General features: G+C 71.2%; 48 protein-coding genes, 7 tRNA genes and 3 pseudogenes (1 of these 58 running past the window's edge). 40 read left to right on the forward strand and 18 right to left on the reverse strand.

All coding sequences use genetic code 11. The annotated features are described in order from the left end of the window. Positions 1-21: 21 nt before the first annotated feature. Positions 22-1,413, reverse strand: coding sequence for a protein kinase (locus tag ACFZCP_RS14990; protein ID WP_391427421.1), 1,392 nt, complete (start codon positions 1,411-1,413; stop codon positions 22-24). A gap of 723 nt (positions 1,414-2,136) precedes the next feature. Between ACFZCP_RS14990 and ACFZCP_RS14995 the strand changes: the two genes are divergently transcribed. The 3 genes from ACFZCP_RS14995 to ACFZCP_RS15005 all read left to right on the forward strand — a co-directional run bounded on the left by ACFZCP_RS14995 (position 2,137) and on the right by ACFZCP_RS15005 (position 4,059). Next, the gene (locus tag ACFZCP_RS14995) at positions 2,137-2,313 is read left to right on the forward strand and encodes a hypothetical protein (RefSeq protein ID WP_362686674.1); all 177 of its coding nucleotides are present in this window, start codon (positions 2,137-2,139) and stop codon (positions 2,311-2,313) included. Positions 2,314-2,719: 406 nt separating this feature from the next. After that, positions 2,720-3,676 (forward strand): phosphotransferase, encoded by a 957-nt coding sequence (locus tag ACFZCP_RS15000; protein ID WP_391427614.1) that lies wholly within the window; start codon positions 2,720-2,722, stop codon positions 3,674-3,676. A gap of 80 nt (positions 3,677-3,756) precedes the next feature. Further along, on the forward strand, positions 3,757-4,059 hold the full coding sequence (locus ACFZCP_RS15005; RefSeq protein WP_362686680.1) for a zf-TFIIB domain-containing protein: 303 nt from the start codon (positions 3,757-3,759) through the stop codon (positions 4,057-4,059). A 52-nt stretch (positions 4,060-4,111) separates the two neighbouring features. Here the strand turns inward: ACFZCP_RS15005 and ACFZCP_RS15010 are convergent. From ACFZCP_RS15010 to ACFZCP_RS15030, 5 genes are all read right to left on the reverse strand, one after another. Next, positions 4,112-4,183, reverse strand: a tRNA-Val gene (locus ACFZCP_RS15010). Between the two features lie 29 nt (positions 4,184-4,212). After that, positions 4,213-4,284, reverse strand: a tRNA-Val gene (locus ACFZCP_RS15015). A 25-nt stretch (positions 4,285-4,309) separates the two neighbouring features. Then, positions 4,310-4,381, reverse strand: a tRNA-Val gene (locus ACFZCP_RS15020). A gap of 1 nt (position 4,382) precedes the next feature. After that, positions 4,383-4,456, reverse strand: a tRNA-Cys gene (locus ACFZCP_RS15025). A 38-nt stretch (positions 4,457-4,494) separates the two neighbouring features. Then, positions 4,495-4,567 (reverse strand) — tRNA-Gly (locus tag ACFZCP_RS15030). Positions 4,568-4,745: 178 nt separating this feature from the next. On the opposite strand from ACFZCP_RS15030, the gene ACFZCP_RS15035 reads away from it, so the two are divergent. Genes ACFZCP_RS15035 through ACFZCP_RS15045 form a run of 3 tightly spaced genes read left to right on the forward strand, consistent with a single transcriptional unit; the run spans position 4,746 to position 7,523 of the window. Further along, on the forward strand, positions 4,746-5,825 hold the full coding sequence (locus ACFZCP_RS15035) for a chorismate-binding protein (protein WP_391427424.1): 1,080 nt from the start codon (positions 4,746-4,748) through the stop codon (positions 5,823-5,825). Next, a complete protein-coding gene (locus tag ACFZCP_RS15040) occupies positions 5,822-6,643 on the forward strand; it encodes an aminotransferase class IV (protein ID WP_391427426.1) in 822 nt (273 codons plus the stop codon). Before ACFZCP_RS15035 ends, ACFZCP_RS15040 begins: the two co-directional genes overlap by 4 nt. 55 nt (positions 6,644-6,698) lie before the next feature. Beyond that, on the forward strand, positions 6,699-7,523 hold the full coding sequence (locus ACFZCP_RS15045; protein ID WP_391427428.1) for a GNAT family N-acetyltransferase: 825 nt from the start codon (positions 6,699-6,701) through the stop codon (positions 7,521-7,523). Positions 7,524-7,712: 189 nt separating this feature from the next. Here ACFZCP_RS15045 and ACFZCP_RS15050 read toward each other — a convergent pair whose 3' ends face one another. Continuing rightward, positions 7,713-8,234: a DsbA family protein gene (locus ACFZCP_RS15050; RefSeq protein ID WP_391427430.1), complete on the reverse strand. Its 522-nt coding sequence runs from the start codon at positions 8,232-8,234 to the stop codon at positions 7,713-7,715. 406 nt (positions 8,235-8,640) lie between these two features. Here ACFZCP_RS15050 and ACFZCP_RS15055 point away from each other — a divergent pair, with 406 nt between their 5' ends. Then, positions 8,641-9,084: a hypothetical protein gene (locus ACFZCP_RS15055; protein WP_391427432.1), complete on the forward strand. Its 444-nt coding sequence runs from the start codon at positions 8,641-8,643 to the stop codon at positions 9,082-9,084. 121 nt (positions 9,085-9,205) lie between these two features. After that, complete coding sequence (locus ACFZCP_RS15060; RefSeq protein WP_361130525.1) at positions 9,206-9,358, forward strand: hypothetical protein; 153 nt, start codon at positions 9,206-9,208, stop codon at positions 9,356-9,358. Positions 9,359-9,619: 261 nt separating this feature from the next. Here ACFZCP_RS15060 and ACFZCP_RS15065 read toward each other — a convergent pair whose 3' ends face one another. After that, complete coding sequence (locus ACFZCP_RS15065; protein ID WP_362686698.1) at positions 9,620-10,180, reverse strand: CGNR zinc finger domain-containing protein; 561 nt, start codon at positions 10,178-10,180, stop codon at positions 9,620-9,622. Between the two features lie 291 nt (positions 10,181-10,471). Then, positions 10,472-10,885: an SsgA family sporulation/cell division regulator gene (locus ACFZCP_RS15070; protein ID WP_004002642.1), complete on the reverse strand. Its 414-nt coding sequence runs from the start codon at positions 10,883-10,885 to the stop codon at positions 10,472-10,474. Positions 10,886-11,076: 191 nt separating this feature from the next. Here ACFZCP_RS15070 and ACFZCP_RS15075 point away from each other — a divergent pair, with 191 nt between their 5' ends. From ACFZCP_RS15075 to ACFZCP_RS15095, 5 genes are all read left to right on the forward strand, one after another. Then, positions 11,077-11,529, forward strand: a complete 453-nt coding sequence (locus tag ACFZCP_RS15075; RefSeq protein WP_391427435.1) for a TIGR02611 family protein — start codon at positions 11,077-11,079, stop codon at positions 11,527-11,529. Positions 11,530-11,613: 84 nt separating this feature from the next. Continuing rightward, positions 11,614-11,685: transfer RNA gene (locus ACFZCP_RS15080), tRNA-Val, on the forward strand. A gap of 572 nt (positions 11,686-12,257) precedes the next feature. Continuing rightward, the gene (locus tag ACFZCP_RS15085; RefSeq protein ID WP_391427438.1) at positions 12,258-12,518 is read left to right on the forward strand and encodes a hypothetical protein; all 261 of its coding nucleotides are present in this window, start codon (positions 12,258-12,260) and stop codon (positions 12,516-12,518) included. 531 nt (positions 12,519-13,049) lie between these two features. After that, on the forward strand, positions 13,050-13,496 hold the full coding sequence (locus ACFZCP_RS15090) for an SRPBCC family protein (RefSeq protein ID WP_391427440.1): 447 nt from the start codon (positions 13,050-13,052) through the stop codon (positions 13,494-13,496). 39 nt (positions 13,497-13,535) lie between these two features. Further along, a tRNA-Val gene (locus tag ACFZCP_RS15095) sits at positions 13,536-13,607 on the forward strand. 39 nt (positions 13,608-13,646) lie between these two features. Here the strand turns inward: ACFZCP_RS15095 and ACFZCP_RS15100 are convergent. Next, a complete protein-coding gene (locus tag ACFZCP_RS15100; protein WP_391427442.1) occupies positions 13,647-14,372 on the reverse strand; it encodes an exonuclease domain-containing protein in 726 nt (241 codons plus the stop codon). Between the two features lie 168 nt (positions 14,373-14,540). Between ACFZCP_RS15100 and ACFZCP_RS15105 the strand changes: the two genes are divergently transcribed. The 4 genes from ACFZCP_RS15105 (at position 14,541) to ACFZCP_RS15120 (ending at position 19,099) form a co-directional block, all read left to right on the forward strand. Further along, on the forward strand, positions 14,541-15,107 hold the full coding sequence (locus ACFZCP_RS15105) for a DUF4365 domain-containing protein (RefSeq protein WP_362686716.1): 567 nt from the start codon (positions 14,541-14,543) through the stop codon (positions 15,105-15,107). Then, on the forward strand, positions 15,104-16,339 hold the full coding sequence (locus tag ACFZCP_RS15110; RefSeq protein ID WP_391427444.1) for a hypothetical protein: 1,236 nt from the start codon (positions 15,104-15,106) through the stop codon (positions 16,337-16,339). The genes ACFZCP_RS15105 and ACFZCP_RS15110 overlap by 4 nt, the downstream gene beginning before the upstream one ends. Positions 16,340-16,438: 99 nt before the next feature. Beyond that, positions 16,439-18,415 (forward strand): threonine--tRNA ligase, encoded by a 1,977-nt coding sequence (gene thrS, locus ACFZCP_RS15115; protein ID WP_391427446.1) that lies wholly within the window; start codon positions 16,439-16,441, stop codon positions 18,413-18,415. A gap of 123 nt (positions 18,416-18,538) precedes the next feature. After that, positions 18,539-19,099 carry an HIT domain-containing protein gene (locus tag ACFZCP_RS15120; protein WP_362686725.1) on the forward strand — a complete coding sequence of 187 codons (561 nt, stop codon included), beginning with the start codon at positions 18,539-18,541 and terminating at the stop codon, positions 19,097-19,099. A gap of 293 nt (positions 19,100-19,392) precedes the next feature. Here ACFZCP_RS15120 and ACFZCP_RS15125 read toward each other — a convergent pair whose 3' ends face one another. Together ACFZCP_RS15125 and ACFZCP_RS15130 are read right to left on the reverse strand one after the other, a co-directional pair. Continuing rightward, positions 19,393-21,045: a hypothetical protein gene (locus ACFZCP_RS15125; protein ID WP_391427449.1), complete on the reverse strand. Its 1,653-nt coding sequence runs from the start codon at positions 21,043-21,045 to the stop codon at positions 19,393-19,395. 439 nt (positions 21,046-21,484) lie between these two features. Continuing rightward, complete coding sequence (locus tag ACFZCP_RS15130; RefSeq protein WP_391427451.1) at positions 21,485-23,683, reverse strand: elongation factor G-like protein EF-G2; 2,199 nt, start codon at positions 23,681-23,683, stop codon at positions 21,485-21,487. 229 nt (positions 23,684-23,912) lie between these two features. Between ACFZCP_RS15130 and pgsA the strand changes: the two genes are divergently transcribed. From pgsA to ACFZCP_RS15205, 15 genes are all read left to right on the forward strand, one after another. Then, positions 23,913-24,641, forward strand: a complete 729-nt coding sequence (pgsA, locus tag ACFZCP_RS15135; RefSeq protein ID WP_362686734.1) for a phosphatidylinositol phosphate synthase — start codon at positions 23,913-23,915, stop codon at positions 24,639-24,641. Continuing rightward, positions 24,638-25,546: a phosphatidylinositol mannoside acyltransferase gene (locus ACFZCP_RS15140; protein ID WP_362686737.1), complete on the forward strand. Its 909-nt coding sequence runs from the start codon at positions 24,638-24,640 to the stop codon at positions 25,544-25,546. The genes pgsA and ACFZCP_RS15140 overlap by 4 nt, the downstream gene beginning before the upstream one ends. Further along, positions 25,543-26,703, forward strand: a complete 1,161-nt coding sequence (locus ACFZCP_RS15145) for a glycosyltransferase (protein ID WP_391427454.1) — start codon at positions 25,543-25,545, stop codon at positions 26,701-26,703. The genes ACFZCP_RS15140 and ACFZCP_RS15145 overlap by 4 nt, the downstream gene beginning before the upstream one ends. A 61-nt stretch (positions 26,704-26,764) precedes the next feature. Next, positions 26,765-27,307 carry a hypothetical protein gene (locus ACFZCP_RS15150; RefSeq protein WP_362686743.1) on the forward strand — a complete coding sequence of 181 codons (543 nt, stop codon included), beginning with the start codon at positions 26,765-26,767 and terminating at the stop codon, positions 27,305-27,307. 136 nt (positions 27,308-27,443) lie between these two features. Next, positions 27,444-28,349 carry a pyridoxal 5'-phosphate synthase lyase subunit PdxS gene (gene pdxS / locus ACFZCP_RS15155; RefSeq protein ID WP_391427457.1) on the forward strand — a complete coding sequence of 302 codons (906 nt, stop codon included), beginning with the start codon at positions 27,444-27,446 and terminating at the stop codon, positions 28,347-28,349. A 13-nt stretch (positions 28,350-28,362) separates the two neighbouring features. Further along, positions 28,363-28,968 (forward strand): pyridoxal 5'-phosphate synthase glutaminase subunit PdxT, encoded by a 606-nt coding sequence (pdxT, locus tag ACFZCP_RS15160; RefSeq protein ID WP_391427459.1) that lies wholly within the window; start codon positions 28,363-28,365, stop codon positions 28,966-28,968. A 49-nt stretch (positions 28,969-29,017) separates the two neighbouring features. Beyond that, positions 29,018-29,770, forward strand: coding sequence for a YebC/PmpR family DNA-binding transcriptional regulator (locus ACFZCP_RS15165; protein WP_391427461.1), 753 nt, complete (start codon positions 29,018-29,020; stop codon positions 29,768-29,770). Between the two features lie 223 nt (positions 29,771-29,993). Beyond that, positions 29,994-30,533 carry a crossover junction endodeoxyribonuclease RuvC gene (gene ruvC / locus ACFZCP_RS15170; RefSeq protein ID WP_362686754.1) on the forward strand — a complete coding sequence of 180 codons (540 nt, stop codon included), beginning with the start codon at positions 29,994-29,996 and terminating at the stop codon, positions 30,531-30,533. After that, on the forward strand, positions 30,530-31,138 hold the full coding sequence (gene ruvA, locus ACFZCP_RS15175; protein WP_362686756.1) for a Holliday junction branch migration protein RuvA: 609 nt from the start codon (positions 30,530-30,532) through the stop codon (positions 31,136-31,138). Before ruvC ends, ruvA begins: the two co-directional genes overlap by 4 nt. Positions 31,139-31,167: 29 nt before the next feature. Continuing rightward, complete coding sequence (gene ruvB, locus ACFZCP_RS15180) at positions 31,168-32,262, forward strand: Holliday junction branch migration DNA helicase RuvB (RefSeq protein ID WP_391427464.1); 1,095 nt, start codon at positions 31,168-31,170, stop codon at positions 32,260-32,262. 175 nt (positions 32,263-32,437) lie between these two features. Beyond that, positions 32,438-32,941, forward strand: coding sequence for a preprotein translocase subunit YajC (gene yajC, locus ACFZCP_RS15185; protein WP_362686761.1), 504 nt, complete (start codon positions 32,438-32,440; stop codon positions 32,939-32,941). A 141-nt stretch (positions 32,942-33,082) separates the two neighbouring features. Then, positions 33,083-34,867, forward strand: a complete 1,785-nt coding sequence (gene secD, locus ACFZCP_RS15190; protein WP_391427466.1) for a protein translocase subunit SecD — start codon at positions 33,083-33,085, stop codon at positions 34,865-34,867. A 3-nt stretch (positions 34,868-34,870) separates the two neighbouring features. Continuing rightward, the gene (gene secF / locus ACFZCP_RS15195) at positions 34,871-35,977 is read left to right on the forward strand and encodes a protein translocase subunit SecF (protein WP_391427468.1); all 1,107 of its coding nucleotides are present in this window, start codon (positions 34,871-34,873) and stop codon (positions 35,975-35,977) included. Continuing rightward, positions 35,974-36,513 carry an adenine phosphoribosyltransferase gene (locus ACFZCP_RS15200; protein WP_362686768.1) on the forward strand — a complete coding sequence of 180 codons (540 nt, stop codon included), beginning with the start codon at positions 35,974-35,976 and terminating at the stop codon, positions 36,511-36,513. Before secF ends, ACFZCP_RS15200 begins: the two co-directional genes overlap by 4 nt. Before the next feature lie 387 nt (positions 36,514-36,900). Beyond that, positions 36,901-39,450, forward strand: coding sequence for a RelA/SpoT family protein (locus ACFZCP_RS15205; protein ID WP_391427471.1), 2,550 nt, complete (start codon positions 36,901-36,903; stop codon positions 39,448-39,450). A gap of 275 nt (positions 39,451-39,725) precedes the next feature. Here ACFZCP_RS15205 and ACFZCP_RS15210 read toward each other — a convergent pair whose 3' ends face one another. Continuing rightward, positions 39,726-40,955 carry a DUF349 domain-containing protein gene (locus ACFZCP_RS15210; protein ID WP_391427473.1) on the reverse strand — a complete coding sequence of 410 codons (1,230 nt, stop codon included), beginning with the start codon at positions 40,953-40,955 and terminating at the stop codon, positions 39,726-39,728. A 154-nt stretch (positions 40,956-41,109) separates the two neighbouring features. Continuing rightward, a complete protein-coding gene (locus ACFZCP_RS15215; protein WP_391427476.1) occupies positions 41,110-41,952 on the reverse strand; it encodes a peptidylprolyl isomerase in 843 nt (280 codons plus the stop codon). A 179-nt stretch (positions 41,953-42,131) separates the two neighbouring features. Here ACFZCP_RS15215 and ACFZCP_RS15220 point away from each other — a divergent pair, with 179 nt between their 5' ends. After that, complete coding sequence (locus ACFZCP_RS15220; RefSeq protein ID WP_391427478.1) at positions 42,132-42,839, forward strand: MBL fold metallo-hydrolase; 708 nt, start codon at positions 42,132-42,134, stop codon at positions 42,837-42,839. Positions 42,840-42,851: 12 nt separating this feature from the next. Then, positions 42,852-44,114, forward strand: coding sequence for a histidine--tRNA ligase (gene hisS / locus ACFZCP_RS15225; RefSeq protein ID WP_391427480.1), 1,263 nt, complete (start codon positions 42,852-42,854; stop codon positions 44,112-44,114). 205 nt (positions 44,115-44,319) lie between these two features. Here hisS and ACFZCP_RS15230 read toward each other — a convergent pair. From ACFZCP_RS15230 to ACFZCP_RS15240, 3 pseudogenes are all read right to left on the reverse strand, one after another. Beyond that, positions 44,320-45,292: pseudogene (locus ACFZCP_RS15230) on the reverse strand (LuxR C-terminal-related transcriptional regulator). Beyond that, positions 45,289-46,130, reverse strand: a pseudogene (locus ACFZCP_RS15235) (ABC transporter permease). Before ACFZCP_RS15235 ends, ACFZCP_RS15230 begins: the two co-directional pseudogenes overlap by 4 nt. Continuing rightward, a pseudogene (locus ACFZCP_RS15240) lies at positions 46,127-46,992 on the reverse strand (ABC transporter ATP-binding protein). The pseudogenes ACFZCP_RS15235 and ACFZCP_RS15240 overlap by 4 nt, the downstream one beginning before the upstream one ends. A gap of 146 nt (positions 46,993-47,138) precedes the next feature. Between ACFZCP_RS15240 and ACFZCP_RS15245 the strand changes: the two are divergent. The 3 genes from ACFZCP_RS15245 (at position 47,139) to rpsD (ending at position 50,180) form a co-directional block, all read left to right on the forward strand. Further along, a complete protein-coding gene (locus ACFZCP_RS15245) occupies positions 47,139-47,795 on the forward strand; it encodes a vitamin K epoxide reductase family protein (RefSeq protein ID WP_362686793.1) in 657 nt (218 codons plus the stop codon). A gap of 77 nt (positions 47,796-47,872) precedes the next feature. Continuing rightward, on the forward strand, positions 47,873-49,228 hold the full coding sequence (locus tag ACFZCP_RS15250; RefSeq protein WP_391427483.1) for an AAA family ATPase: 1,356 nt from the start codon (positions 47,873-47,875) through the stop codon (positions 49,226-49,228). 337 nt (positions 49,229-49,565) lie between these two features. After that, positions 49,566-50,180: a 30S ribosomal protein S4 gene (gene rpsD, locus ACFZCP_RS15255; RefSeq protein WP_108957064.1), complete on the forward strand. Its 615-nt coding sequence runs from the start codon at positions 49,566-49,568 to the stop codon at positions 50,178-50,180. 21 nt (positions 50,181-50,201) lie between these two features. On the opposite strand, the gene ACFZCP_RS15260 is transcribed toward rpsD, so the two are convergent. Then, entirely contained in the window at positions 50,202-52,394 is a 2,193-nt protein-coding gene (locus ACFZCP_RS15260; RefSeq protein ID WP_391427487.1) for an ATP-binding protein, read from the reverse strand. A 152-nt stretch (positions 52,395-52,546) separates the two neighbouring features. On the opposite strand from ACFZCP_RS15260, the gene ACFZCP_RS15265 reads away from it, so the two are divergent. The 3 genes in view from ACFZCP_RS15265 to alaS are tightly spaced (at most 16 nt apart) and all read left to right on the forward strand, a layout consistent with a single transcriptional unit that may run on beyond the window. Then, complete coding sequence (locus tag ACFZCP_RS15265) at positions 52,547-52,996, forward strand: DUF948 domain-containing protein (protein ID WP_362686803.1); 450 nt, start codon at positions 52,547-52,549, stop codon at positions 52,994-52,996. A 16-nt stretch (positions 52,997-53,012) separates the two neighbouring features. Then, positions 53,013-53,366 carry a hypothetical protein gene (locus tag ACFZCP_RS15270; RefSeq protein WP_391427490.1) on the forward strand — a complete coding sequence of 118 codons (354 nt, stop codon included), beginning with the start codon at positions 53,013-53,015 and terminating at the stop codon, positions 53,364-53,366. Next, positions 53,366-56,023 carry the 5' portion of an alanine--tRNA ligase gene (gene alaS / locus ACFZCP_RS15275; RefSeq protein ID WP_391427492.1) on the forward strand. It continues 15 nt past the right edge of the window, so the window shows 2,658 of its 2,673 coding nt (coding positions 1-2,658); it begins with the start codon at positions 53,366-53,368; its stop codon lies off the right edge, out of view. Before ACFZCP_RS15270 ends, alaS begins: the two co-directional genes overlap by 1 nt.

Raw genomic sequence — 56,023 nt, forward strand, 5'->3', positions numbered from 1 at the left:
AACCGGGCCGGACCGGACTGGTCACTTCCCGGAGCCGGACCAGCTGATGTCCGAGTCGTACCGCCCGGACATCAGCTTCCCGTCCTCCAGCGGTGTGGAGCCCGGCTGTACGTACTCCTGCCGCAGGTCCTCCCCGCCGAGCCCGCGCGCCGGTCCCTGACAGCCCTGCGCCACCGCGATACCGAGCGCGACCAGCAGGGTCACCACCACGAACACGAACAGTCGCTGACGCAGCAGCCGGGGATTGGCCGGCCGCCGCTTGGTCCTCGTGGGGTGCGGCCCCGCGCGCCCGGTCCCGCCCCGCGCGGCGGGGCGGTTCCCGCTGCCCGAGCGCGGGCCGCCGTCCCGGGGGGCCGGGGTCGGACGGGCGGGGCCCGGCCGGGAGGCGACGCCGCCGGCGCGCTGGGCGCCGACACCCCGCGCGGGAGCACCGCCCCGGGCGGGCGCGCCGCCGCGCGGCAGGGGGGTGCCGGGCGAGGTCCGTCGCTGTGTGCGCTGCTGCTCGGGGTAGGTGTCCACCAGCCGGCCGGTCGGGCGGTCCGCCTCCGCGGAGCGGGGCGCGGGCGGCCGTGCGTCGGCCAGGCCCTGTGCCTCCCGTGCGGCGATCTCCTTCAGCCGCAGTGACAGCTGGAGGGTGCTCGGCCGGTCCTCGGGGTCCTTGGCCAGACAGGCCCGTACGAGCGGTGCGAGTGCGTCCGGAACGCCCTGCAGCTGCGCCTCCTCGTGCACCACCCGGTACAGCATCACCTCGGAACTGCCGTGCCCGAAGGGCGAGTCGCCGGTCGAGGTGTAGGCCAGGGTCGCGCCGAGGGAGAAGACGTCCGTGGCGGGCGTGACGGCCGCACCGCGCACCTGCTCCGGGGCGAGGAAGCCGGGGGAGCCGACCGCCGTGCCGACGTGGGTGAGCGTGGAGGCGCCGGTCGCCCAGGCGATGCCGAAGTCGATGATCCGCGGCCCCTTCGGGGACAGCAGGATGTTGGACGGCTTCAGGTCCCGGTGGACGACTCCGGCCTCGTGCACGGCGACGAGTCCCTCGGACAGGGCCGCGCCGACCGCCGCCGTGTCGGCCGCGCTCAGCGGGCCCTCGTCGGCGACCTTGTCGTGCAGGGACGGCCCCGGAACGTACTGGGTGGCGAACCAGGGCCGCTCGGCCTCCAGGTCCGCCGCCACCAGGCGGGCCGTGCAGCCGCCCCGGATACGCCGGGCCGCCGAGACCTCACGGGCGAACCGCGACCGGAACTCCTGGTCCTCCGCCAGATCGGGCCGGATCACCTTCAGCGCGACCCGCTGCCCCTTCTTGTCGGAGCCGAGGTAGACCACGCCCATCCCGCCCGCGCCGAGCCGTCGGTGAAGCCTGAACGAGCCGACGACGCGCGGGTCCTCGCGCCTCAGGCGCATCATCGCCATGTTCATCCCCGCTGCCCGGTCCCTGTGACGTGGCACAGCTTACGTTTCCACAGCCGCCTGCGCGCAGAGGCCGCGCCCTCTCGGGCGGATGGATTGTGCGGGCCGGGCGCACGAGGTGAAACGTGGTCAGGAAGCCGGTGTCTGCGGTGCTCTCGAGGCCCGTGTGATTCCAACGTGCTTCCGTAGGACGGAGATTGACCATGAGGCAGGTGACCGGGGACGCGGACCCGGTGCCACCGGCAGGGTGCCGGGCGTGCGGGGGTGAACGACGGGCAGGAGCATCCGCCCGGTGGCCGCGGCGCGTCCCGCGCGCCCGGTCGAAGTGATCGAACTCACTAGGTGCGGCCCCCGCCCGGCACCCGGGACACGCAGCGCCTGGGCCCCGGGACACGGGGGCGCGGCCGCCAGGCCCCGTGCGCCGGGGCGATCCGGACCCGGGAGGGGCCGCGGGGATCCGGATGTGCGGGACCCGGCCGTCCGGACATGGCGGGACACAGCGGACGCCCCCCTCCGGGAAGACCCCGAGACCTGGGACCCGGTCTCCACCCAGGGGAGTACTCCGCAGGTCATGGCTCATCCTCCGGGAGGCCCGTGATTCGGTACGACGGCATGACGCCGGTCAGGCGCCGCGCGCCTAGATTTGAGGTCAAGCGGCGGGTGCAGCACTCGTCCCCCGAGGTCAGGCACTCGCCGCTGTCAACGACAACCGAATCGGTCGGGAGAGGGACCATGGCCCACACGGCACCGCGGCGCACGTCGTTCCGCACCCGCCGGACGGGCCGACGCCACCCCGTGGTGGCGACGATCATGGCCCTTCCCCTGGCGGCCCTGCTCCTTCTCGTCTTCGACGGCTGGGAGACGGTGGCCACACAGGCGTCGTCCGTGGGTGTGATGCTGGGGCGCTGAGCGGCGACCCCAGGCCCGGAAGAGCGGTCCGGGCGGGGACATCCATCCATGAAACCCCGTGGGGACGGGGGTGCGGCGGACGGCACAAATGCCGGCGCAGCTGGGGAGCTGCGCCGGCATTGCGCCGTTTCCGGGGCGCTGTCGGTGGCGGGTGCGATGCTGGCGTCGACGACCGGCTCGTACTGATCAGGGGGAATCCGGTGACAGGTGAACGCACAGGGCCCGGCTCGGCCCCGCCCGGCACCGGCTTCGAGGTCGCCCGATCCACCACCCGCCCCGGCGAGAACCGGCACTCCCGCCACGCCCGCGTCTCCGGCCCCTGCACCCTCCGCCAGTGCGCCTCCCGCCCCGCCCCCTGCCCCTCGCGCCCCTGCGCGAGCACGCCGTCGTCGCCCGGAGTGCCCGCATGAGCGAGGCCCCCGGGGTCCTCACGGCCCTCACCGCGCAGGTCGGAGCCGCCGCCCACCCCGGCACCGGCCCGGGCTCCTGCACCTGCGTCAGCACCCCCCTCGCCGACCGCTCCGACGCCACCGTCGTCCGGCACGCCGACACCGTCGCCAAGGCCCACGCCCCGGGCACCGACTCCGCCGGGCTGGCCCGCCGCCTGGCCGTCGCGGCCCGAGTCCCCGACGTCCTGCTGCCGCCGCTCACCGACGCCCCGGCCGCCCTGCACGGCCGCCTGGTGACCTTCTGGCCCTACGGCGCCCCCGTGGACCCCGACGACCGGGACGCGGCCCCCTGGGAAGCAGCCGCCACGCTTCTCGCCCTGCTGCACCGGACCGTTCCCTGCGGCCCGCTGCCCCCCATGCGCGGCCCCGCCAAGGCCGCCCATGCCCTCGCCCGGCTGCGTACGGCCCTGGACGCCACGCCCCGGCCGGCCGCACGCCCGGTCCTCCAGGCCTGGCAGGCCCTGCCCGCCTGGGCCCGCGCCGAGGCCCCGATGCCCGGCACCCCGGCCCTGTGCCACGGCGACCTGCACCTGGGCCAGCTCGTCCGCCACCCTGCACCGGACGGGCCCTGGCGTCTGATCGACGTGGACGACCTCGGTATGGGCGTCCCGGCCTGGGACCTGGCCCGCCCCGCCGCCTGGTACGCCTGCGGCCTCCTGTCGCCCGAGGAGTGGGCCCGGTTCCTGACCGCCTACCGCACGGCGGGAGGCCCTGCCGTGCCGGCCGAGGGCGATCCCTGGCCGGCCCTGGACGTCCCGGCCCGCGCGCTCACCGTGCAGACGGCGGCCCGCGCGCTCACCAAGGCGCTCGCGGAGGACGATCGCCCGCTGGACGAGGTGGAGCAGGCCCTGGTGGACACCTGCGCCCGAATGACTTCGGTCCCCCGTCAGTTGACGCGGGGATTCCCGGGTTAGGGTGCAACCGACCAGGGCCGGACGGAGTCTGTCCTGGGGAAACACGAAGCAGGACCCAACGGCGAGGAGTTGAGCCGACCATGCAGTGTCCGAAGTGCCATGCGCCGATGCACACCTACAACCGAAACGGCGTCCAGATCGAGCAGTGCAGCGGCTGTCGCGGCATCTTCCTCGACTACGGCGAGCTGGAGGCGCTGACCCAGCTGGAGGCACAGTGGAGCAAGCCCGTCCCGCCTGCCCCGCCTGTCGCTCCGCAGGCGTACCCGGCGCCGCCCGCCCCCGCCTGGGGCGCCCCGCACGGCGGTCATCACGGTGGTCACGGCCACCACGGTCACCATGGGCACCACCAGAAGAGCTGGGCCCACATGCTCTTCTCCAGCTGAGCGCACGCAGAAGCCCCCGGCCGTACGAGACGGCCGGGGGCTTTCCGGTGTGTGGACGATACTGGGATTGAACCAGTGACCTCTTCCGTGTCAGGGAAGCGCTCTCCCGCTGAGCTAATCGTCCGCGGGCTGTGACGTGAAAGTCACAGTGAGTGCGCGATACTGGGATTGAACCAGTGACCTCTTCCGTGTCAGGGAAGCGCTCTCCCGCTGAGCTAATCGCGCGGGCAAGGATCTTCATGAGATCCAGTGGACGATACTGGGATTGAACCAGTGACCTCTTCCGTGTCAGGGAAGCGCTCTCCCGCTGAGCTAATCGTCCTTGGAGGTGGAGACGGGATTTGAACCCGTGTAGACGGCTTTGCAGGCCGTTGCCTCGCCTCTCGGCCACTCCACCAGGAGTGTAGGGGATCGGGAAGACCCCTTCTTCCTTCGAGCGGACGACGAGGCTCGAACTCGCGACCTCAACCTTGGCAAGGTTGCGCTCTACCAACTGAGCTACGTCCGCCTGTCGTTTCGGTCCGCTTCCGCGTCCCGGCGACGTGTTGAACTCTAGCGGATTCCCGGGCCAGCACAAAAACGCGTTTGTGCAGCGTGCTGCGCTGCACCCGATGGACGGCATGGTCAGGGGCCCCGACGGGACATGCGCGGGTCACCTGTCGGACACCCGCCCTAGACTCGACCACGTGCTCCACCACCCGTCTCGGCTCGCTCCCCTGGCCCGGTTCGGCGACCGTCTCGCCACCGGCCTGCTCGACGTCACCAGCGATCCCGCCGCCCTGGACTCCTCCGGTTTCTGGGCCGTCTGCGCGGACTTCGAGGGCGGGCTGACCTGCGCCCGCTTCGCGGACCTGCGCAGGGAGCCGGTGCCCGCACCGGTGCCGGGGGCCTGGCGCGGCCCGGCGGTGGGGGAGTGGACGACCTCGCTGGACCGCGCCGCCTACACGGCCGCCGTGGACCGGATACGCGAGTACATCGCGGCCGGCGAGGTCTATCAGGCCAACCTCTGCCGGGTGCTGAGCGCGCCCGCCGCCCCCGAGGCCGACGTGGACGCCCTGACCGCCGTGCTGGCCCGGGGCAACCCGGCGCCGTACGCGGGCACGATCCGGCTGCCGGAACACGGCGTGGAGATCGCGAGCGCCTCGCCCGAGCTGTTCCTGCGCCGGGACGGCCGTACAGTCGAGTCGGGCCCCATCAAGGGCACCGGCCGCACCGAGGCGGATCTCCTGGAGAAGGACTACGCCGAGAACGTGATGATCGTGGATCTGGTCCGCAACGACATCGGGCGTGTCTGCGCCACCGGCAGCGTGTCCGTGCCCGACCTGTGCGCGGTCGAGAAGCACCCCGGCCTGGTCCATCTGGTGTCGACGGTCCGCGGCGAACTGCGCGACGGCGCCGGCTGGCCCGACCTGCTCGCCGCCGCCTTCCCGCCCGGCTCGGTCACCGGCGCCCCCAAGTCGAGTGCCCTCAGGATCATCGAGACCCTGGAGACCGCGCCGCGGGGTCCGTACTGCGGCGGCATCGGCTGGGTCGACGCCGACCGGGGCGCGGGTGAGCTGGCCGTGGGCATCCGCACCTTCTGGATCGACCGGGACGCCGGCGCGCTGCGCTTCGGCACCGGCGCCGGCATCACCTGGGGATCCGACCCCGAGGGGGAGTGGCGGGAGACCGAACTGAAGGCGTCCCGGCTGCTGGCTGTAGCGTCGGGTACGTACGAGGAATGCGGGGCGGGCGGGGCCGCACCCGACGAAGGGGCTCTCTCATGAAGATCTGGCTGGACGGTTCTCTGCAGGACGTCGGGTCCGCCCGCGTTTCCGTCTTCGATCACGGGCTGACCGTCGGCGACGGCATCTTCGAGACGGTGAAGGCGGCCTACGGGCAGCCCTTCGCACTCACCCGCCACCTGGACCGGCTGACCCGCTCGGCCCGGGGGCTCGGTCTGCCCGACCCCGACCACGCCGAGGTCCGCCGGGCCTGCGCGGCCGTCCTGGAGGCCAACCCGATGCCGCTGGGCAGACTGCGCATCACCTACACCGGCGGCCACGGCCCGCTCGGCTCCGACCGCGGCGAGCACGGCCCGACCCTCGTGGTCGCCCTCGGTGAGACCGCCCGCCGCCCCGACTCCACCGCGGTGATCACCGTGCCCTGGACACGCAACGAACGGGGCGCGCTCACCGGCCTGAAGACCACCTCGTACGCCGAGAACGTCGTCGCCCTCGCCCGCGCCCACCAACACGGCGCCTCCGAGGCGCTGTTCGGCAACACGGTCGGGCAGCTCTGCGAGGGCACCGGGTCGAACGTCTTCGTCGTCCTGGACGGTGAGATCCACACCCCGCCGGTCGCCTCCGGCTGCCTTCCCGGTATCACCCGCGCCCTGGCCGTCGAGTGGACCGGCGCCCAGGAGACCGACCTGCCGCTGGACGTGCTGGAGCGGGCCGAGGAGATCTTCCTCACCTCCACCCTGCGGGACGTGCAGGCCGTGCACCGGGTCGACGACCGGGAACTGCCCGGCACCCCCGGCCCGGTGACGGCGAAGGCGATGCGCGTCTTCGACGAGCGGTCCGGGCAGGACCTGGATCCCTGACATCCCCCGGAATATTCGGCTGACCCGGTGCCCCGCGGAGGGTAGAACACCGGTGATGACCACGACCCTGCGGCCGGCCGAGCCGCTTCAGCAGCATGCCGACGGCACCCGTTCCCGCCGTTACCGGGTGTGCGTGAACAGCCGCCCCGTCGGCGTGATCCACGTCGGTACCTCGGTGTCCATGGGCGACTCGGTGGCCCGCATCATCGACCTGCGCATCGAGGAACCCGACCGACGGCGTGGCCGGGCGACGGTGGCCGCGCTGGCCGCGGAGGAGGTGGCGCGCGGCTGGGGCTGCACCCGGATCGGGGCCGAGGTCCCGGCGACGGCGCACGCGGCGCTCCGGCTGGCCGGGGCCCTGGGCTACACCCTCACCAACCGGGCCATGGAAAAGTCCCTCGGCGACACCACGCCGGACCTGCCGGCGGGCAGCCGGGCACGGCCCATGACCCCGGCGGAGTTCGAGGCGCGGCAGGAGGCCGAGGCCGAGCGCTACGCCCGGACGTGGATGGAGCGGGGCCTGCCCGAGGACACGGCACGCGCCAAGGCCCGCCGGGACCACGAGAGGCTGCTGCCCGACGGGCTCGCGACCGCGGGCATGCTGCACAGCGTGCTGGAGCACGAGGGGACGCGAGTGGGCGTCCTGTGGCTGGACGTGCGGGACGGGAGGGCCTGGGTCTTCGACGTCGAGGCCGACGCCGCCCACCGCGGCAGGGGCCACGGCCGTACGCTCATGCTGCTGGCGGAGCGCCAGGCGATCGAGGCCGGCCGGCGCACCCTCGGCCTCAACGTCTTCGCGGGCAACACTCCGGCCGAGCGCCTGTACGAGTCACTCGGCTACGGCACGACGAGATGCACCTTCCTCAAGCCACTGCTCTGAGCATGGGGCGCTGCGTTGCCCGCCGTCCGGATCGGGTCCGCCGTCCGGATCGGGTCCGCCGTCCGGATCGGGTCCGCCGTCCGGACCGGGCTCAGGCCTCGGCAGGGCCCACGGCCCGGGGAGTGCCCACGGCTCGGCTGTCCCCCCGCCCGGGCCGTGGACCGGGCAGTCGGCCTGGCCGCGGACGGGTCAGGCCTGCTCGGCCAGCAGCCGGTCCGCGATCTCCTCGATGCGCTCGCGCAGGCCTTCCTGGCTCTTGCCGCCGTCGAGGCGCTCGCCGCCGATGACATAGGTCGGGGTGCCGGTCACGCCGATCGCCTTGCCCTCGGCCTGGTCCGCGTCGACGATCAGGATGTGCCGGCCGTCGATCAGTGCGGTGTCGAACTCCTCGGCGTCAAGACCGAGTTCGCGGGCGATCTCGACCAGGAAGGGTTCACCCGTGCGGTTCAGCTCCTCGACCCGCTCCAGCACCGCCTCCACGTACGGCCAGCCCTTGCCCTGCTCCAGGGCCTCCTCGGCGGCCTGGGCGGCGGCGAAGGCGTGCTTGTGCTTCTCCAGCGGGAAGTGCCGCAGCCGCACGTCCAGCCGGTTGCCGTAACGGTCGCGCAGGGCACGGACGTCGTCCAGGGCGCTGCGGCAGTCGGGGCACTGGAGTTCGCACCAGACGTCGAGGACGAGGGTTGCGGTGCGTGCGGGGGAGGAGTCGCTCATGGGCCCAGTCTTCCAGGCCGAAGACGGGCGCCCCAATCGGGACGGCACGGCTCCCGCCCTCCACGCGCCTACTGCCCTTCCCTGTCGTCCTCCCTGCCCTTCCAGTCATGCCCGCCCTTCCCCGCCCTTCTCCGTTCCGCTCGGTATGTCCCGTCCGTACGTCCCCATCTGTACGTCCTGTCTGTACGTCCCGCCTGCACGTCCCGGTACGGCTTCGCAGGCTGCGGCGCCTGACGGGGGCGGGGCCGGGACCAGCACCTCAGGAGGAGGCGACCCGGAGATCTCCCTGATGTCGGGCCGGAGCGTGGCATCGCGAGGACCGGGAGGGGCAGGATGGAAGGGACGAAGCGCACTCTGCCCGTGCGCCGCGTTCCGTTCGCCCGCCCGAGCCCGCCTGGAGGACCGGATGATTGCCGAGACCGTCTGCTCCGCCGTGTCCGCGGCGGGCCTGGGTATCGCGGTGGTCACGGCCTACCGCAAGCGTTTCCTCGCGGCCGCGCGCATCGCGGCGTACTCGCTCGTGCCGGTCGGCCTGGTGATGACAGGTGTCGTCGGCTGGCTTTCGGACACCGCGTTCAGTCCCACGGCCTGGGCGGGCTTCGGTGTGCTGGGTGCGGCCTGGCTGCTGTTCGCGAGTACGCGCGCCATCGAGCGCCGGCGCGGGGGCACCCGCGCCGACCGCAAGGCGGCACGCGGTGCCCAGGGCGGCCCGGCGGTGGCCCCGACCGCCTCGGCGCCCTCGCTCGGTGCCGGGACGACCCCTGCCGCACGACCCGCGACCGCCCCGCGTGCCGGCTCCGGCGAGGACTTCAGCGACATCGAGGCCATCCTCAAGAAGCACGGCATATGACCTGAAACCGCTCATAATCGGAAGCAAGTCGAACCGTCCGGTAGGGAAATCGGTGAAGTCCCGCACTCCGCGGGTGTGTTGATCGCCAACGAGGCATGCCCTGGGCCATCATCACCGCGAGATGCTGGACACGAGACAGAGCGAGGCCGCGCCGCAGAAGGACGAGCCGCGCGGGTGCCTCTTCGCCCTTTCCCAGCCACCGCTGATGATCTTCCTTGCGGTGATCGGGTGTCTGCTCCTCATGGCTGCGCTGCACGATCTGCTGTTGCTGTGAGCCGTACACGCCCGTCCCGGCGCCACCCGCCGGGGCCGGCGTCGCCCCCGTCGGGCACGCACCTGCCGATCCCGCTCGGGTCTGTCGGCCGGTCCTGCTCCTGGCTTGCGCCGACCGGTCCTGCTCCTGACCGCGCCGTTCGATCACGCCGGTCGGTCCCGCGTGCGGACCTACGTCCGTCGATCCCCCTTGCGCGCTTGCGTCGGCCGACCCCGTTCCGCGCTTGGGCCGGGGGATCCTGCAGGGGGCGTTGCCCGCCGGTCAGCCCGCCGCCTCCTTGCGCCGCGCCCGGTAGGCGGCCACATGCAGGCGGTTGCCGCAGGTGCGGCTGTCGCAGTAGCGGCGCGAGCGGTTGCGGGAGAGATCCACGAAGGCGTGCCGGCAGTCCGGCGCCTCGCAGCGCCGCAGCCGCTCCTGCTCCCCGGCCACCACGAAGAAGGCGAGCGCCATCCCGCAGTCGGCGGCGAGGTGGTCGGCCACCGAGGCGCCGGGCGCGAAGTAGTGCACATGCCAGTCGTAGCCGTCGTGGTCCGTGAGACGCGGGGTGGTGCCGGCCGCGGCGACCAGGTCGTTGATCATTCCTGCCGCGGTCCGGGCGTCCGGGGCCGCGAAGATGCCGGCGAAGCGGTTGCGGACCTTGCGTACGGCCGACAGATCGAACTCCGACAGCACCCCGACATCGCTCATTTTGTGGCTTCGTACGAAATCGGTGAGAGCCGCGACATCCGGCAGTCCGTCCGCCGCCGCGTTGTCCTCCGGCACGGTGTTCACCAGATCCACCACGGTGTCGAGGGCACACCGGGTGTCGTGGGTGATCAGCACGTTTCGCTCTCCCTGGCCTGGGGGTCGGGCGCGGGCGCCCGCCGATGCTGGCCGATGGTAGCGACATCCGCGCCGACCGCACCGGGTTCTCGCCCCACCGGTGCCTGCCCGTGGAACGCTTCCGTGCCCGCCAGGGTTCCCGGACCCCGCGGGCGGCGGCCGTACGCGCGCAGGCCGACGCCGCCCCGTGAGTACTCACGGTGACGGCGTCGGCCTGTGCCGTATGCGGTTGTCTTGGCCCGAGCCGTCTCCCCGAGTGGACGGCGCCGGGCGGCTTTGAGGGGCCGCGGCCTAGCTCTCCGCCAGGATGTGCGAGAGCTCCTGATCCAGATCGAAGTGCCGGTGTTCCGTGCCGGGCGGCACGGCGGCGTCGGTTCGCTTCAGGAAGGACTCCAGGGCCCGCGCCGGGGCCTCGAGCAGAGCCTCTCCCTCCGGGGAGCTGAGGGCGATGCACACGACGCCCTGGCCATGACTACGGGATGGCCAGACGCGGACGTCGCCGGTTCCGGTGGGCCGGTGAAGCCCCTCGGCGAGGAGGTCGCGGGCGAACACCCACTCGACGGTCTCCTCGGCTCCGGTGTGGAAGGTGGCGTGCACGGCGTAGGGGTCGGCCGTGTCGTACCGCAGGCCTGCGGGGACAGGCAGGGAGGACTCGCTCGACACAACGAGGCGCAGGTGCAGCTCGCAGCTGACCGTGGTGTTCATAAGCGCCAGGGCCTTTCGCTCAGTGTGCGCTCGGGGATTCGCACGTCGGCGAAATCGACATGCCACCTACGGTGCCGTTGTAAACCCCTCTGAGGGTTTTGCGTGCCTTTACGTAACTCTTCCGGCCGAGAACTTGTCCAAGATCTACGACCATTCCGGTGACCGGATTCACTCGGGTAGGGTTTGGATGTATGAATACGGGGAGTGACGATCGGGGCGAGGGCGCCGTGGCGTCGAGCGAGACGAAGGCGGGCGCGGACCGGCCCGAGCGGGGGCTCGGTTCCCGTGCGCCGGAATTCATCAGGGCCCGCCGGGCCCTGCACCTGAGCTGGCAGGTCGGCGTCTTCGTGGTCGGCCTCGCGGTCGTCGTCGCGGGCATCGTCATGCTGCCGTTGCCCGGTCCGGGCTGGGTGGTGATCTTCGCGGGCATGGCGATCTGGGCGACCGAGTTCGTCTGGGCCCAGCTCGTGCTGCGCTGGACGAAACGCAAGGTCACCGAGGCGGCACAGCGGGCTCTCGATCCGCGGGTGCGCCGCCGGAACATCACTTTGACGGTGATCGGTCTGGCGGTTGTGGGGACACTGGCCGGGATCTACCTGTGGAAGTTCGGCATCGTCATGCCCTGGAAGATCAAGGATCAGTGACGGACCCGCGGGCGGACGCCGGCCGGCGGGTCGGACCTTGGTCGGAGGCACCCCCTGACATGGGGTAATGTTCTTCCTGCGCCCGGGCGATTAGCTCAGTGGGAGAGCGCTTCGTTCACACCGAAGAGGTCACTGGTTCGAACCCAGTATCGCCCACCCGGAACGACGGTCCATCTGCGAACAGCAGGTGGGCCGTCGTCGTATGTGCAGCCGTCGTCGCAGGTGCACGTGCACCTGCACACCTGCGCGGACGTGTGAGCGGTCCGGCTCTCCGGAGCGGGCAGCCGGCATGCGCCGAGCCGCCCCGACGCTGCGAGACGCCGCCCGAACCCCGGGGCCGCTCCTCCTCCGGCATGTCCCGTTCCGGTGCCGACGGCGGGTCCCTCCGCCGCTCGCTTCCCCTCCGCTTGCTTCCCCCTCCGCCTTCCTCTCGGGCAGGGATTCCCGGAGTCCTGGCACGCCTGGCGCCACCAGCAGGCGGTGTCGGCCGTCGCCGGGTGCCAGGTGGTGGGTCGTGGGTGGCGGCCGCGGACGTCCGGGGTCACGGCAGCCCTTCGAAAGCCAACCGGATCCTGACCGACCGGCTCGCCCTTCCTGCCCGCCTGACACCCCCTCACCTGCACCGTCGCCCGGCGTGGCCCCTGAAGGCGGCCGGTGCCCCGGAGGCCGTGCGCGGGCCCGCCCCGAGGGCCGGGTGCGACGGTGAGTGCGGTTCCGGGAAGGGGGTGGTGACGATCCGTTACTCGGTAGGTGCCGAGGACCTGGCCGAGAAGGCCGACCGGACGATCGCCTTCTTCGAGAAGGCGCAGCCGCAGAACAAGGTCAAGGCCGACTTTCGGACGTATCCATCGTTCTGGGAGAAGTCCCGGACCGGGTCGACGGCGGAAATCCCGCGAACGTATTCCGGAATGTCGTCGCGTTCCTTCGGAAGTGCGGTGGGGGAGGAATTCCTCTTGACCTCAAGTCTCAGGGCCGGGCAAGGCATCTGAGTCCGGATCACTTCCGAGAAGGCATCACGGAGGCAGGCGAGGCCGACGGCGGACAGCCCGGAATTCCGGTCGCTTCCGACGTCAAGTGCTCGTCGCCGGCCCGAAGGCCGTCCGGCAGGACATGGCCGAGTCTCCCCTCTGTGCCGGTCGTGGCGTCAACGCCACCGAGGCCGAGGAGAAGGACTGCTGAGGCTCCGACGGCTGCACCGTCCGCCCTGGGAGACCGAGCCGACCGAGCCGACCGAGCCGACCGAGCCGGCGGAGCCGACCGCCCTGGTCGAGGGCGCGAGGCGAGCCGGGTGTCCGGCAGCGACGCCGCGCCGTACGGTCCCGCGGCCGTCGAGACCCCGGCCCTGCGCCGCGGCAGGAAACCCGGCCGGGAAGCGAGACCGGGAAACGAGACCGGGAAACGAGAGGCGAGCGCCGTCGCACGGGCGGCGGCGCTCACCACCAGAGTGTGGTCCGCGTCACGAGGAGAGGACATGAGTACGCGTACTCAGATCGGCGCCTCCACCAGGGCAGACTCTGTTCATGGACTGGTCCCGCTACCGCTTCCGCAGCCTGTGGTCCCTGCCCGCTTCGCCGGAAACCGTGTACGCGGTGCTGGAACGGCCCGAGGAGTACCCCCGCTGGTGGCCGCAGGTCCGGACGGTCACCCGGCTCGACGACACCACCGGCGTCCTCACCATCCGCTCCGTCCTGCCGTACGAGATGAGCTTCATCGCCCGCCGGACGCGTCACGACCCGGCCGCGGGCATCCTGGAGATCGCCATGTCCGGTGACATCGCCGGCTGGGCCCGCTGGACGGTCACGGCCGACGGCGCGGGGACCCTCGCCCGCTACGACCAGGTCGTCGACGTGCACAAGCCCCTGCTGCGACGGCTGGCCGTACCCGGACGTCCCCTCTTACGCGCCAACCACCGGCTGATGATGGCCGCCGGACGGCGCGGACTGCTGCGGTACCTCGAAGCGGTTTGAAGTAACACCGCAGGGGCCTGTATTGTTCAGTGCGTTCCCGGGCGATTAGCTCAGTGGGAGAGCGCTTCGTTCACACCGAAGAGGTCACTGGTTCGAACCCAGTATCGCCCACCGGGAAAGGCCGGTCCGCCACAGGCGGACCGGCCTTCTTCATGCCGCCGCAGGCAGCTCGGGCCGCAGGGGCCAGTCCGTGTTCACCGTCTCCTCCGAGCCGCTGCGCGCGAACCACGCCTGCAGACCACGGGCCTGCGCCGCATGCCAGGCGGCCTGCAACGTGTGCAGCTCGCCGGGGGACAGACGCTCCAGACGGGTCGCGAAACGGCGGCCCAGCGCCCGTACGACCTCCAGTGCGGCCAGCGCGTCCGCCGCCGCGTCGTGCGCATCCTCCAGCGTCACGCCGTAGTGCGCGCACAGATCGGTCAGGGTCCGTCGGCCCTTGCGATAGCGGTCCAGGTGCTTGTCCAGCACCCGCGGGTCCAGCACCCGCAGCGGCACCGACTCGAACCAGCGGTCCAGCGACGAGGCGCGGTGCCGGCGCAACTCCCGGTCCAGGAGCGTCAGATCGAACGGCGCGTTCATCACGACCAGTGGCCGGCTCATCGCCGCGTGCTCGGCCAGCTGCTCGGCTATCTCGTACATCACGGGCGCCGGCCAGCGCCCGTTGTGCTGCAGGTGTTCATCGGTCAGTCCGTGTACCGCCGTCGCCGCCTCAGGCACCGGCACGCCCGGGTTCACCAGCCACCGGGTGATCCGGGGCCGGGTGCCCGGCGCATCCTGGACGACGACGGCGGCCGACACGATCCGGTCGGTCTCGACGTCCACGCCCGTCGTCTCCGTGTCGAAGGCGGCCAGCGGCCCCTCGTACCAGGTCGTCATGTGAACCCAACTCCTCGTTCACTTACAGCAGGTGACGTTCCGTCTTCTGCCCGTTTGGTGATACCCGGGCCGTTTGCGCCGTACGCCGGGAGGAGACAACAGGAGTACGGGTCTTTGCAGTTCAGCGGCCCGGCACGGGGAAACTCTTGGCTTGGAAGGCTGTTGGTCATGGCCATAGCGCAGCCCGAGCGGCGCGGGCTGCTGCCCGAACGCACGGGCCCCCTCCGCGGCACGCTCGCCACCACCGCCTGCATGGAGACGCTGCAGGTCGGATATCTGCACGCGGTCGCCGCCGCGGCGGGCTGCTCGCTGTCCCAGCCCTTTCCGGACAACGGCATCGACTGGCACGTCAGCCACAGCGCGCCCGCACACACCGTCGACGACGAGGTCACCATCAAGGTGCAGCTGAAGTGCACCTACCAGGTCGCGCCCAACCCCCCGGGCCGCTTCTTCTCCTTCACGCTCGACAACGACCACCTGCGCAAACTCGCCCGCACACCGGTCTCGGTGCACAAGATCCTGGTCGTCATGCTCGTCCCGCGGTCCCAGGACGACTGGCTGCGCGCCAGCCACGACCGGCTCGACCTCAGGCACTGCTGCTACTGGGTCAACCTGGCCGGCCATCCGGTCACCGGCCGGCACCGGACCACCGTGCGGATACCGACCTCGCGCATCTTCGACGACCGGGCGCTGTGCGAGATCATGACGCGGGTCGGGACGGGAGGCAGGCCATGAGAAGCCGTCCGTACGACGGGGTGGTCCGGCAGGTCCGGCCGCACCCCGACGACCTCGCCTGGAACCGGCCCCCCGACCCCGCCCAGGTCGACCCCGCCGTGCTCGGTGCCCTGCTGCACCGCCACGGCTGGCAGCGGCGCGGGGGAGCGGCCGGGCGCTACGGCCGCTGGACCCCGCCGGGGCCGGGCGGTGGCGCGACCAGCCTGCTGGTGCCCGAGAGCCGGGCCTTCCCCGACAGCGAGGACCTGCTCGGCGAGGCCCTCGACGCCCTGGCCCGCAGCGACACGCCCTCGGCGCGCGAGGTGCTGATCTCCCTCGCCGTGCCCAGTGACGAGATCCGCTGGTGGCGGGACACCCCGACCGGGCCCGTGGGCGGCGCGGCCCCCTGGATCGTCGACGAGCAACTGCGCACCGCCGCACGGCAGATGCTCCTCGCCGCCGCGCTCGCCACGCGCGCGCGGGCGGGCTACTACGGTGCCCGGCACCGCCGCGCCGCCGCCGTCCTCCTGGAGAACCTCCTCGTCGGACCGGCCGCCGAGGGCCGCCGGCTGACCGCCTTCACCCCGGTGCCCACCGCCCGCCCGCTCGCCGTCCGCCTCCACCAGGCCCTGCACGCGGCCCGTGAGGCCATCGACTACGAGCGGGCCACCGGCGGCATGGACGCCTTCGACGGTGCCGTCGAGGCCGGCGTCAGCCGTGAACTGACCGAGGCCCTGATCACCCTCGTCCGGGGCACCGAGGGCGCCCGCATCGCCGTCGCCTGGGCACCCGGGGCCGGTGTCCCCGAGGGCTGCGCCGTCTCCGCCGAACCCGTCGAGTTCTCGCCCGGCGACCTGCCCGTGCTGCGTGCGGCGAGCGCCCGCTATGTGCAGGAGGAGCCCTCCGTGCCGGTCCGGATCACGGGCGCCGTGGTCCGCCTGCGCCGCTCCGGTCCCCGCGGCGAGGGCACCGTACGGCTGCGGGTGCTCGCGGGCGCCGAGGTCCCGCACGTCCGCGTCACCCTGGACGAGGAGGACTACCGCATCGCCGGCCACGCCCACCTCGTCGGCCTCCCCGTGCGGGTGCACGGCCGGCTGGAGCGCCGGGGCGGCTTCCGCAGGCTCACCGGCGCCTCCGGTGTCGTACCCGTGCAGGTGGACGACGCCGAGCGGGACCGGCTGCTGAAGTCCCTGCAGGAGAATCTCGATTTCTTCGAGGAGGCGTGCGGAGAGGGGTACGGGGCCGAGGACTGAGGGTGACCGTTTCGCGGTCGGCGCCGTCGGGTCGGTACGATCCCTTGTGCGCGCGTTCCTGGTATGGCGCCGCACCCCACCTTCAGTCAGGAGAGACCGGTGTCAGACGTCCGTGTGATCATCCAGCGCGATTCCGAGCGGGAAGAACGCGTGGTGACGACGGGCACTACGGCCGCCGAGCTCTTCGCCGGCGAGCGCTCGATCATCGCCGCGCGTGTGGGGGGCGAGCTCAAGGACCTCACCCACGAGGTCAAGGACGGCGAGACCGTCGAGGGCGTCGAGATCTCCTCCGAGGACGGCCTGAACATCCTGCGCCACTCGACCGCGCACGTCATGGCGCAGGCCGTGCAGGAGCTGTTCCCCGAGGCGAAGCTGGGCATCGGCCCGCCCGTCAAGGACGGCTTCTACTACGACTTCGACGTCGAGAAGCCGTTCACGCCCGAGGATCTCAAGGCCGTCGAGAAGAAGATGCAGGAGATCCAGAAGCGGGGCCAGAAGTTCTCCCGCCGCGTCGTCACCGACGAGGCCGCCCGCGAGGAGCTGGCCGCCGAGCCGTACAAGCTGGAGCTGATCGGCCTCAAGGGCTCCGCCTCGTCCGACGACGGTGCGGACGTCGAGGTCGGCGCCGGCGAGCTGACGATCTACGACAACCTGGACGCCAAGACCGGCGAGCTGTGCTGGAAGGACCTCTGCCGCGGTCCCCACCTGCCCTCGACCCGCCTGATCCCCGCGTTCAAGCTGATGCGCAACGCGGCCGCCTACTGGCGCGGCAGCGAGAAGAACCCGATGCTCCAGCGCATCTACGGCACCGCCTGGCCGTCCAAGGACGAGCTGAAGGCGTACCTCGACTTCCTCGCCGAGGCCGAGAAGCGCGACCACCGCAAGCTGGGCAACGAGCTGGACCTCTTCTCGATCCCCGAGCAGATCGGCTCCGGCCTCGCCGTCTTCCACCCCAAGGGCGGCATCGTCCGCCGCGTGATGGAGGACTACTCGCGCCGCCGGCACGAGGAAGAGGGCTACGAGTTCGTCTACACCCCGCACGCGACCAAGGGGAAGCTCTTCGAGACCTCGGGCCACCTGGACTGGTACGCCGAGGGCATGTACCCGCCCATGCAGCTCGACGAGGGCGTGGACTACTACCTCAAGCCCATGAACTGCCCGATGCACAACCTGATCTTCGACGCGCGCGGCCGCTCGTACCGCGAACTGCCGCTGCGTCTCTTCGAGTTCGGCACCGTGTACCGGTACGAGAAGTCGGGCGTCGTGCACGGCCTGACCCGTGCCCGCGGCTTCACCCAGGACGACGCGCACATCTACTGCACCCGTGAGCAGATGTCCGAGGAGCTGGACAAGACGCTCACCTTCGTCCTCGGCCTGCTGCGCGACTACGGCCTGACCGACTTCTACCTCGAGCTCTCCACCAAGGACCCGGAGAAGTTCGTCGGCGCCGACGAGGTCTGGGAGGAGGCCACGGAGACCCTCCGCCAGGTCGCCGAGAAGCAGGGCCTGCCCCTGGTCCCGGACCCGGGCGGCGCCGCCTTCTACGGCCCGAAGATCTCCGTCCAGGCCAAGGACGCGATCGGGCGCACCTGGCAGATGTCGACCATCCAGCTCGACTTCAACCTGCCCGAGCGCTTCGACCTGGAGTACACCGGCCCGGACGGCTCCAAGCAGCGCCCGGTGATGATCCACCGCGCCCTCTTCGGCTCGATCGAGCGATTCTTCGCCGTGCTCCTGGAGCACTACGCGGGCGCCTTCCCCGCGTGGCTCGCCCCCGTCCAGGCGATCGGCATCCCGATCGGCGACGGGCACGTCGAGTACCTGGAGAAGTTCGCCGCGGCGGCCAGGAAGAAGGGCCTGCGCGTCGAGGTGGACTCCTCCTCGGACCGGATGCAGAAGAAGATCCGCAACGCCCAGAAGCAGAAGGTGCCCTTCATGGTCATCGCGGGCGACGAGGACATGTCGAACAACTCGGTGTCCTTCCGCTACCGCGACGGCTCCCAGGAGAACGGCATCCCCTTCGACGAGGCCATCGCCAAGATCGCAAAGGTCGTGGAGGAGCGGACCCAGGTCTGACGTCCCGGTTCAGGGCCCCCGGCTCTGACGTCCCGGTTCAGGGCCCCCGGCGGATCGCATCCCCGGGGGCCCTCGCCGTCCTCCGCCTCGCCCCTGCGACACGCCACGAACGGGCGAAGCCATATGCTGCCTTGCATGACGAGTGAGCCGGAGCAGCAGATCGGAGTGGGGACGCAGGACGCGTTCCAGCGCCTGTGGACGCCCCACCGGATGGCCTACATCCAGGGCGAGAACAAGCCGACCGGCCCGGGGTCCGGCGACGGCTGCCCGTTCTGCTCGATCCCGGCCAAGTCCGACGAGGACGGCCTGATCGTCCGCCGCGGCGAGCATGTGTACGCCGTGCTCAACCTCTACCCCTACAACGGCGGCCACCTGATGACCGTGCCCTACCGGCACGTGGCCGACTACACCGATCTGACCGGCCCGGAGACCTCCGAGCTGGCCGAGCTGACCAAGCAGGCGATGACGGCCCTGCGCACCGCCTCCGGCGCACACGGCTTCAACATCGGCATGAACCAGGGCACGGTGGCCGGCGCCGGTATCGCGGCCCATCTGCACCAGCACATCGTCCCGCGCTGGGGCGGCGACACGAACTTCATGCCCGTGGTCGGCCACACGAAGGTGCTGCCGCAGCTGCTCGCCGATACGAGGAAGATGCTGGCCGAGGCCTGGCCCAGGAGCTGACGGGGCGCCGCAGCCGGCCCGCCCGGCGTTCGTGGACAAGCCCTGTTCGGTGGCGAAGCGGGGTCCGGGGGCGGCAGCCCCCGGACCGTGAAATTCGAGCGTCCGTCACCGGACCGAGCAGCCGGAGCGTCCGTCACCGGGTCTGCAACAGCGTCCGTCACCGGGCCTGAAACGGGGAGCGGCCGTCATCGGACCGGGCATCCGGAGGTCCGTCACCGGGCCTGGAACCTGGGGCGGCCCGTCACCGGAGCGGGAAGCCGGAGCCACCCGTCACCTGCCGGACCGCCGGGGGCCTACGCGTCGTACAGGTCCGCCTTCCGCGGCGTCGGATCCTGGACCAGCCCGCTCAGGACGGACGAGCGGTTGCCGAACTTCTCCGTGTCCACGCCGTTCTCCCTCAGGACGCGGAGAGCCGCCGAGTGGACCACCCTCAGCACCGGCGTGGCCGCACGCAGCGCGTCGTCGGCCATGAAGCGGTGGCGCCAGGGCTGATCGGCCCAGGCGTGCCGCAGGCCGAACGGCTCGGGCAGGGCCAGCGAACCGCCGAGCCAGTTGAGCAGCGGCGGATACCAGGTCAGCGGAGCGCGGGCGGCCAGCCGCACCACCTCGTCGGTGGGGACCAGCGGCAGCTTGACCGTCCGCGTCTCCCAGGGCTTGAGAGACTTGGTGACCTGCTTGGTCGGCGCCTCGGGCTTGGCGTTGAACAGCGGATTCACCGGCCCCAGGGCATGCCCGGTCACCTCGATGCGCAGCGTCTCGTGCAGCACGGTCACCGTGATCAGCAAGGTGATGACCAGCTGCCCGTCCCACAGCGTCCACTGCACACCCAGGTAGTGCCGGTCACCGCTGCCGAACTGCTGCTTGTTGCAGATGTCCTGTATGGCGTGCGTCTTGACCTGGAACGCCTCGACGTCCGTGCCCTCCGGCCGGGACACCGCCCCGGCCTTCTCGCCGATCGGCGTGACGATCCAGTGGCGTATCGACGGCCGGGGGAAGCCACCGGTGTTCAGCGGGCCGCGCTCCAGCATGCGCAGCTGGTCGTGGATCGCCCGCACGACGTCCCAGCTGCGGAAGGGGTGGATCTCCCGGGTGGGGTCGGCCGACACCAGGTCCTCGGCGAGCTGCCAGGCACCCCAGCGGGTGCCCATGCCGAGTATGCCCTTGGGGCCGGCGTAGAAGACCGAGTTGGACTGCTGCTCGGCGCTGAGCCGGGCCAGCGACTGGCGCAGCTGCTCCGCCGCGGTCTCGCCCGGGCCGCGCGGCACCGCCTCGGGGACCTTCGCCCCGATGCTGCTGCCGGAGAGCAGGGCGTCCCAGCGCGCCCGCAGGTCCTTCGCGGTGCGCTCGCAGATCCGCTTGGCCAGGAACCACCCCAGCACCGGGGCGATCACCGCAGCCCGTGCGTACCAGGCCCAGAAGCCGTGGAGCGGCATCTTCAGCAGGAAGAGGACGGCCAGCAGACCGACTCCGTAGAGCAGGGCGCTGGCCGCCCACCCGGCGCGCTTGGCGTCGCGCCTGCCGACGAACCGGCGCAGCTGGAAGACGATCAGCCAGCCGACGAGTCCCGGCAGGAAGATCAGGCCGCACACGACCATGAGCAGGGACAGCCGGTTGTCGCGGTCCCGGCGGATGTTGTTGGCCGCCATGCAGTGCTCCACGACGACCGCGGGCTCGGCGCCGAAGGACTGGATGAGCGGCTTGCGGCCGGGGGCGAGCATCCGGTCGACGACGGCCCGGGAGAAGGCCTCGCCGAGATTGGGCCGGAAGATCGTGGCCCACTTGCGGCCCGGCTTGACGGTCGACTGGTGCCAGTCGTTGTCGGCCTTCTTGATCTCGTCGAGCACATTGTCCCGGTAGGCCGCCGAGGCCAGTGCGAAGGTCGCCGCCTGGCCCTCGTCCCCGGAGACGGGCACCTGAGGCCCGTCCCACTCCGTTCCCACCGACATTGCCGCCCCCCTCGCCGCCGGTCTCGCTCCTGCGGCCTTCCCGACTTCCTTGCTCCGCACACCTGTTGGCCCGGACGACGTGCCGATACCACTCCGGTACCGCCCGAGTTCGGCACGACGCGATCAGGTGATCAGCGTATCCGCAGCAACTGACAGTGCGTCGGCGGACGGCCGAAGCCCTTTCGGCTGCCCGTCCGTCCCGGGGCGCGCCGGCCGGTGCCGGGAGCCCGGCAGCGCTCGGCCCCTGGAGCCCGCGCGCCCGGACCCTCCGGCGCCGGCGTCCCCTCGGGGGCGTCCGGACTCCCCGGCTCCGGCGTCCCCTCGGGGGCGCTCGGACTCCCGACACCGGCGTGCCCCTGCGGGCGTCCGGACTCCATGCACCGGCGTGCCCCGGCGGCTCACTGGGAGCGCCGGCGCACGCCGGTCGAACGGTGGTGCGCTACGGCGTCTCGCCCGCCTGTTCACGGATCCGCTCCGCGATCTGCGGCGGCATCGGCTCGTGCCGCGCGTACGCCCGGCTGAAGCGGGCCGTGCCGTGCGACAGGGAACGCAGGTCGATCGCGTAGCGGCCGATCTCGAACTCGGGCACCTCGGCACGGATCAGGGTCCGGCCGGAGCCCACCTGTTCGGTGCCGAGCACCCGGCCGCGCCGAGTCGACAGGTCGCTCATCACCGCGCCCACGTAGTCGTCGGCCACCAGCACGGTCACCTCGGCCACCGGTTCCAGCAGATGGATCCGGCTCTCGGCCGCGGCCTCCCGCAGGGCCAGCGCGCCCGCCGTCTGGAAGGCGGCGTCGGAGGAGTCCACCGAGTGCGCCTTGCCGTCCAGCAGCGTGATCCGCACGTCCACCAGCGGATAGCCGGCCGCGACTCCCTTCGTGGCCTGCGCCCGTACGCCCTTTTCCACCGAGGGGATGAACTGGCGCGGTACGGCGCCGCCCACCACCTTGTCCACGAACTCGATGCCCGAGCCGCCGGGCAGCGGCTCCACCTCGATCTCGCAGATGGCGTACTGCCCGTGCCCCCCGGACTGCTTGACGTGCCGGCCGCGTCCCGCCGCCCTGTCGGCGAACGTCTCCCGCAGGGAGACCCGGTGCGGGACGACGTCGACCTGGACGCCGTACCGGCTGCGCAGCCGCTCCAGGGCGACGTCCGCATGGGCCTCGCCCAGGCACCACAGGACCACCTGGTGGGTGTTCTGGTTCTGCTCCAGGCGCATCGTCGGGTCCTCGGCGACCAGCCGGGAAAGGCCCTGCGAGAGCTTGTCCTCGTCGGTCTTGCTGTGCGCCTGGATGGCCAGCGGCAGCAGCGGGTCGGGCATCTGCCAGGGCTCCATCAGGAGCGGGTCGTCCTTGGGCGAGAGCGTGTCCCCGGTCTCGGCCCGGCTCAGCTTGGCCACACACACCAGGTCGCCCGCGACGGCGTGCGTCACCGGGCGCTGCTGTTTGCCGAAGGGCATGGACAGCGCGCCGATGCGCTCGTCGACGTCGTGGTCCTCGTGCCCGCGGTCGGCCAGGCCGTGCCCGGAGACGTGCACCGTCTCGTCGGGCCGCAGGGTGCCGGAGAAGACGCGGACGAGGGAGATGCGCCCGACGTAGGGGTCGGAGGCCGTCTTGACGACCTCGGCGACCAGTGGTCCGCTCGTGTCGCAGGCCTTCAGCTCGCGTGGCTTGCCGTCGACGGTGGTGACCCCGGGCATGGGGTGCTCGAACGGGGTCGGGAACCCGCCGGTGATCAGCTCCAGCAGCTCCACCGTGCCGAGGCCCTGCTTGGCGCCCTCGGCGGCGGGGGCGGCCGCCAGGACGGGGAAGAACGTGCCCCGTGCGACGGCCCGCTCCAGGTCCTCGATCAGGGTCTTCACATCGATCTGCTCGCCGCCCAGATAGCGGTCCATGAGGGTCTCGTCCTCGCTCTCGGCGATGATCCCCTCGATGAGCCGGTTGCGGGCCTCGGCGATGTCCGGCAGCTGGTCGTCGCCGGGCTCGGACTCCTTGCGCTCACCGCTCGCGTAGTCGAACAGCTTCTGTGACAGCAGGCCGATCAGCCCGGTCACGGGCGCGTGCCCGTCGGGGCCCTCCGGCCCGCGCAGCGGCAGGTACAGCGGCAGCACGGCGTCCGGGTCGTCCGCGCCGAAGGCCTCGGCGCACACCCGGGTCATCTCCTCGAAGTCCGCGCGGGCGGCCTCCAGGTGCGTGATCACGATCGCGCGGGGCATGCCGACGGCCTGGCACTCCTCCCAGACCATCCGGGTCGAGCCGTCCACCCCGTCCGAGGCCGAGACGACGAAGAGGGCCGCGTCCGCCGCGCGCAGACCGGCCCTCAGCTCCCCGACGAAGTCGGCGTACCCGGGGGTGTCGAGGATGTTGACCTTGATGCCGTCCCATTCCACCGGCGCCAGGGAGAGCTGTACCGAGCGCTGCTGCCGGTGCTCGATGTCGTCGTAGTCGGAGACGGTGCCGCCGTCCTCCACACGGCCCGCCCGGTTCACCGCCCCCGCGGTCAGCGCGAGGGCCTCCACCAGTGTGGTTTTTCCCGATCCGGAGTGGCCGACCAGCACCACATTCCGTACGGACGCGGGGTGGTCGGCCGCTACTGCCCTGCCGGCGGCTCCGGGGTGTGATTGCGCCTTGTCGCCCATGATCCTGCCTCCCGTGCACGGTGAGGTCACTGTGGGCGCGGACACGCGGCACCGCGTGCACTGGCGGCTCCTGCGACGCCCGCGGTCCTTCGAGCTTTCCACTCCCGTCACGTTGCGTCCATACGACGGACGCCGATCGCGCCCCGCGCGCCCCGCGCGCGCGGGTGAGCACCGGATCGCGGCACGGCAGCGGGTGCCCGCCCGTCACGCACACGCACGCCTGGCTACGATGGGCCAGCCGGAGGCCACCAGGGCCGCGGCGACACCGACCGTCGGGAAGGCCATGCTGAACAAGTACGCGCGTGCATTCTTCACGCGTGTCCTCACACCGTTCGCCGCGTTTCTCATCCGGCGGGGGGTCAGCCCCGACACGGTCACGCTCATCGGCACGGCCGGTGTGGTCGCGGGCGCGCTGGTCTTCTACCCCCGGGGCGAGTTCTTCTGGGGCACGGTCGTGATCACCCTGTTCGTCTTCTCCGACCTGGTCGACGGAAACATGGCACGCCAGCTGGGCCGCTCCAGCCGCTGGGGCGCCTTCCTGGACTCCACCCTGGACCGGGTCGCCGACGGCGCGATCTTCGGCGGCTTCGCGCTCTGGTACGCGGGCAACGGCGACAACAACGCCCTGTGCGCCGTCTCGATCTTCTGCCTGGCCAGCGGCCAGGTGGTGTCCTACACCAAGGCACGCGGCGAGTCGATCGGACTGCCGGTCGCCGTCAACGGGCTCGTCGAACGCGCGGAGCGCCTGGTCATCTCGCTGGTCGCGGCCGGTCTCGCGGGTCTGCACGCATTCGGTGTCCCGGGCATCCAGTGGCTGCTGCCGGTCGCCCTGTGGATCGTCGCCGTGGGCAGCCTCGTCACGCTGGTCCAGCGGGTCGTCACCGTCCGCCGCGAGTCCGCCGAGGCCGAGGCGGCGGCGCAGCACAACCCGTCGCAGGGGAGCGAGGCGGCGAAGTGAGCACCGCCGAACGGCTCACCGACGGCCTGTACGGCCTCGGCTGGAGCACCGTCAAGAAGCTTCCCGAACCCGTTGCGGTCCGCCTCGGGCGGACCATCGCCGACCTCGCCTGGAAGCAGCGCGGCAAGGGCGTGCAGCGCCTGGAGACGAACTACGCGCGCGTGGTGCCCGACGCCACTGCCGAGCGCCTCGCCGAACTCTCCCGCGCGGGCATGCGCTCGTACCTGCGCTACTGGATGGAGTCCTTCCGGCTGCCCGCCTGGAGCACCGAGCGCATCAGGACGGGCTTCGAGTGCAAGGACGTGCACCACCTGACCGACGGGATCGCCTCCCCCCGGGGCCTGATCCTCGCGCTGCCGCACATGGCCAACTACGACCTGGCCGGCGCCTGGGTCACCACCAAGCTGGAGACACCGTTCACGACGGTCGCCGAGCGCCTGAAGCCCGAGACGCTCTACGACCGCTTCGTCGCCTACCGCGAGGGCCTCGGCATGGAGGTCCTGCCGCACAGCGGCGGCTCCGCCTTCGGCACCCTGGCCCGGCGGCTGCGCGAAGGCGGCCTGGTCTGCCTGGTCGCCGACCGCGACCTGTCCGCCTCCGGCATCGAGGTCGACTTCTTCGGCGAGCGGACCCGGATGCCCGCGGGCCCGGCGCTCCTCGCCCAGCAGACCGGTGCCCAGTTGCTGCCCGTCACGCTCTGGTACGACGACTCGCCCGTCATGCAGGGACAGGTCCATCCCCCGGTCGAGGTGCCGCAGGCGGGTACGAAGGCCGAGAAGACGTCCGTCATGACACAGGCGCTGGCCGACGCCTTCGCCACCGGGATCGCCGACCACCCGGAGGACTGGCACATGCTCCAGCGGCTGTGGCTCGCCGACCTCGACCCCGCGAAGGGACCCTCGTGAGAATCGGGATCGTCTGCCCGTACTCCTGGGACGTGCCCGGTGGCGTCCAGTTCCACATCCGCGACCTCGCCGAGTACTTCATCCGCCTGGGCCACGAGGTCTCGGTGCTCGCCCCCGCCGACGACGACACCCCGCTGCCGCCGTACGTCGTGTCGGCCGGCCGCGCGGTCCCGGTGCCGTACAACGGCTCGGTGGCCCGTCTGAACTTCGGCTTCCTGTCGGCCGCCCGGGTGCGGCGCTGGCTGCACGACGGCGCCTTCGACGTGGTCCACATCCACGAGCCCACGTCCCCGTCGCTCGGCCTGCTGACCTGCTGGGCGGCGCAGGGCCCGATCGTGGCCACCTTCCACACCTCCAACCCGCGCTCGCGCGCGATGATCGCCGCGTACGCCATCCTCCAGGCCGCGCTGGAGAAGATCAGCGCGCGGATCGCGGTCAGCGAGTACGCCCGCCGCACCCTGGTCGAGCACCTCGGCGGTGACGCGGTGGTCATCCCCAACGGCGTCGACGTCGACTTCTTCGCCGAGGCCGAGCCCAAGGCCGAGTGGCAGGGCGACACGATCGGCTTCATCGGCCGGATCGACGAGCCCCGCAAGGGCCTGCCGGTCCTGATGAAGGCACTGCCGAAGATCTTCGCCGCCCGGCCGCAGGCCCGTCTGCTGGTCGCCGGGCGCGGCGACGAGGAGGCGGCCGTCGAGAACCTGCCCGAGGAGCTGCGCTCCCGCGTCCGGTTCCTCGGCATGATCAGCGACGAGGACAAGGCGCGCTTCCTGCGCAGCGTCGACCTGTACGTGGCGCCCAACACCGGCGGTGAGAGCTTCGGCATCATCCTCGTCGAGGCCATGTCGGCAGGCGCCCCCGTCCTCGCCTCCGACCTGGACGCCTTCGTCCAGGTCCTCGACCAGGGCGCGGCCGGCGAGGTCTTCGCCAACGAGGACGCCGACGCGCTGGGCGAGGCGGCCGTACGGCTGCTGGCCGACCCGGCCCGGCGGGCCGAACTGCGGGAGAGGGGAAGCGCCCACGTGCGGCGCTTCGACTGGTCGACGGTCGGCGCGGACATCCTGTCGGTGTACGAGACGGTGACGACCGGTACGGCCGCGGTGGCCACGGACGAGCGGACGGGCCTCAGGGCGCGGTTCGGACTGGCGCGGGACTGAGACGCACCCGGCGCCGCCCGCGGCTTCGGGCCGGGCCGGGGCACCCCGATAGCCTTCGCCCGTGACCGCAACCCTCATCTGGATCCTTGTCGCGCTCGTCGCCGTCGGTCTGTACCTGAGCTGGACGGCCGGACGGCTGGACCGGCTGCACGTGCGGATGGACGCGGCGCGGGCCGCTCTCGACGCGCAGCTGCTGCGGCGGGCCTCCGTGACGCAGGAACTGGCGACCTCGGGCGTCCTGGACCCGGCCGCCTCGATCGTGCTCTACGAGGCCGCGCACGCCGCCCGGCAGGCCGAGGAGGAGCAGCGGGAGGTGGCGGAGAGCGAGCTGAGCCAGGCGCTGCGCGCGGTCTTCGAGAACGCGCTGCAGGTCGAGGCCGTACGGGAAGCCCCCGGCGGCGAGGCGGCGGCCAGTGAGCTGGCCGAGGCGGTCCGCAGGGTGCCGATGGCCCGCCGCTTCCACAACGACGCCGTGGGGGCCGCCCGCAGGCTCCGGGAGCACCGCAAGGTGCGCTGGTTCCGGCTGGCCGGCCACGCCCCGTTCCCGCTGGCCTTCGAGATGGACGACGAGCCGCCGGCGGCCCTGGTGGAGCGGGTCTCCTGAGGCAGACGCGGCGGGTCTCCTGAACCCCCGGTGGACCAAAAGGATCCACCGGGTTTCCATTGGCCCTTGCTGTGGCCTGGTCCACTCGCGTTTCCTCTGGATGCAGAAACCCTCTTTCCCATCAGTGAGGTCACCCGTGTCCACCATCGAGAACCAGGCCCCCGAGACCGGCACCGCGCGCGTGAAGCGTGGCATGGCGGAGCAGCTCAAGGGCGGCGTGATCATGGACGTCGTCACGCCGGAGCAGGCGAAGATCGCCGAGGACGCGGGCGCCGTCGCCGTCATGGCGCTGGAGCGGGTCCCGGCCGACATCCGCAAGGACGGCGGCGTGGCCCGCATGTCCGACCCGGACATGATCGAGGGCATCATCAACGCCGTGTCCATCCCGGTCATGGCCAAGTCCCGGATCGGCCACTTCGTCGAGGCCCAGGTGCTGCAGTCCCTCGGCGTCGACTACATCGACGAGTCCGAGGTCCTCACCCCCGCCGACGAGGTCAACCACTCCGACAAGTGGTCCTTCACCACCCCCTTCGTCTGTGGTGCCACCAACCTGGGCGAGGCCCTGCGCCGCATCGCCGAGGGCGCCGCGATGATCCGCTCCAAGGGCGAGGCCGGCACCGGCAACGTCGTCGAGGCCGTGCGCCACCTGCGCCAGATCAAGAACGAGATCGCCCGGCTGCGTGGCTTCGACAACCACGAGCTGTACGCCGCCGCCAAGGAGCTGCGCGCCCCGTACGAGCTGGTCAAGGAGGTCGCCGAGCTGGGCAAGCTTCCGGTGGTCCTCTTCTCCGCCGGTGGCGTCGCGACCCCGGCCGACGCGGCCCTGATGCGCCAGCTCGGCGCCGAGGGCGTCTTCGTGGGCTCCGGCATCTTCAAGTCCGGCGACCCGGCCAAGCGCGCCGCCGCCATCGTGAAGGCCACCACCTTCTACGACGACCCGAAGATCATCGCGGACGCCTCCCGCGACCTCGGCGAGGCCATGGTCGGCATCAACTGCGACACCCTCCCCGAGGCCGAGCGCTACGCGAACCGCGGCTGGTAAGGCACCGACACCCATGAACACCCCCGTCATAGGCGTCCTGGCTCTCCAGGGCGACGTACGGGAGCACCTCATCGCCCTGGCCGCGGCGGACGCCGTGGCCAGGCCGGTGCGGCGCCCCGAGGAACTCGCCGAGGTCGACGGCCTCGTCCTGCCCGGCGGCGAGTCCACCACCATCTCCAAGCTGGCCGTCCTCTTCGGAGTGATGGAACCCCTCCGCGCGCGCGTGCGCGACGGCATGCCCGTCTACGGCACCTGCGCGGGCATGATCATGCTCGCCGACAAGATCCTCGACCCGCGCTCGGGCCAGGAGACCATCGGCGGCATCGACATGATCGTGCGCCGCAACGCCTTCGGGCGGCAGAACGAGTCGTTCGAGGCGGCGGTCGACGTCGAGGGAGTCGCGGGCGATCCTGTAGAGGGCGTCTTCATCCGCGCCCCCTGGGTCGAGTCCGTCGGGGCCCAGGCCGAGGTGCTCGCCGAGCACGAGGGCCACATCGTCGCGGTCCGCCAGGGCAACGCGCTCGCCACGTCGTTCCACCCGGAACTGACCGGCGACCACCGCGTGCACTCCCTGTTCGTCGACATGGTGCGCGCCAACCGGACACCGGAGTCCTTGTAGGATCTCCGGAGTTCGTTGCAGAGATGGGTTACGCGAAGGAGACAGGCAGATGTCCGGCCACTCTAAATGGGCTACGACGAAGCACAAGAAGGCCGTGATCGACGCCAAGCGCGGCAAGCTCTTCGCGAAGCTGATCAAGAACATCGAGGTCGCGGCGCGCATGGGCGGCGTCGACGTCGAGGGCAACCCGACTCTCTACGACGCCATCCAGAAGGCGAAGAAGCAGTCGGTCCCGAACAAGAACATCGACTCCGCGGTCAAGCGCGGCGGCGGCCTCGAGGCCGGCGGTGCCGACTACGAGACGATCATGTACGAGGGCTACGGCCCGAACGGTGTCGCGGTGCTCATCGAGTGCCTCACCGACAACCGCAACCGCGCCGCCTCCGACGTGCGCGTCGCCATGACCCGCAACGGCGGCAACATGGCCGACCCGGGCTCCGTGTCGTACATGTTCAGCCGCAAGGGTGTCGTCATCGTTCCCAAGGGCGAGCTGTCCGAGGACGACGTCCTCGGTGCCGTCCTGGACGCGGGCGCCGAGGAGGTCAACGACCTCGGCGAGACCTTCGAGGTCATCAGCGAGGCCACCGACCTGGTCGCGGTCCGCACCGCCCTCCAGGGGGCCGGCATCGACTACGACTCCGCCGACTCCAGCTTCGTGCCGTCCGTCCAGGTCGAGCTGGACGAGGACGGCGCCAGGAAGATCTTCAAGCTGATCGACGCGCTGGAGGACAGCGACGACGTGCAGAACGTCTTCGCCAACTTCGACGTCAGCGACGAGGTCATGGAGAAGGTCGACGCCTAGGCACTGCCGCGGGCACAGCAGATTCTCCGGCGGGCCGGTGGGACACGTCCCACCGGCCCGCCGTCGTTGTCGGTGGCAGCGGTTAGCCTGGCGTCATCCGGAGATCGCCGTCGACGGACCGCAACCATCCGTCGGGGAACGACGGTGCCCGGCCAGGTCCGCGGGAGCGGCGGCGGTCCAGCCGAAGGGGCGGCGGTTCAGCCGCGAGGAGGGGAGGGGCGCGGTGCGCGTACTGGGGGTGGACCCCGGACTGACACGATGCGGCATCGGCGTCGTCGAGGGGATCGCCGGCCGGCCGCTCACCATGCTCGGCGTCGGGGTCGTACGGACCCCTGTGGACGCCGAGCTGAGCCTGCGCCTGCTCGCCGCCGAAGAGGGCATCGAGGAGTGGCTGGACGAGCACCGGCCCGAGATCGTCGCCGTGGAGCGTGTCTTCAGCCAGCACAACGTACGCACGGTCATGGGAACCGCCCAGGTCAGCGCCGTCGCCATGCTGTGCGCGGCCCGGCGCGGCATCCCGGTCGCCCTGCATACCCCCAGTGAGGTCAAGGCTGCCGTCACCGGCAGCGGCCGCGCGGACAAGGCCCAGGTCGGCGCCATGGTCACCCGGCTGCTCCGGCTCGCCGCGCCGCCCAGGCCGGCCGACGCCGCCGACGCCCTCGCACTCGCCATCTGTCACATCTGGCGCGCACCCGCCCAGAACCGGCTCCAGCAGGCCGTCGCCCTGCACACCGCCCACGCAACGAAAGGCCGCACGGCATGATCGCCTTCGTCAGCGGACCGGTCGCCGCCCTCGCCCCCGACGCAGCCGTCGTCGAGGTCGGCGGCGTCGGCATGACCGTCCAGTGCACACCGAACACGCTGTCGACGCTCCGCATCGGCCAGCCCGCCAGGCTGCACACCTCCCTGGTCGTACGCGAGGACTCCCTCACCCTGTACGGCTTCGCCGACGACGACGAGCGCCAGGTCTTCGAGCTGCTCCAGACCGCGAGCGGAGTCGGTCCGCGGCTGGCCCAGGCGATGCTCGCCGTGCATACCCCGGACGCACTGCGCCGTGCCGTCACCACCGCTGACGAGAAGGCCCTCACCGCCGTCCCCGGCATCGGCAAGAAGGGCGCGCAGAAGCTGCTGCTGGAGCTGAAGGACCGGCTCGGCGCGCCCACCGGCGCGGCCCGGGCGACCGGCGCCCCGGTGAACCAGGGCTGGCGCGACCAGCTGCACACGGCCCTCGTAGGCCTCGGCTACGCACCCCGCGAGGCGGACGAGGCCGTCGTCGCCGTCGCCCCCCAGGCCGAGGCGGCGGGCGGCACGCCGCAGGTGGGCCCGCTGCTGAAGGCCGCCCTGCAGACCCTCAACCGCGCCCGCTGACCTGCGCCCCCCCCGCTAGGAGATCTTGAGTGAACTGGGACGACACGACCGACACCTCCGCCGAGGACCGGCTCGTCGGCCCCGCCGAGGAGCGGCTGGTGGGCCCCGTCGCCGACCGCGAGGACCAGGCCGTCGAGGCCGCACTGCGGCCCAAGGACCTCGGCGAGTTCATCGGACAGGAAAAGGTCCGCGAACAGCTCGACCTCGTTCTGCGTGCCGCACGCGCGCGGGGCGCGACCGCTGACCACGTGCTGCTCTCCGGCGCGCCCGGCCTCGGCAAGACCACCCTGTCGATGATCATCGCCGCCGAGATGGGCGCCCCGATCCGCATCACCTCGGGCCCGGCCATCCAGCACGCCGGGGACCTCGCCGCGATCCTCTCCTCCCTCCAGGAGGGCGAGGTCCTCTTCCTGGACGAGATCCACCGCATGTCCCGGCCCGCCGAGGAGATGCTGTACATGGCCATGGAGGACTTCCGCGTCGACGTGATCGTCGGCAAGGGCCCCGGCGCCACTGCCATCCCCCTGGAGCTGCCCCCGTTCACCCTGGTCGGCGCCACCACGCGCGCCGGCCTGCTGCCGCCCCCGCTGCGCGACCGCTTCGGCTTCACCGGACACATGGAGTTCTACGAGCCCACCGAGCTGGAGCGGGTCGTGCACCGCTCGGCGAGCCTGCTCGACGTCGAGATCGAGCCCGCCGGTGCCGCCGAGATCGCCGGCCGCTCCCGCGGCACGCCCCGCATCGCCAACCGTCTGCTGCGCCGTGTGCGCGACTATGCGCAGGTCAAGGCGGACGGCTTCATCACCCGGGAGATCGCCGCGGCGGCCCTCGCGGTCTACGAGGTTGACGCGCGCGGCCTCGACCGTCTGGACCGGGCCGTGCTGGAGGCGCTGCTGAAACTCTTCGGCGGCGGCCCGGTCGGCCTGTCCACGCTCGCCGTCGCGGTCGGGGAGGAGCGCGAGACCGTCGAGGAGGTGGCCGAGCCGTTCCTGGTGCGGGAGGGCCTGCTCGCCCGTACCCCGCGCGGCCGGGTCGCCACTCCCGCCGCATGGGCGCATCTCGGTCTGACCCCGCCGCGCACGTCAGCCGGGGGAACCGGACAACAGGACCTGTTCGGGGCGTGACGCCTCCGTGACGGCGAGGGCATTGGCGGGGGCAGGAACCCAGGTGCCATGCTGAGCGTTGTTCCATGCACGCGGACTCGCTTAGACTCCGCCGATGCCGCCCTTGCGGGCGGCGCCGACAACCCCCATCCAACAGGCCGCTCACCGCGCGGTCGCGCGAAGGAAATTCCGTCCCGTGAATGCCTTTACCCTTCTCCCCTTCATCGTGCTCATCGCGGCCATGTTCCTGATGACACGCTCGGCCAAGAAGAAGCAGCAGCAGGCCGCCTCCATGCGGAACGAGATGCAGCCCGGATCCGGTGTCCGCACCATCGGGGGGATGTACGCGACGGTCAAGGAGGTCAATGAGGACACGGTCCTCCTCGACGCCGGACCGGGCGTCGACCTTCTCTTCGCCAAGAACGCGATCGGCGCCGTCCTCACCGACGACGAGTACAACCGCATCGTCCACGGCATCGAACACGACCTGAAGTCCGACGCCGCCATCGTCCCGGACGACGCCTCCTCCCTCACCGAGCCCGACGCCGCCGACGAGCCTGCTGCCGCCGCCTCAGACGACAAGGCCGTCGACCTCGGTAAGAAGGACGCCGACGAGGACAAGACCGACGCGGCCGAGGCCGCCGAGGCCAAGGCGGACGAAGAGCCGAAGAAGACCGACGGCGACTCCGACGCGAAGTAGTCACGTCCCGGGGTGTGCGGCGCGACCCGATCGCGCCCCGCGCACCCCGGACGCGTCTGTTTCCCGCACGGGAGCCCGACACCATGTCATGGCCGACCGCGCCGACCGGGCGCGGGGCGGCCCGAGAGGGAGTACGAGAAGGTGGCAGCACCTAAGAAGGGCCGGAGCGCGAGCGCCCAGAGCAAGCCAGGGCGCTCGCTGGCCCTGATCCTGATCGCCATCGTGGCGCTCACCGGAGGCATGTTCCTCTCCGGGAACACCACTCCGCGTCTCGGCATCGACCTCGCCGGTGGTACGAGCATCACGCTCAAGGCGAAGGCCGATCAGGGGTCCGCGATCAACAAGGCCAACATGGACACCGCGGTCGACATCATGAACCGCCGTGTCAACGGCCTGGGCGTCTCCGAGGCGGAGGTGCAGACCCAGGGGGCCGACCACATCATCGTGAACATCCCCAAGGGCACCAACTCCAAGGAAGCCCAGCAGCAGGTCGGCACCACCGCCAAGCTGTACTTCCGCCCGGTCCTCGCCAGCGAGCCCAGCGGCGCCGCCGCGCCGAGCCCCTCGCCGAGCGCCTCCTCCAGCGGGAGCAGCTCGCCGAGCCCGTCGAGCAGCGACTCCGGCAAGCAGAAGGCCTCCTCGTCCTCCTCCGCGTCCCCGACGGCCACCGCCACCTCGCAGGGCCGCGCGGTCACCGACGCACTGAAGGCCGACGCCACGCCGTCGTCCTCCGCGTCGCCGAGCGCCTCCTCCAGCGGGGGCAGCTCGCCGAGCCCGTCGGCCTCGCCCTCCGGCGCCAGTGCGGACGCCGCCAAGCTCCAGGCCCAGTACGCCACCCTGAACTGCACCAAGCCCGCCGAGCGCGCCAAGGCCGGCACGAGTGCCAAGCCCGGCGAGCCCACCGTGGCCTGCGGTCAGGTCGACAAGACCTGGTACAAGTACATCCTCGGCCCGGCCGGCGTGGACGGCACCGAGGTGAAGAAGGCCCAGGCGGTCTTCGACACCCAGGGTGCCTCCGGCTGGCAGGTCCAGATGACCTTCACCTCCACCGGATCGAAGAAGTTCTCGGACATCACCGGCCAGCTGGCCAAGAACCAGTCCCCGCAGAACGAGTTCGGCATCGTCCTGGACGGTCAGGTCGTCTCCAGCCCGTTCGTGCAGTCGGCCATCTCGGGCGGCCAGGCGGAGATCTCCGGCCACTTCACGCAGCAGGAGGCGCAGAGCCTCGCCAACATGCTGTCCTACGGTGCCCTCCCGCTGTCCTTCAAGGAGGACACCGTCACCACGGTGACCGCCGCGCTCGGCGGTGAGCAGCTGCGCGCAGGTCTGCTCGCCGGCGCCATCGGCCTCGCCCTGGTCGTGATCTACCTGGTCGTCTACTACCGCGGTCTGTCGCTCGTGGCCATGGCGTCCCTGCTGGTCTCCGCGATCCTCACCTACGTGATCATGGCTCTGCTCGGCCCGGCCATCCACTTCGCGCTGAACCTGCCGGCCGTCTGCGGCGCCATCGTGGCCATCGGTATCACCGCGGACTCGTTCATCGTGTACTTCGAACGTATAAGGGACGAGATCCGCGAGGGCCGCTCGCTGCGCCCCGCCGTCGAGCGGGCCTGGCCGCGCGCCCGGCGCACCATCCTGGTCTCCGACTTCGTGTCGTTCCTCGCCGCCGCCGTCCTGTTCATCGTGAGCGTCGGCAAGGTCCAGGGCTTCGCGTTCACGCTCGGCCTGACCACCGTGCTCGACGTGGTCGTCGTCTTCTTCTTCACCAAGCCGCTGATGACGCTGCTCGCGCGCCGCCCGTTCTTCGCCAACGGCCACAAGTGGTCCGGACTCGACCCCAAGGGCCTGGGCGCCAAGCCGCCGCTGCGCCGTACCCGCCGTCCCGCCGGTCCCGCCGCCGGCTCTGCCGACCCGAAGGAAGCGTGAGCGATGTCGAAACTCGGCAGCCTCGGCGCCCGACTGCACCGTGGTGAGATCAGCTACGACTTCGTCGGCAAGCGCAAGATCTGGTACGGCATCTCGATCCTGATCACCATCACGGCCATCGTCGGCCTGGCGGTGCGCGGCCTGAACATGGGCATCGAGTTCCAGGGCGGCGCGGTCTTCACGACGCCGACCCACATGAGCACCTCCGTGGCCCAGGCCGAGGGGTACGCCAAGGACGCCTCGGGCCACGAGGCGGTCGTGCAGAAGCTCGGCAACGGCAGCCTGCGCATCCAGATCGCCGGCATCGACACCGACAAGTCCGACCAGATCAAGCAGACGCTGGCCAAGGACCTGAACCTCAACCCGGAGAAGCTCGCCGCGGACCTGGTCGGCCCGAGCTGGGGCGAGCAGATCGCCAGCAAGGCCTGGGAGGGCCTGGCGATCTTCATGGTGCTCGTGGTGATCTACCTGGCGATCGCCTTCGAGTGGCGCATGGCCATCGCGGCGCTCGTCGCGCTGATCCACGACATCACCATTACGACCGGTATCTACGCCCTCGTCGGCTTCGAGGTCACACCCGGTACGGTCATCGGTCTGCTGACGATCCTCGGTTACTCGCTCTACGACACGGTCGTCGTCTTCGACAGCCTCAAGGAGCAGACGAAGGACATCACCAAGCAGACCCGCTTCACCTACAGCGACATCGCCAACCTGTCGATCAACGGCACCCTGGTCCGTTCCATCAACACCACGGTCGTCGCCCTGCTGCCGGTGGCCGGCCTGCTGTTCATCGGCGGCGGCTTCCTCGGCGCCGGCACGCTGAACGACATCTCGCTGTCGCTGTTCGTCGGCCTCGCCGCCGGTGCGTACTCCTCGATCTTCATCGCCACGCCGCTCGTCGCCGACCTCAAGGAGCGCGAGCCGGCGATGAAGGCGCTCCGCAAGCGGGTCCTGGCCAAGCGCGCCCAGGCCGGCACCGAGGAGGACCTCGTGGAGGCGCGGTCCGCCGAGGGCGAGCCCGAGGACGCCGCTCCCGCCGTGGTGGGTCCGCGCAACCAGCCCGCCTCGCGCAGCCGGGGCCGCGGCCGACCCTCGGGGAAGCGCCGATGACCGACGTCGAGGAGCTGCTGCTCAGCCGCATCCGTGACGTGGCCGACTACCCGGAGCCGGGCGTGATGTTCAAGGACATCACTCCGCTCCTGGCGGACCCGGCGGCCTTCACCGCCCTCACCGACGCGCTGGCCGAGATCGCCGCCGTCACCGGTGCGACCAAGGTCGTCGGCCTGGAGGCCCGTGGCTTCATCCTGGGCGCCCCGGTCGCGGTCCGGGCGGGCCTCGGGTTCATACCGGTCCGCAAGGCGGGCAAGCTGCCGGGGGCGACCCTGCGGCAGGCGTACGACCTGGAGTACGGCTCGGCCGAGATCGAGGTGCATGCGGAGGATCTCTCCTCCGGGGACCGTGTGCTGATCGTGGACGACGTCCTGGCCACCGGTGGCACCGCCGAGGCGGCGATCCAGCTCATCCAGCGGGCCGGCGCGGAGGTCTCGGGCCTCGCCGTCCTCATGGAGCTGGGCTTCCTGGGCGGGCGCGGGCGGCTGGAGCCGGCCCTGAGCGGGGCTCCGCTGGAGGCGTTGCTCCGGATCTGAGCCTGGGGCGGAATGCGGCCGTTGGCGGACCGAGCGACCTCGGATTCGCCATCGGCCGCTTCGTGTTTCCCACTCGCACCGCCCGTGCAGCTTTCGTCGTCACCTGCGGGTGGCCCCCGCGGGGCGGCTCCACCGTCGGCGTCCGCGCCCCCGTAGGAGGCCCTGGCGCTCAGGGGCCGCCTTCGCCGGAAGTTCGCCCTCGCCCGAAACCTTGCGGTCACCCCCGGAACACCCTGGTGACGCCCCCTGGAATCCCCCGGCAGTCCCTCGTGTTTCAGCGGTAGACGGTTCTCGCTGCCGCCTGGAGGCGATGACGGGGCGCAGGATCGATACCATGGGGTCTCCGGAGCCTGACCGGGGGACCCGGATCGCGCACGAGGAGTCCTCTTGCCAGACGAGGCCCAGCCACTGACCGCCGCCAAGCCCGAGCCCGGCTCGGCGCCCGCGGCGAAGCCCGCGCCGAACGCCTCCCACGCGAGGAACGACAACCGCGGGACGGTCGAGCATGCCCAGTCCGCGCCCGTCGAGAAGGCCGCGGAGGCTGCGCGTCCCAAACCGTCCCCCGCTCTCGGCTCCTCCCGCGCGGGGGGACCCCCCGCGCCCGTGCGCCCCGCCGCCGGCCAGCCTTCCCGCACCGGTTCCTCCAACCGCGTGCGCGCCCGCCTGGCCCGTCTCGGCGTCCAGCGCGCGAACCCGTACAACCCCGTGCTGGAGCCGTTGCTGCGGATAGTCCGCAGCAACGACCCGAAGATCGAGAACTCGACGCTCCGGCAGATCGAGCGCGCCTACCAGGTCGCCGAGCGCTGGCACCGAGGCCAGAAGCGCAAGAGCGGCGACCCGTACATCACGCATCCCCTCGCCGTCACCACCATCCTCGCCGAGCTGGGCATGGATCCGGCCACCCTGATGGCCGGGCTGCTGCACGACACCGTCGAGGACACCGAGTACGGCCTGGACGACCTGCGCCGCGACTTCGGCGACGTCGTCGCCCTCCTCGTGGACGGCGTCACCAAGCTGGACAAGGTCAAGTTCGGCGAGGCCGCGCAGGCCGAGACCGTGCGCAAGATGGTCGTGGCGATGGCGAAGGACCCGCGCGTCCTCGTCATCAAGCTCGCCGACCGCCTGCACAACATGCGCACCATGCGCTACCTCAAGCGCGAGAAGCAGGAGAAGAAGGCGCGCGAGACCCTGGAGATCTACGCGCCCCTCGCCCACCGCCTGGGCATGAACACCATCAAGTGGGAGCTGGAGGACCTCGCGTTCGCGATCCTCTACCCCAAGATGTACGACGAGATCGTGCGGCTGGTCGCCGAACGGGCGCCCAAGCGGGACGAGTACCTCGCCATAGTGACCGACGAGGTCCAGGCCGACCTGCGGGCCGCCCGGATCAAGGCGACGGTCACCGGGCGTCCGAAGCACTACTACAGCGTCTACCAGAAGATGATCGTCCGCGGTCGCGACTTCGCGGAGATCTACGACCTGGTGGGCATCCGCGTCCTCGTCGACACCGTGCGCGACTGCTACGCCGCCCTCGGCACCGTGCACGCGCGATGGAACCCGGTCCCCGGCCGGTTCAAGGACTACATCGCGATGCCGAAGTTCAACATGTACCAGTCGCTGCACACGACGGTCATCGGGCCCAACGGCAAGCCGGTCGAACTGCAGATCCGCACCTTCGACATGCACCGGCGCGCGGAATACGGCATCGCCGCGCACTGGAAGTACAAGCAGGAGGCCGTCGCCGGCGCCTCCAAGGTCCGCACGGACGTGCCCAAGGCCTCCGGCAAGGACAAGGACGCCATCAACGACATGGCGTGGCTGCGGCAGTTGCTCGACTGGCAGAAGGAGACCGAGGACCCCAGCGAGTTCCTGGAGTCCCTGCGCTTCGACCTCTCCCGCAACGAGGTCTTCGTCTTCACACCCAAGGGCGACGTCATCGCGCTCCCCGCCGGTGCCACGCCCGTCGACTTCGCGTACGCCGTCCACACCGAGGTGGGCCACCGCACCATAGGAGCGCGGGTCAACGGCAGGCTCGTACCGCTCGAATCCACCCTGGACAACGGCGATCTGGTGGAGGTCTTCACCTCCAAGGCGGCGGGCGCGGGTCCGTCCCGCGACTGGCTCGGTTTCGTCAAGTCGCCGCGTGCCCGCAACAAGATCCGGGCCTGGTTCTCCAAGGAGCGCCGCGACGAGGCGATCGAGCAGGGCAAGGACGCCATCGTCCGCGCCATGCGCAAGCAGAACCTGCCGATCCAGCGCATCCTCACCGGCGACTCGCTCGTCACCCTCGCCCACGAGATGCGGTACTCGGACATCTCCGCGCTCTACGCGGCGATCGGCGAGGGACATGTCTCCGCGCCGAACATCGTGCAGAAGCTCGTCCAGGCGCTCGGCGGCGAGGAGGCCGCCGCGGAGGACATCGACGAGGCCGTCCCGCCCACGCGCACCCGCGGGCGCAAGCGCCGTTCCAGCGCCGACCCCGGCGTGGTGGTCAAGGGCGTCGACGACGTGTGGGTCAAGCTGGCCCGCTGCTGTACGCCCGTGCCGGGCGACCCGATCATCGGCTTCGTCACGCGCGGTAGCGGTGTATCGGTTCACCGTAGCGACTGCGTCAACGTGGAGTCACTGTCCCGGGAGCCGGAGCGGATCCTGGACGTCGAGTGGGCGCCCACCCAGTCCTCGGTCTTCCTGGTCGCCATCCAGGTCGAGGCGCTGGACCGCTCCCGCCTCCTGTCGGACGTCACCCGCGTGCTCTCCGACCAGCACGTCAACATCCTCTCCGCGGCCGTCCAGACCTCCCGCGACCGGGTGGCCACCTCCCGCTTCACCTTCGAGATGGGCGACCCGAAGCACCTCGGTCACGTCCTGAAGGCCGTCCGGGGCGTGGAGGGCGTGTACGACGTCTACCGGGTGACCTCGGCGCGCAGCAGGTCGTAGGAACCCGGCCGGCCGGCCACACACGCGCGGCCGGCCGGCCGTGGACGCCTGACACGGCCGGACGTCGACCGTCGACTCCCGACCCCGGCCGGGCGTGGACGTGCAAGGCGGCCGGCCGTGGACACGTCGATGCCGAAGAAGATGACCTGAACCTGTACGCCGAAGCCCCCCGGGGCCTGCCGTACGCGGAGGTCAAAGGGACCAGGATCCAGTACGCGGACGCCGAAGGGCCCCGTACGCCATGTACGGGGCCCTTCGGCCAGGTGAGCGGGGGATCAGCCGCCGAACTCCTGCAGACCCTTCAGAGCCTGGTCCAGGAGCGCCTGGCGGCCCTCCAGCTCACGCTGGAGCTTGTCGGCCTTGGCGTTGTTGCCCTGGGCGCGCGCCTGCTCGATCTGCGCCTTCAGCTTGTCCACGGCGGCCTGCAGCTGACCGGTCAGACCCTCGGCACGCGCGCGTGCCTCCGGGTTCGTCCGGCGCCACTCGGCCTCCTCGGCCTCCTGGAGGGCCCGCTCGACCGCGTGCATGCGGCCCTCGACCTTCGGACGCGCGTCCCGCGGGACGTGACCGATGGCCTCCCAGCGCTCGTTGATCGAACGGAAGGCTGCCCGGGAGCCCTTGAGATCCGTGATCGGCAGGAGCTTCTCGGCCTCCTCGGCCAGCTCCTCCTTGAGCTTCAGGTTCTCCGCCTGCTCGGCGTCCCGCTCGGCGAAGACCGAGCTGCGGGCCGCGAAGAACACGTCCTGGGCCCCGCGGAAGCGGTTCCACAGGTCGTCCTCGTGCTCGCGCTGCGCGCGGCCCGCGGCCTTCCAGTCCGCCATCAGCTCGCGGTAGCGGGCCGCCGTGGGGCCCCAGTCCGTCGAGCCGGACAGCGACTCGGCCTCGGCGACCAGCCGCTCCTTGATCTTGCGGGCGTCCTCGCGCTGCGCGTCCAGCTGCGCGAAGTGCGCCTTGCGGCGCTTGGAGAACGCCGACCGGGCGTGCGAGAAGCGGTGCCACAGCTCGTCGTCGGACTTGCGGTCCAGACGCGGCAGTCCCTTCCAGGTGTCCACCAGGGACCGCAGCCGCTCGCCGGCGGCTCGCCACTGGTCGGACTGCGCCAGCTGTTCGGCCTCGACGACCAGGTCCTCCTTGGCCTTGCGGGCCTCGTCGGACTGCTTCGCGCGCTGTGCCTTGCGCTCCTCGCGCCGGGCACCGACCGTCGCTACGAGCTTGTCGAGGCGGGTCCGCAGCGCCGCCAGGTCGCCGACCGCGTGGTGCGCGTCCACCTGCTCGCGCAGATGGTCGATCGCGGTCTGGGCGTCCTTCGCCGACAGGTCGGTGGTCTGCACTCGCTTCTCGAGGAGGCCGATCTCGACAACCAGGCCCTCGTACTTGCGCTCGAAGTAGGCCAGCGCCTCCTCAGGGGAGCCGGCCGCCCAGGATCCGACGACCTGCTCGCCGTCGGCCGTACGCACGTACACGGTCCCCGTCTCGTCGACGCGGCCCCACGGGTCGCTGCTCACAGCGCCTCCTCCACATGATGCCTGCGGCGGGCCTCAGCGCCCCCGGGCATCGTCCACAGTTTCGTCACGGCCAACATAGGCGACCAGCGGGTTGCCTGTCCGCATCCAGCGCGACCGAAATTCCGCAGTTGGCCGTCTTGAGCATTGCCGGGCGTCAGGACTTGGTGACCGTCGCCTTGTTGATCACCACCGTGGCGTTCGGGGCGCCGTCACCGGCACCCGTGTTCTCACCCGCGGCGGCAATCTTGCCGAGCACCTTCATGCCCGCCGCGTCGATCGTGCCGAACGGCGTGTAGTAGGGCGGCAGCGGGCTGTCCTTGTAGACCAGGAAGAACTGGCTGCCGCCGGTGTTACGGCCCTGCTTGGTCTGCGCGTTGTACGAGTTGGCCATCGCCACCGTGCCCGCCGGATACGAGTTGCCCTTCAGACTCGCGTCCTTGAGGTTCTCGTCCGGGAGCTTGTAGCCGGGGTCACCCATACCGGTGCCCTGCGGGTCGCCGCACTGCAGCACGTAGATGCCGTTCGTGGTCAGACGGTGGCACTTGGTGTGGTCGAAGAAGCCCTTGCCCGCGAGGAAGTCGAACGAGTTCACCGTGTGCGGCGCCGCCGACGCCTTCAGCGCGATGCCGATGTCACCGCACGTCGTCGCGAGCTTCATCGAGTACTTGGCCGACGTGTCGATCGACATCGCCGGCTCCTTCTTCCAGGTTTCCTTCTTGATCGCCCCCGCGGCAGGCTTCTGGCACGGGTCGGGCGCCTTGCTGCTCGGCGCGGCGCTCGGCGTGGCGCTGGAGCTCGCGCTGTTCTTCTTGTCGTCGCTGTTCTTGAGCACCCCGGTCGTGTACAGGGCGACACTGCCGATCACGACCACGCCGAGCACCGACGCGATCACGGAGTTGCGCATGCGCGCCTTGCGCCGCGCGCTGGTGCGCCGCTGCTGCTGCCGCAAGAACTTCTCCCGGGCGAGCTGACGCCGCCGCTGCTCCTGGCTGACCACCGGGTTCTCTCCTCATGCGTGTCGTGTGTCGACCGGTACACGTGCGTCCTGTGAGCCGACAGCCGCTTGTAGCCCCGTACCGTATATGGGTTCGCTGAGGAAACGGCAGCGCCGGTAGGCTCTGGGCCACGGGCCGACCGCCCGCAAGCCCTCCCGAATCGACACAACGAAGGACGATCGTGCTCATTGCCGGGTTCCCCGCCGGGGCCTGGGGGACGAACTGTTATCTCGTCGCCCCCGCCGCCGGTGAGGAGTGCGTGATCATCGACCCGGGCCATCAGGCCGCCCAGGGTGTCGAGGAAGCACTGAAGAAGCATCGGCTCAAGCCCGTCGCCGTCGTCCTCACCCATGGTCACATCGACCATGTGGCCTCGGTCGTCCCCGTGTGCGGCGCGCACGACGTACCGGCCTGGATCCACCCCGAGGACCGGTACATGATGAGCGACCCCGCAAAGGCGCTCGGCCTCTCCGTCGGCACGCCGCTGATGGGTGAGCTGACCGTGGGGGAGCCGGACGACGTCAAGGAGCTGACCGACGGCGCCGAGCTCTCGCTCGCCGGGCTGGAGTTCTCCGTCGCGCACGCGCCGGGCCATACCAGGGGGTCGGTGACCTTCGGCCTGCCCGAGGCGGCGGACATCCCGCCGATCCTGTTCTCGGGCGACCTGCTGTTCGCCGGCTCCATCGGACGCACCGACCTGCCCGGTGGCTCCATGGAGGACATGCTCGAATCGCTGGCCCGCGTGTGCCTGCCGCTCGACGACTCCACCGTGGTGCTGCCCGGTCACAACGAGCACACGACCATCGGCCAGGAGCGCGCCACCAACCCCTATCTGCGGCAGGTGGCGACCGGCCAGGGAGCCGTCCGGGCTCCCCGACGAGGAATGTGACGAGAGAGCTTCGTGAGTACCTTCCAGGCCCCCAAGGGCACCTACGACCTGATCCCGCCGGACTCCGCCAAGTACCTGGCGGTCCGCGAGGCGATCGCGGCCCCGCTGCGCAACTCCGGCTACGGCTACATCGAGACCCCCGGTTTCGAGAGCGTCGAACTGTTCGCACGCGGCGTCGGTGAGTCCACCGACATCGTGACCAAGGAGATGTACGCCTTCGAGACCAAGGGCGGCGACAAGCTGGCCCTGCGGCCCGAGGGCACGGCGTCCGTCCTGCGGGCGGCCCTGGAGGCCAACCTGCACAAGACGGGCAACCTCCCGGTCAAGCTCTGGTACTCCGGCTCGTACTACCGCTACGAGCGCCCCCAGAAGGGCCGCTACCGGCACTTCTCCCAGGTCGGTGCCGAGGCGATCGGCGCCGAGGACCCGGCGCTGGACGCCGAGCTGATCATCCTGGCCGACCAGGCGTACCGCTCCCTGGGGCTCAGCAACTTCCGCATCCTGCTGAACAGCCTGGGCGACAAGGAGTGCCGTCCGGTGTACCGGGCCGCCCTCCAGGACTTCCTGCGCGGCCTCGACCTCGACGAGGACACCCGGCGCCGCGCCGAGATCAACCCGCTGCGGGTGCTCGACGACAAGCGGGAGTCGGTCCAGCGGCAGCTGGGCGGCGCCCCGGTGCTGCGCGACTACCTGTGCGACGCCTGCAAGGCGTACCACGAGGAGGTCCGCGAGCTGATCACCGCGGCGGGCGTGGCCTTCGAGGACGACCCGAGGCTGGTGCGCGGTCTCGACTACTACACCCGCACCACCTTCGAGTTCGTGCACGACGGCCTGGGCTCGCAGTCCGCGGTGGGCGGCGGCGGCCGCTACGACGGCCTGTCGGAGATGATCGGCGGTCCCGCGCTGCCGTCGGTGGGCTGGGCGCTCGGTGTCGACCGCACGGTCCTCGCCCTGGAGGCCGAGGGTGTGGAGCTGGGCATCCCGGCCGCGACCAGCGTCTATGCGGTGCCGCTGGGCGAGGAGGCCCGCCGGGTGCTGTTCGGGAAGGTCACCGAGCTGCGCAAGGCCGGTGTCGCCGCCGACTTCTCCTACGGCGGCAAGGGCCTGAAGGGCGCGATGAAGAACGCCAACCGCAGCGGGGCCCGCTACGCGATCGTCGCCGGCGAGCGTGACCTCGCCGAGGGCGTCGTCCAGCTCAAGGACATGGAGTCCGGCGAGCAGACGGCGATCGGCGTGAACGAGATCGTGGCGGAGCTGGAGTCGCGGCTCGGCTAGCCGCAGAGGCCCGGCCCGGTGACGGAGCCGCGTCCCGGTCGGTCGCAGAGGCCCGGGGCGGCCACTCGGTCGCGGCCGGCCGGCCACAGCAAGCCGCACGAAGGGCGCCGGACTTCTCCGGCGCCCTTCTCAGTGGTCGACTCCCCGCGGCCTCAGTGACCGAGTCTCAGCGGCCGGGGCTCAGTGCTCTCAGTGGCCGTGACGCTCAGTGGTCGAGCAGTCCGTGTCGCAGGGCGCTGGTGACGGCCGCGGTACGGTCGTCCACGCCGAGCTTCCCGAAGATCCGCAGCAGGTGGGTCTTCACCGTCGACTCGCCGATGAACAGGCGCCGTCCGATCTCCGCGTTGGTGCAGCCGTCCGCCACCAGGCGCAGGACCGCGGTCTCGCGGGCCGACAGACGGGGGAGTTCGGGGCGGGCGCGCAGCCCGGCAAGACCGTAGCCGCCGGACTGGGCGGCGGGGTCGAAGCCCCGGCCGTCGTCGTGCACGGTGACGGTCACCGTGTCGTCGGTGTAGGCGAGAGCCACGTGCACGGCCGCCGAACTCCCCGTGTGCCTGCGGGCGTTGGTCAGTGCCTCCTGGCAGGAGCGCAGGGTCACCACCTCGATGCCGGCCGGGAGCGTGCGCACCGGACCGGTCACGTCCAGCGGGGCCTCGTGCCGGGCGGCCAGCCGTGCCAGCGCGTCCGGCAGGGAGGCGCCCGCCAGATCGGCGGGTGCGCCGCCGGCCACCAGGGCCCGCGCCTCGGCGAGGTTGCGGCGGGCCGTCTCGTCCATCAGGGCCAGGTGGCGGCGGGCCTGTGGGAGGTCGGAGTCCAGTTCCGCCTCCACGGCCTGGACGAGCATCAGCAGGCTGGTGAAACCCTGCGCGAGCGTGTCGTGGATCTCTCTGGCCAGCCGTTCGCGTTCGGCGAGCGCGCCGTGCGCGGCCGACAGCCGGGAGATCTCGTGCCGGCTGGCGTCCAACTCGGCGATCAGCTCGGCCCGTTCCGGGCTCTGCTCGACAGGGCACCAGCGGCACCAGCAGCCCTGCCGCGGCGGCCCGGACCGGCAGGCCCGGGTGCGCCGCGTCGAGGACGAAGGCGAGCGTGCCCGTCCAGGCCACGGCGAAGTAGGCGTCCCAGTACCGGATCGTCCGGTCCCAGGCGTCCGCCTCCCGTGCCCGGCCCGGACCGCTCACCCCTCGCGCCGGTTCCACCGGAAGGTAAGCAGGCACAGGACCAATCCTCCGACGCACCAGGCTGCAAGCACCAGCGCGATCCGACCGAACTCCCAGCTGCCGGCCTGTTCCAGGACCCGCGCGGAGTCCGGCAGGAACACCCCGCGCAGCCCCTGGCACAGCCACTTGAGCGGGAACAGGGCACCGATGTCGAGCATCCAGCCGGGGAGGGTGCCGATGGAGATGTAGACCCCGGAGACGAACTGGAGCACCAGGAAGGGGAGGACGACGACGGAGCTGGCGCTCTTCGCCGATGTGGGCACCGAGCTGATCGCGATGCCGAGCAGTGCGCACGCGGTCAGGCCCAGCACGAAGATCCACGCGAAGTCGAACCAGCGCCCGGCGTCGGTCGGCAGGCGGACGTCGTAGAAGGCGGTGCCCACGAACAGCAGGATTGCCGTCTCCAGCACACCGGTGAACAGAACGAGCCATATCTTGCCCAGGAAGTAGGCCGCCGACGGCATCGGTGTGCCGCGCAGCCGCCGCAGCACCTTCTCGTCGCGTTCGACGGCGATGGAGATGCCCAGCGACTGGAAGCTCGTGGACATGATCCCGGAGGCCATCATGGCGGGCACGTACAGCTGCGAGCGCTCACGCCGCTGCCCCGGACGTCGTCGTGGAAGATCGAGGCGAACAGGAACAGGAACACCACCGGGAAGGAGAAGGTGAACACCACCTGCTCGCGCTGCCGGAAGAACTGCCTGATCTCCAGGCCGCCCCGCAGCAGTCCGAGCGTCCAGGCGCCGGGCAGGGATCCGGCGGACCCGCGGGCAGCCGTCCGTACGGCGGTCGTGGTCATCGTGCGGCCTCCTGGCCGGTCAGCCGGAGGTAGACGTCCTCCAGGGTGGGGCGGGTCACCGTCAGGCCCGGGATCTCGCCGTCGAAACGGCTCAGCAGGGCGGCGACGGTCCTCGTGGGGGTGTGGGTGTGCTCCACGCGCGTGGAGCCGTCGGGTTCGGTCCAGGTGACGGTGGCGCCGGTGCCGTACCGCTCGCGCAGCTCACCGGGCCCGCCCTCGGCGACCACCCGGCCTCGGGCGACGACCGCGAGCCGGCCCGCGAGTGCCTCGGCCTCCTCCAGGTAGTGCGTGGTCAGCAGGATCGTGGTGCCCTCGTCGGCGAGCAGCCGGATCAGGTCCCAGAACCGGTGCCGGGCGGCCGGGTCGAATCCGGTGGTCGGCTCGTCCAGGAGCAGCAGCTCGGGGCCGCCGATCACGCCGAGCGCCACGTCGAGGCGGCGCCGCCGGCCGCCGGAGAGGGTCTTGACCCGGCTGTTCGCCTTGGTCCCGAGCCCGACCAGGCCGATGACCTCCTCGGAGTCACGCGGCCGCGGGTAGTAGCGGGCGAAGTGCCGTACCGTCTCGCGGACCGTCAATTCGGCAGGCGCCGATTCGTCCTGCCAGACGATTCCCACACGGGACCTCCACGCGCGCGTGCCCGTCGCCGGGTCCGTCCCGAGGACCGAGATCTCGCCCGCGTCCCGCGACCGGTTGCCCTGGAGTATCTCGACGTGGTGCTCTTGCCCGCCCCGTTGGGTCCGAGCAGGCCGAACACCTCACCGCGCCGGATGCCGAGATCGATGCCGTCCACCGCGGTCACGTCCGCGTACTGCTTGCGCAGCCCCCGTACGTGCACCGCGAGTTCGTTCGCGTGTGCTGTCATGCCTTTGAGCATCGGCCGGAACCGAACGCTCCGTGACCATCGTGCGTACCTCCTTATGTCCATCGAACGGTGGACACAGAGGCGGGTGCGGCACAATGAACCCCTGCCGGAAGATGGTCCAACTCTCAAGTGACGGAATCGGCGTGATGAGCAAGACGACAGTCAAAGACGTCTCCACGGAGCCCGAGCCCGAGCGTGCGACCGAGGCGCCCCGCGCGGTGGGCGGCAGCCGGGCCTTCGCCCTGCTGCTGGTGATCACCGGCGCGGCCGGACTGCTCGCCGCCTGGGTCATCACGATCGACAAGTTCAAGATCCTCGAGGCCAAGGTCGCGGGCAAGACCTTCACGCCCGGTTGCAGCGTGAACCCGGTCGTGTCCTGCGGCAGCGTGATGGAGAGCAAGCAGGCGGCCGTCTTCGGGTTCCCGAACCCGATGCTCGGACTGGTCTGCTACGGCATCGTGATCTGTGTCGGCATGAGCCTGCTGGCCCGGGCGCGCTTCCCGCGCTGGTACTGGCTGACCTTCAACTTCGGCACCCTCTTCGGGGTCTGCTTCGTCACCTGGCTGCAGTTCGAGTCCCTGTACCGGATCAACGCCCTGTGCCTGTGGTGCTCGCTGGCCTGGGCCGCCACGATCACCATGTTCTGGTACGTCACCTCCTTCAACGTCCGCAACGACTTCCTTCCGTCCCCGCGCTGGCTGAAGTCCTTCCTGGGCGAGTTCACGTGGGTGCTGCCGGTCACGCACTGCGGCATCATCGCCATGCTGATCCTGACCCGCTGGGGCAGCCAGCTCTGGGCCTGATCGAGAAAACCCGGCCTGCTCCCGGGGCCGGCCCCGGACCGCACGGCGTTGTCAGTGCCGTGTCTTAGGGTTTCAGCGTGGAACCCGACCTCTTCACCGCCGCAGCAGAAGAACGCCAGGAGAAGGACCCGGCAGGCAGTCCCCTGGCGGTGCGGATGCGCCCGCGCACACTCGACGAGGTGGTGGGCCAGCAGCATCTCCTCAAACCCGGCTCACCCCTGCGCCGGCTGGTCGGCGAGGGCAGCGGCGGTCCCGCCGGACCATCCTCGGTGATCCTGTGGGGCCCGCCCGGCACGGGCAAGACGACCCTCGCCTACGTCGTCTCCAAGGCCACCGACAAGCGGTTCGTGGAACTGTCCGCCATCACCGCGGGCGTCAAGGAGGTCCGTGCGGTCATCGACGGCGCCCGCCGCGCCACCGGCGGCTTCGGTAAGGAGACCGTCCTCTTCCTGGACGAGATCCACCGCTTCAGCAAGGCCCAGCAGGACTCCCTCCTCCCGGCGGTCGAGAACCGCTGGGTGACCCTGATCGCGGCGACCACGGAGAACCCGTACTTCTCGGTGATCTCCCCGCTGCTCTCCCGCTCCCTGCTGCTCACGCTCGAACCCCTCACCGACGACGACGTCCGCGGGCTGCTGCGCCGCGCCCTCGCGGACGAGCGCGGCCTCAAGGGCGCCGTCGTGCTCCCCGAGGACACCGAGGAGCATCTGCTGCGCATCGCCGGCGGTGACGCCCGCCGCGCCCTGACGGCCCTGGAGGCCGCGGCCGGAGCCGCCCTCGACAAGGGCGAGCCGGAGATCGGCCTCCAGACCCTGGAGCAGACCGTCGACCGGGCCGCCGTGAAGTACGACCGCGACGGCGACCAGCACTACGACGTCGCCAGCGCCCTCATCAAGTCCATCCGTGGCTCCGACGTCGACGCCGCCCTGCACTACCTGGCCCGCATGATCGAGGCCGGTGAGGACCCCCGCTTCATCGCCCGCCGCCTGATGATCTCCGCCAGCGAGGACATCGGCCTGGCCGATCCGAACGCCCTGTCCATCGCGGTCGCGGCCGCCCAGGCCGTCGCCATGATCGGCTTCCCCGAGGCCGCCCTCACCCTCAGCCACGCCACCATCGCCCTGGCGCTGGCTCCCAAGTCCAACTCCGCGACGACGGCGATCGGCGCCGCGATGGAGGACGTGCGCAAGGGGCTCACGGGACCGGTCCCGCCGCACCTGCGCGACGGGCACTACAAGGGCGCCGCCAAGCTCGGCCACGCCCAGGGCTACGTGTACCCGCACGACCTGCCCGAGGGGATCGCCCAGCAGCAGTACGCCCCGGACGCCATCGAGGACCGCGAGTACTACACACCCACCCGCCACGGCGCGGAGGCGCGGTACGCGGACGCGGTGGAATGGACGAGAAAGCACCTCGGTCGCAGGCGGTCCTGACCGCCCTGTAGACTGCCGCGGAGTGCTGAGTCCCGTGTCCGGTCCCTCAAACGAGGAGCCGGCTCACCAGAGCGGGACATCCAGCCGGAGACCTGGTCCGCCAGGATCTCCAGGAGCGTCGCGCACCATCGCATGGTGTCGCGGGCAGCCCACCACCACCCGGAGCTCCGGGAGAGGTCGGTGGGCCACTCGCGTGCTGCACGTATGTGCCCAGACCAGGGGAGCGGCTGCCCACCCGGCCCGGCAACGGACCAGGCGGGTTTCCCCGGCTGCGGATGCGACCTCCCCTAACCCTGGTGAAGCCGTATTCGTATAAGAAACACGAGGTGTCGGTTCCATGGCGAACCAGTCCCGCCCCAAGGTCAAGAAGTCGCGTGCCCTCGGCATCGCGCTGACCCCGAAGGCCGTCAAGTACTTCGAGGCCCGCCCCTACCCGCCGGGTGAGCACGGCCGCGGCCGCAAGCAGAACTCGGACTACAAGGTCCGTCTGCTCGAGAAGCAGCGTCTGCGCGCGCAGTACGACGTGTCCGAGCGCCAGCTCGTCCGCGCCTACGAGCGTGCCTCCAAGGTCCAGGGCAAGACCGGTGAGGCCCTGATCATCGAGCTGGAGCGTCGTCTCGACGCGCTGGTCCTGCGTTCGGGCATCGCCCGCACGATCTACCAGGCCCGCCAGATGGTCGTCCACGGCCACATCCAGGTCAACGGTCAGAAGGTCGACAAGCCGTCCTTCCGCGTCCGCCCGGACGACGTCGTGCAGGTCCGCGACCGCTCCAAGGACAAGACGCTCTTCCAGGTCGCCCGTGAGGGTGGCTTCGCCCCCGACGGCGAGACCCCGCGCTACCTGCAGGTGAACCTCAAGGCCCTGGCGTTCCGCCTGGACCGCGAGCCGAACCGCAAGGAGATCCCGGTGATCTGCGACGAGCAGCTCGTCGTCGAGTACTACGCCCGCTGATCCCGGCCCCGGCGTAGCATCTCAGCCCGCCGTCTCCCCGCCCTTCCGGGTGGGCGAGGCGGCGGGTTCGCGTTTCCCGGAGCCGCCGGAGCCGCCGGAGCCGCCGGAGCCGCCGGAGTCCCGCGGCACAGGTCCGCGGGGCGCGGGCAGCCCCGGCAGCGGCTGCACACCGCCGCCCCCCAGCGCCCGGGCCACGGCCGTCTCCCGTTCGAGGCCCGCCCCCTCGCGCACCCGCTCCTCGTACCGCGCGTCGCCCAGGGCCTTCCGAGCCGTGGCCTCGCACAGCTCGTGCGGGGCGTTGTAGTGCGCCGAGCCGAACAACGGCAGCCCCACCGACGGCCACAGCCGCGCCGCGGCACCCTGCAGCACCGCCGCCTCGGCCGGGTCGCCCAGCGACGCCGTGACCAGGGCCAGCAGCTCGATGGCCAGCACCGAGCCGAGCAGGTCGTGGAAGGCGTGCGCATTCTCCAGACAGTCCGTGAGCAGGTCCCGCGCGACGGCCGGATCCCCGTCCCGCCAGGCCGCGTACGCCAGCACGTACAGCGCGTACGAGCGTGCCCACCGCTCCCCGTGGTCCTCGCACACCCGGCGCACGTCCTCGCACAGCCGCACCGCGTCCGCCAGGTCCCCCTGGAACGCCAGCGCCATCGCCAGCTCCACCTGGCCCATCAGGACGTTGCTGTTCAGCTCGCCGATCTCCCGGTAGCGCTCCAGCGCCGACCGCAGCAGCGTCTCTGCCCCTGCCATGTCGTCCGTGACCAGGGCCAGACAGCCGGTGCGGTGCTCCGCGTACGCCACCGCCGTCCCGTCCGCGGCCCGTTCCGCCTGCTCACGGCATTCCCGCAGCGCCGCCAGCGCCGGCACGGTGTCGCCCTGCAGGATCGCCACGTAACCGAGGACCCACAGCGCCTTCAGCCGGGACTGCTCGTACCCCGACTCCAGCCCCACACTGCGCTCCAGCCAGCGCCGCCCCTCCGACAGCCGCCCGCAGCCCGCCCAGCAGAACCACAGCGAGCCCGCCAGGTACTGCCCCAGATGCGCTTCCTCCGGCTCGGTCAGGCAGAACTCCAGGGCGGCCCGCAGGTTCGGCAGCTCGGCCTCCACGCGCGCGGCCACCTCGCGCTGCCGCGGCGAGAACCAGTCCAGCTCGCACCAGGTCGCCAGGCCCAGGTACCAGTCACGGTGCCGGCGCCGCAGCCGTGGCGCGTCCCCGGCCGCCTCCAGCCAGTCGGCGCCATAGGCCCGGACGGTGTCCAGCATCCGGTAGCGGGGGCCCGTCGGGGTCTCCTCGCGGGCCAGGACCGACTGGGCGAGCAGCTCGGCGAGCACGTCGAGGACGTCCTCGGCGGGCAGCCCGTCCCCGCTGCACACGTACTCGGCCGCCTCCAGGTCGAAGGTCTGCGCGAACACGGAGAGCCGCGCCCACAGCAGCCGTTCGGCCGGCGTGCACAGCTCATGGCTCCAGCCGATCGCCGTGCGCAGCGCCTGGTGGCGGGGTAACGCGTCCCGGCCGCCGCCGGTGAGCAGCCGGAACCTGTCGTCGAGGCGCTCCAGCAGCTGTGCCGGGGACAGGGCCCGCAGCCGCCCGGCGGCCAGCTCCAGAGCCAGCGGGATCCCCTCGAGCCGTGCACACAGCTCGCGCACGGCCGGCCCGTCGCCGACGTCCACCCCCTGCTGCCCGGCCCGGTCCGCGAACAGCTCCACCGCCTCGTCCGCACCGAGCGGGGCCAGCGGGAAGATCCGCTCGCACGCCAGCCCCAGCGGACGCCGTCCCGCCGCCAGCACCCGCAGCTCCGGCAGTTTGCGCAGCAGCTCGGCCACCAGCTCGGCACAGGCCTCCACCAGGTGCTCGAAGCCGTCCAGGACGAGCAGGACGGGCCGGCCGCCGAGCCGGTCGAGCAGGGTCTGACGGGGCAGCCGGGTGGTGTGGTCGGTCAGACCCAGCGCCTCCACGGCCGCGTACTCCACGAACTGCGGATCCCGCACCGACGCCAGCTCCACCCCCCACACCTCGTGCCGGTCCGCCGACCGTGACGCCGCCCGGACGGCCAGCCGGGACTTGCCCACTCCGCCGACCCCGGTCACGGTCACCAGCCGGGTGGTCTCCATCGTCTCGGCCAGCCCGGCGAGTTCGGCCGAGCGCCCGATGAACGCGGTGAGTTCCGGGGGCAGATTGCCGTCCGCCGGGGAGCCCGGGCGCTGAGGACCTCGCATGGGACACGGAGCGTACTGAAGTGTATTCATTCCGTACAATCGCTTCCCATAACTCCACCGTCGGCCGACGGTAATCCGGTACGGAGCCCCACGCCCGGCGCGATAGGCTCGGTCCACGACTTTTCGATGCTCAGGCACGTTTCAGGGAGCGGGTGCGCACAGTGTCCGGTGGTGAGGTGGCCGGGATCCTGGTGGCCGTCTTCTGGGCGATCCTGGTCTCCTTCCTCGCCGTCGCACTGGCGAGGCTGGCCCAGACGCTCAAGGCGACCACCAAGCTCGTCGCGGACGTGACCGAGCAGGCCGTCCCGCTGCTCGCCGACGCCTCCGCGACCGTGCGTTCCGCGCAGACCCAGATCGACCGGGTCGACGCGATCGCCTCCGACGTCCAGGAGGTCACGTCGAACGCCTCCGCGCTCTCGACCACCGTCGCCTCCACCTTCGGCGGCCCGCTGGTCAAGGTCGCGGCCTTCGGCTACGGGGTGCGCCGGGCCCTGGGCGGCCGCCAGGAGGACGTGCCCGCAAAAGCACCGAGGCGTACCGTGATCGTGGGCCGGACCGTGCCGGCTGCGCGGCGGCGCAAGCGAAACCTCCGCGGAGAGTAGGGACTGAGACCTAGCGATGTTCCGTCGTACGTTCTGGTTCACCACGGGTGTCGCCGCAGGTGTCTGGGCCACCACCAAGGTCAACCGCAAGCTGAGGCAGCTGACCCCCCAGAGCCTGGCAGCGACCGCGGCCAACAAGGCTCTGGAGACCGGCCAGCGTCTGAAGGACCGCGCGGTCGGCTTCGCGCTCGACGTCCGCGACAACATGGCGCAGCGGGAGGCAGAGCTGGGCCAGGCGCTGGGGATCGACGCGAACCCCGACCCCGAACTCCCCGCGCCCCGGCGGTACACCGCCATCGAGAACAACCGCAGCGACCCGAAGTACATCGAGAACACGACGTACTCGTACAACCGGAATGAGGACCACTGATGGAGTCGGCCGAGATTCGCCGCCGCTGGCTGAGCTTCTTCGAGGAGCGCGGGCACACCGTCGTCCCTTCGGCGTCGCTCATCGCGGACGACCCGACTCTGCTCCTCGTCCCGGCCGGCATGGTGCCCTTCAAGCCCTACTTCCTGGGTGAGGTCAAGCCGCCCTTCGCCCGCGCCACGAGCGTGCAGAAGTGCGTGCGCACGCCCGACATCGAAGAGGTCGGCAAGACCACCCGGCACGGCACCTTCTTCCAGATGTGCGGCAACTTCTCCTTCGGCGACTACTTCAAGGAAGGCGCCATCAAGTACGCCTGGGAGCTGCTCACCACGCCCCAGGACAAGGGCGGTTACGGCCTGGAGCCCGACCGTCTGTGGATCACCGTCTACAAGGACGACGACGAGGCCGAGCGCATCTGGCACGAGGTCGTCGGCGTGCCGAAGGAGCGCATCCAGCGCCTCGGCATGAAGGACAACTACTGGTCCATGGGCGTCCCCGGACCCTGTGGCCCCTGCTCCGAGATCAACTACGACCGCGGCCCCGAGTTCGGCGTCGAGGGCGGCCCCGCCGTCAACGACGAGCGGTACGTGGAGATCTGGAACCTCGTCTTCATGCAGTACGAGCGTGGCGAGGGCATCGGCAAGGACAACTTCGAGATCCTCGGGGACCTGCCGAGCAAGAACATCGACACGGGCCTCGGCATGGAGCGCCTCGCCATGATTCTGCAGGGCGTGCAGAACATGTACGAGATCGACACCTCCATGGCCGTCATCGACAAGGCCACCGAGCTGACCGGCGTCCGCTACGGCGACGCCCACACCTCGGACGTGTCCCTGCGCGTGGTCACCGACCACATGCGCACGGCCACCATGCTCATCGGCGACGGCGTCACCCCCGGCAACGAGGGCCGCGGCTACGTCCTGCGCCGCATCATGCGCCGCGCCATCCGCAACATGCGCCTGCTGGGCGCCACCGGCCCGGTCGTCCTCGACCTGATCGACACCGTGATCCGGATGATGGGCCAGCAGTACCCCGAGCTGGTCACCGACCGCGAGCGCATCGAGAAGGTCGCCGTCGCCGAGGAGAACGCCTTCCTCAAGACGCTGAAGGCCGGCACCAACATCCTCGACACCGCCGTCACCGAGACGAGGCAGGCCGGCAGCAAGGTCCTGCCCGGCGACAAGGCCTTCCTGCTCCACGACACGTGGGGATTCCCGATCGACCTCACCCTGGAGATGGCCGCCGAGCAGGGCCTGACCGTGGACGAGGAGGGCTTCCGCCGCCTGATGAAGGAGCAGCGGGAGCGCGCCAAGGCCGACGCCCAGGCCAAGAAGACCGGGCACGCCGGCGCCGGGGCCTACCGCGAGATCGCCGACAAGACCGGCGAGACCGACTTCATCGGCTACTCCGACACCGAGGGCGAGACCACGATCGTCGGCATCCTGGTCGACGGCGTCTCCTCCCCGGCCGCCGCCGAGGGCGACGAGGTCGAGATCGTCCTGGACCGCACCCCGTTCTACGCCGAGGGCGGCGGCCAGATCGGCGACACCGGCCGCATCAAGGTCGACTCCGGTGCCGTGATCGAGGTCCGCGACTGCCAGAAGCCCGTTCCGGGCGTGTACGTCCACAAGGGCGTCGTCCAGGTCGGCGAGGTGACCGTCGGCGCCAAGGCCCACGCCTCGATCGACTCCCGTCGCCGCACGGCCATCGCCCGCGCCCACTCGGCCACGCACCTCACCCACCAGGCCCTGCGCGACGCCCTCGGCCCGACGGCCGCCCAGGCCGGTTCCGAGAACCAGCCCGGTCGCTTCCGTTTCGACTTCGGCTCCCCCTCCGCCGTCCCGACGGCCGTGATGACCGACGTCGAGCAGAAGATCAACGAGGTGCTCGCCCGCGACCTCGACGTGCACGCCGAGGTCATGGGCATCGACGAGGCCAAGAAGCAGGGTGCCATCGCCGAGTTCGGCGAGAAGTACGGCGAGCGGGTCCGCGTGGTGACCATCGGCGACTTCTCCAAGGAGCTGTGCGGCGGCACGCATGTGCACAACACCTCCCAGCTGGGCCTGGTGAAGCTGCTCGGAGAGTCGTCCATCGGCTCGGGCGTCCGCCGTATCGAGGCTCTCGTCGGTGTGGACGCGTACAACTTCCTCGCCCGTGAGCACACGGTCGTCGCCCAGCTCCAGGAGCTGATCAAGGGCCGTCCGGAGGAGCTTCCGGAGAAGGTCTCCGCCATGCTCGGCAAGCTGAAGGACGCCGAGAAGGAGATCGAGAAGTTCCGCGCCGAGAAGGTGCTGCAGGCCGCCGCCGGTCTCGCCGAGTCCGCCAAGGACGTCAGGGGCATCGCTCTGGTCACCGGCCAGGTCCCGGACGGCACCACCCCGGACGACCTGCGCAAGCTGGTCCTCGACGTGCGCGGCCGCATCCAGGGCGGCCGGGCCGCCGTGGTCGCCCTGTTCACGGTCAACAACGGCAAGCCGCTGACGGTCATCGCCACCAACGAGGCCGCCCGTGAGCGTGGTCTCAAGGCCGGCGAGCTGGTCCGCACCGCCGCCAAGACGCTCGGCGGCGGCGGTGGCGGCAAGCCGGACGTCGCCCAGGGCGGCGGCCAGAACCCGGCCGCCGTCGGCGAGGCCGTCGAGGCCGTCGAGCGTCTCGTCGCC

Origin of the sequence: Streptomyces sp. NPDC007971 (assembly GCF_042958635.1) — a bacterium.
Taxonomy (GTDB): domain Bacteria; phylum Actinomycetota; class Actinomycetes; order Streptomycetales; family Streptomycetaceae; genus Streptomyces.

Excerpts from the sequence above, each read along its gene's own strand:
- ACFZCP_RS15130 (WP_391427451.1), bottom strand. The coding sequence starts at position 23,683 with ATGGGCGACAAGGCGCAATCACACCCCGGAGCCGCCGGCAGGGCAGTA.
- ACFZCP_RS15200 (WP_362686768.1), top strand. The coding sequence starts at position 35,974 with ATGACCGACGTCGAGGAGCTGCTGCTCAGCCGCATCCGTGACGTGGCC.
- ACFZCP_RS15260 (WP_391427487.1), bottom strand. The coding sequence starts at position 52,394 with ATGCGAGGTCCTCAGCGCCCGGGCTCCCCGGCGGACGGCAATCTGCCC.
- ACFZCP_RS15270 (WP_391427490.1), top strand. The coding sequence starts at position 53,013 with ATGTTCCGTCGTACGTTCTGGTTCACCACGGGTGTCGCCGCAGGTGTC.
- ACFZCP_RS15040 (WP_391427426.1), top strand. The coding sequence starts at position 5,822 with ATGAAGATCTGGCTGGACGGTTCTCTGCAGGACGTCGGGTCCGCCCGC.
- ACFZCP_RS15000 (WP_391427614.1), top strand. The coding sequence starts at position 2,720 with ATGAGCGAGGCCCCCGGGGTCCTCACGGCCCTCACCGCGCAGGTCGGA.
- ruvA (WP_362686756.1), top strand. The coding sequence starts at position 30,530 with ATGATCGCCTTCGTCAGCGGACCGGTCGCCGCCCTCGCCCCCGACGCA.
- ACFZCP_RS15070 (WP_004002642.1), bottom strand. The coding sequence starts at position 10,885 with ATGAACACCACGGTCAGCTGCGAGCTGCACCTGCGCCTCGTTGTGTCG.
- ACFZCP_RS15165 (WP_391427461.1), top strand. The coding sequence starts at position 29,018 with ATGTCCGGCCACTCTAAATGGGCTACGACGAAGCACAAGAAGGCCGTG.
- ACFZCP_RS15110 (WP_391427444.1), top strand. The coding sequence starts at position 15,104 with ATGAGAAGCCGTCCGTACGACGGGGTGGTCCGGCAGGTCCGGCCGCAC.
- ACFZCP_RS15075 (WP_391427435.1), top strand. The coding sequence starts at position 11,077 with ATGAATACGGGGAGTGACGATCGGGGCGAGGGCGCCGTGGCGTCGAGC.
- ACFZCP_RS15105 (WP_362686716.1), top strand. The coding sequence starts at position 14,541 with ATGGCCATAGCGCAGCCCGAGCGGCGCGGGCTGCTGCCCGAACGCACG.
- pgsA (WP_362686734.1), top strand. The coding sequence starts at position 23,913 with ATGGGCCAGCCGGAGGCCACCAGGGCCGCGGCGACACCGACCGTCGGG.
- rpsD (WP_108957064.1), top strand. The coding sequence starts at position 49,566 with ATGGCGAACCAGTCCCGCCCCAAGGTCAAGAAGTCGCGTGCCCTCGGC.
- ACFZCP_RS15055 (WP_391427432.1), top strand. The coding sequence starts at position 8,641 with ATGATTGCCGAGACCGTCTGCTCCGCCGTGTCCGCGGCGGGCCTGGGT.
- ACFZCP_RS15005 (WP_362686680.1), top strand. The coding sequence starts at position 3,757 with ATGCAGTGTCCGAAGTGCCATGCGCCGATGCACACCTACAACCGAAAC.
- ACFZCP_RS15060 (WP_361130525.1), top strand. The coding sequence starts at position 9,206 with ATGCTGGACACGAGACAGAGCGAGGCCGCGCCGCAGAAGGACGAGCCG.
- ACFZCP_RS15245 (WP_362686793.1), top strand. The coding sequence starts at position 47,139 with ATGAGCAAGACGACAGTCAAAGACGTCTCCACGGAGCCCGAGCCCGAG.
- ACFZCP_RS15125 (WP_391427449.1), bottom strand. The coding sequence starts at position 21,045 with ATGTCGGTGGGAACGGAGTGGGACGGGCCTCAGGTGCCCGTCTCCGGG.
- ACFZCP_RS14995 (WP_362686674.1), top strand. The coding sequence starts at position 2,137 with ATGGCCCACACGGCACCGCGGCGCACGTCGTTCCGCACCCGCCGGACG.
- ACFZCP_RS15120 (WP_362686725.1), top strand. The coding sequence starts at position 18,539 with ATGCTGCCTTGCATGACGAGTGAGCCGGAGCAGCAGATCGGAGTGGGG.
- pdxT (WP_391427459.1), top strand. The coding sequence starts at position 28,363 with ATGAACACCCCCGTCATAGGCGTCCTGGCTCTCCAGGGCGACGTACGG.
- ACFZCP_RS15090 (WP_391427440.1), top strand. The coding sequence starts at position 13,050 with ATGGACTGGTCCCGCTACCGCTTCCGCAGCCTGTGGTCCCTGCCCGCT.
- ACFZCP_RS15100 (WP_391427442.1), bottom strand. The coding sequence starts at position 14,372 with ATGACGACCTGGTACGAGGGGCCGCTGGCCGCCTTCGACACGGAGACG.
- ACFZCP_RS15050 (WP_391427430.1), bottom strand. The coding sequence starts at position 8,234 with ATGAGCGACTCCTCCCCCGCACGCACCGCAACCCTCGTCCTCGACGTC.
- secF (WP_391427468.1), top strand. The coding sequence starts at position 34,871 with ATGTCGAAACTCGGCAGCCTCGGCGCCCGACTGCACCGTGGTGAGATC.
- ACFZCP_RS14990 (WP_391427421.1), bottom strand. The coding sequence starts at position 1,413 with ATGAACATGGCGATGATGCGCCTGAGGCGCGAGGACCCGCGCGTCGTC.
- ACFZCP_RS15045 (WP_391427428.1), top strand. The coding sequence starts at position 6,699 with ATGACCACGACCCTGCGGCCGGCCGAGCCGCTTCAGCAGCATGCCGAC.